We start from the raw sequence: 57,671 nt of genomic DNA on the forward strand, positions 1-57,671 counted from the left end.
CCCAAGCTGGCCGACGGCCGCCAGTCGGTGATCATGGTCACCGACGACAACTTCTCACCGGCGCAGGTGACGCAGTTCCTGGCCTTCGCGCTGTAGCTCAGTTGCCGACGGTGACTGCGGTGGCCTCATCGGTGAGCTCGTCGATCTCATCCTCGGGAGCGTCGATCCCGCGCAGATGCCCGCGGGCGGCGAAAAGTAGTGCGGCACCGGCCAGTACCGCGCCCGCGCCGACCCAGTAGGGCAGGTGCACGCTGACCTGCTCACCGAGCACCCCGGCCAGCCACGGCGCGACGGCCGCACCACCGAAGCGCAGGAAGCTGTAGGCCGCGGAAGCAACGCCGCGCTCGACGGGAGCGGCTTTCATGACGGTCTCGGTGATCAGGGTGTTGTTGATACCGATGAACAACCCGGCCACCACCACGCAGGTCGCCAGCACCGCCTTGCTGTCGGTGCCGATCGCCATCACGGCGAGTGTCACCGTCAACGCCAGCAGGTTGACCACCAGGGTGGGCACCGTGCCGAACCGGTGCTGCAGACGCGGGGCCACCACCACCGAGGTGAAGGCCAGCGCCAGGCCCCAGCCGAAGAAGATCAGCCCGATCTGATGGGCGTTCATGTCCAGCGGGAACGGGGTGAACGCCAGCAGGGTGAAGAAGCCGAAGTTGTAGAGCAGCGCGGTCACCGAGACGGCCAGCAGCCCGCGATGGCGCAGCGCGCGGAACGGGTCGATCAGGCTGGTCGCCCGTTCGGGACGCGGCGTGGACGGCAGCAGGAAGACGGTGACCACCAGCGCGACGGCCATCAGCGCCGAGACCCCGAAGAACGGGCCGCGCCACGAGATCGAGCCCAGCACCCCGCCGACCAGCGGGCCGATCGCGATGCCCAGGCCGAGGGCCGCCTCATAGAGGATGATCGCCTGCGCCACCGAACCCTTCGCCGAGTTCACGATGGTGGCCAGCGCGGTCGCGATGAACAGCGCATTGCCCAGGCCCCACAGCGCGCGCCAGCCGACGATCTCCATCACGGTCGCCGACATGCCGGCCAATCCGGCGCCGGCGATGATGATCACCAGGCCGAGCAGCAGCGTGTTCTTCGGGCCGATCCGGCTGGACACCACGCCGGTGATCAGCATGGCCAGCCCCATCACCGCCATATAGCTGGTGAACAGCAACGACACCTGCGACGGCGAGGCGTTCAAGTTGTCGGCGATGGGTTTGAGGATCGGGTCGACCAGGCCGATGCCCATGAAGGCGACGACAGAGGCAAAGGCAACGGCCCAAACAGCTTTCGGTTGACGCCACATGGCGTGCGAGCTCCTAACCAATATCAGTGCGAATCCGTGGGGGACTGCTGGGCCATATCGAGCAGCGCGCGCAGCACCCGGATCGCGTCGACGAGCGCGGTGCGCTCGGCGTTGTCGAGGTGTTCCAGATAGGGGTTGATCGCGGCACTGCGATCGGCGCGTACCCGGCTGAGGATCTGGCGGCCCTCGTCGGTGATGCCGATGAGGACGGCCCGGGCATCGCCGGGGTCCTCGGCACGCGTCACCAGGCCGGCGTCCTCGAGGCGGCGCACCTGGGTGGTCATCGTCGGTTGCGAGCAGTGATCGAGGGCGGCCAGATCGGAGATGCGGGTGTATCCCTGATCTTCGATCGTCGAGAGCAGTCGGGCCTGCGCGAAGGGCAGCGGAAGCTCGATGCGCTGATTGGCCAGCCGGTTGATCCGCGCGACGACGGCCAGCAGGTCGGCGCCGAGAGCCGCGGTGTTGTCCGGACGATTCACCTGCACAAGGTTACATAGAGACACTATGTATTGGCAAACGGGGTCACGTGGGAACCGTCACAGTGCGGGCGACCGGAGCACTCCGGCGAACTGGCAGAATCGGGTGATGCCTCCCGGTTCGCCAACGTTGCGCCGGGCCGGGTCATTGCAGCCGAACGAACTCGCCCAGGCCGCCGTGATGGCGGCTCTGTGCGCCGCCATCGCGATCATCGCCGTCGTCGTCCCGTTCGCGGCGGCACTGTCCCTGCTGGGCACCGTGCCGATGGGCCTGCTCGCCTACCGGTACCGGCTGCGCGTCGTGCTGGCCGCCACCATCGCCGCCGCGCTCATCGCGTTCCTGATCGGCGGCTTCGGTGGCTTGATGACCGTCATCAACTGCGCTTATATCGGCGGGCTCACCGGCATCGTCAAACGCCGCGGCCGGGGTCTGCCGGTCGTGGTGCTGGTGTCGGTGGTGGCCGGTGCGGTGTTCGGCGCCGCCGCCGTGCTGGCGCTGCTCATCGCGTCGCGGCTGCGTGAGCTGGTGTTCACCGCCATGACCGCCAACGTCGACGGCTCCGTCGCAATCTGGAGCTACATCCCCGAACTGCGGCCCGCCGCAGAGAAGTTCCGGGAACTGTTCGGGCTGGCCCTGGAGCACTGGCCGATCCTCATCTTCTGCTACGGGTTGTTCGCCATCATGGGCGTCAGCCTGGTCGGCTGGTGGGCGCTGTCGCGGGTGCTGGCCCGGCTGTTCGGGGTGCCCGACGTGCACAAGCTGGAGACCGTCATCACCGACGGCCCGGTCGTGCCGGTCCCGATGGCCCTGCGCGATGTGGTGTTCCGCTACCCCGGCACCACCCGCGACGCGCTCGGGCCGCTGTCGATGGACGTGCACCCCGGCGAACACCTCGCCGTCACCGGCGCCAACGGCTCCGGCAAGACCACGCTGATGCTGATCCTCGCCGGACGCGAGCCGACCGAGGGCACTGTCGAACGTCCCGGCGGGGTCGGACTCGGCGCCCCGGGCGGCACCGCGGTGATCATGCAGCACCCCGAGAGCCAGGTGCTGGGCACCCGGGTGGCCGACGACGTGGTGTGGGGGCTGCCTCCCGGCACCCACGTCGACGTGCCCGAGCTGCTCTCCGAGGTCGGGCTCGACGGTCTGGACGAACGCGACACCGGCAGCCTGTCCGGTGGCGAGCTGCAGCGCCTGGCGGTGGCCGCCGCGCTCGCCCGCAAGCCCTCGCTGCTGATCGCCGACGAGGTGACCAGCATGGTGGACCAGCAGGGCCGCGACGGGTTGATGTCGGTGTTGGGCGGGCTGACCCGCAAGCGCGACATGTCGCTGGTGCACATCACCCACTACAACGAGGAAGCCGAGGCCGCCGACCGGGTGGTCAATCTGGCCGGCGGATCGGAGATGGTGCAGGCCGCCGAGGTGCCGACCCCCAGCGACGAGGTTCGCTCGGAGGTACCGGTGCTGGAGCTGACCGATGTCAGCCACCGCTACGCCGACGGCACCCCCTGGGCCAAGACCGCGCTGCGCGATATCAACCTGGTCGTCCATGAGGGCGACGGCGTGCTGATCCACGGCCTCAACGGCTCCGGTAAGTCGACGCTGGCCTGGATCCTGGCCGGTCTGACCCTGCCGACCACCGGAACCTGTCTGCTCGACGGCAAGCCGGTCTCCGAGCAGGTCGGTGCGGTCGCGCTGTCCTTCCAGGCGGCCCGGCTGCAGCTGATGCGCAGCCACGTGCACCGCGAGATCGCTTCCGCCGCCGGATTCCCCGCCCGTGACCGGGCCCGGGTGGTGGCCGCCCTGGCCACCGTCGGGCTCGAACCCGCTCTGGCGGACCGGCGTATCGACCAACTCTCCGGCGGCCAGATGCGCCGCGTGGTGCTGGCCGGGCTGCTGGCCCGCTCACCCCGGGCCATCGTGCTCGACGAACCGCTGGCCGGGCTCGACGCCGCCAGCGCCCGCGGACTGCTGCGGCTGCTGGAGGAACTGCGCCGCGGCGGGCTGACCGTCGTGGTGATCTCCCACGATTTCGCCGGGCTGGAAGAACTGTGCCCGCGCACCCTGCACCTGCACGAGGGCGCGCTGGTGCCGGTCGCCTCGGGAGCCACCTCATGAGCTCCTCACAACGCCGTCCGGTCGTGCTGCTGCGACCGGTGCCCGGCGACACCGTGATCCACCGGCTGTGGGCCGGAACGAAACTCGTCACCGTGCTGGCGCTGGCCGTGCTGCTGATGTTCTACCCGGGCTGGCTGCCCATCGCCCTGGTCACCCTTCTGGTGACGGCGGCGGTGGTGCTGGCGCGGATCCCGCGTGGCGCGCTGCCCTCGATTCCGGGCTGGCTGTGGCTGATCGTGCTGCTCGGTGGGGTCACCGCGGCCTTCGCCGGTGGCACCCCGATCGTCGATCTCGCCGGAGTCGAGCTCGAACTCGGCGGGCTGCTGAAGTTCCTGCGCGTCACCGCGGTGTCGATCGTGCTGCTCGGCCTGGGCGCCCTGGTGTCCTGGACCACCAATGTCGCCGAAATCGCGCCCGCGGTATCCACTTTGGGCCGCCCGCTGCGCTGGCTGAAACTGCCGATCGACGACTGGGCGGTCACCCTGGCACTGGCGTTGCGGGCGTTCCCGATGCTCATGGACGAGTTCACCGTCCTCTATGCGGCGCGCCGACTGCGCCCGCGGTTGCGCGCGGAGACCCGTCGCGAGCGACGCAAGCAATGGATCGCCGAGGTGATCGACCTGCTGGCCGCCGCGGTCACGGTGGCGCTGCGGCGCGCCGACGAGATGGGCGATGCCATCACCGCGCGCGGCGGGTCCGGTCAGATCGCCGCGGCGCCGGCACGCCCCGGCGCCGCCGACTACGTGGTGCTCGTGCTGGTGGCCGTGGTCTGCGGGGCCGCGGGGTGGCTGGAAGCCGCCTCGTTCCTCGGCACCACCTGACGCCCCCAGATCCGGTTGTCGGGACCCGACAATCCTCGCGTGGCCGATTGGCCGTTTCCGCAGCGCCTTTGCGCCGTGCTGCTCCGATGATGGTGTGACTACCAGCCAAGGAGCGGAGGGCATCACATGGTCGGCGTCGATCGCGTCGGCGAAGGGCCGCGGACTGTCATCGTTGTCGGAGCGGGGATCGTCGGGTTGTCCACGGCGTGGTTCCTGCAGGAGCGCGGCGTCGAGGTGACGGTGGTGGACCGCGACGGGGTGGCCGCCGGTTCGTCCTGGGGTAACGCCGGATGGGTTTCACCGGCACTGACCATTCCGCTCAACCAGCCCGGCGTCCTCAGATACGGGTTGCGTTCGATGCTGAACGCGTCTGCCCCGCTGCATGTTCCATTGCGCGCAGATTTCGGGCTGGCACGCTTCCTCGCCACCTTCGCGCGCCACAGCAGCCACGCGGCCGCCCAGCGGGTGGTGAACGCCAATCAACCGCTGAACGCCGAATGTGTGGAGGCCTTCGACGTCCTGATCGCCAACGGGGTGGACGCCCCGGCCACCGATTCGGCGATCGTGGCGCTGTTCGAGAACAACGCGCGGGCCGATGAGCTCCGTGCCGAGATCGGGATGCTCGAACGTGCCGGCCTGCCGGTGCAGACCCGCCGGCTCACCGGCGCAGCGCTGCGCGAGGCGGTGCCGCTGGCGGCCCCGGATGCCACGGTGGCACTGTCCGTCGAACAGCAGCGCTACGTCGACCCCGGCCGGTTCGTGACCGCGCTGGGACGGGCGGTGATCGAACGCGGCGCCACGCTGCGCACCGAGCGCATCGTCGATGTGAGCACCAACGGCCGCGTGGTCCTGCGCACCATCGGGGGCGAGGACCTGACCGCCGACGCCGTCGTCCTGGCCACCGGAGCCTGGCTGCCCGACCTGGCCCAGCGCTGGGTCCGGGTGCCGATCCGCGCCGGCCGGGGGTACTCCTTCACCGTCCCGGTGGAGCGCCCGATGCCGGGTCCGGTCTACCTGCCGACCGTGCGGGTGGCCTGTACGCCCTACCGCGGCGCGATGCGGGTCGCGGGCACGATGGAATTCCGGGGTCCCGACGACCCGGTGGTTCCCGCCCGGGTGCGCTCGATCGTCGACTCGGCAGCACGCCTCCTCGACGGTGTGCGCTGGGAGGCGCGCAGCGATGTCTGGGTCGGCCCGCGCCCGGTGAGTGCGGACGGCCTGCCGGTGGTCGGGCAGATCGGCGCCGGTCTCTATGTGGCCGGCGGGCACGGCATGTGGGGTCTGGCGCACGGACCGGTCACCGGCCGGCTGCTGACCGAGCAGATCACCACCGGTAAGCAACCCGAGGCCCTGCGGGCCTTCGACCCGTTGCGCTGACGACTTTCCTCCCGTCGTCAGGGGCGGCGCGGCGACCCACCCGCCCCTGACGACAAACTCCTGCCATTACGGTGGTTGCCGTGACAGGCCGAACCGTCGACCCCGACTTCCTCGCGCTGCCCCGCCGGGCGCTGGCCGATGCCGCTCTGTCGGCGGCCCGCGCCGCCGGGGCCAGCTACGCCGATCTGCGCATCCACCGCCTCACCACCGAAGTCGTGCAACTGCGCGACGGCGAGCTGGAGAACTCCACCCTGGACCGCGAGATCGGTCTGGCGGTGCGCGTGATCGTCGACGGCACCTGGGGCTTCGCCTCGCATGCCGAGCTGGACCCCGCCGTCGCCGCCGACACCGCGCGCCGCGCCGTGCGGGTCGCGACCACCCTGGCGCCGCTGAACGCCGAGCGCATCGAGTTGGCCGCCGAGCCGGTCTATGACGACCTGAGCTGGGTGTCGGCCTACCGCATCGACCCGTTCACGGTGCCCGGCCCGGACAAGATCGCGGTGCTCGCCGACTATTCGGAACGGCTGTTGGCCGCCGACGGGGTGGACCACGTATCGGCCAGCCTGCAGGCGGTCAAGGAGCAGACCTACTACGCCGACACCTTCGGCACCTCGACCACCCAGCAGCGGGTGCGGGTGCAGCCGTCGTTGGAGGCCGTCAGTGTGGACCCGTCGGCCGGATCCTTCGAGACCATGCGCACCCTGGCCCCGCCGACCGCGCGCGGCTGGGAGGCCGTCGCCGATGACAGTGTCTGGAACTGGAGTGCCGAGCTGGCCGAATTGCCGGCACTGCTGGCCGAGAAGGTGAAGGCGCCCACCGTCACCGCAGGTCCTACCGACCTGGTGATCGACCCGTCAAATCTGTGGCTCACCATCCACGAATCCATCGGTCACGCCACCGAATACGACCGGGCCATCGGCTACGAGGCGGCCTACGCCGGCACCTCGTTCGCCACCCCGGACAAGCTGAACAGCATGCAGTACGGCTCGCCGGTGATGAACGTGACCGCCGACCGCACCGTCGAGCACGGCTTGGCCACCACCGGTTTCGACGACGAGGGGGTGCGCGCGCAGAGCTGGGACCTGGTGCGCGACGGACTGTTCGTCGGCTACCAGCTGGACCGGGTGTTCGCGCCGCGGCTGGGGGAGTCACGCTCCAACGGCTGCTCCTATGCGGACTCCGCGCACCACGTACCGATCCAGCGGATGGCGAACGTCTCGCTGCAGCCGGGCACCGAAGACCTCAGCACCGACGACCTGATCTCGCGGGTATCCGACGGCATCTACATCGTCGGCGACAAATCCTGGTCAATCGACATGCAGCGGTACAACTTCCAGTTCACCGGACAGCGGTTCTTCCGGATCCGGGACGGCAAGCTGGACGGCCAACTGCGCGACGTCGCCTACCAGGCCACCACCACCGACTTCTGGGGATCGATGGAAGCCGTTGGAGGGCCGTCCACTTGGCGGCTCGGCGGCGCCTTCAACTGCGGCAAGGCCCAGCCCGGCCAGGTCGCGCCGGTCAGCCACGGATGCCCGTCGGCACTGTTCCGGGGAGTGAATGTGCTCAACACGCAAGCCGAATCGGGGCGCTCATGATCGCCGCACAACAGCTCGTCGACCAGGTGCTGGCCGAGGCCGCCCGGCTCGGCGGCGCCGATGAAACCACCGTCATCGTCACCGACCGCGCCGATGCCTCGCTGCGCTGGGCCGGTAATTCCATGACCACCAACGGTGAGTCCCGCGGCCGCAGCACCACGGTCATCTCGGTGGTGCGCCGCGGTGAGCAAGCGCACGTCGGGTCGGTGAGCTCCACCGAGGTCGATCAGGCCGCGCTCGCAGCGCTGGTCGCGGCGTCCCAGGCCGCCGCGGCGTCGGCCCCGGCGGCCAGCGACAACGCACCGGCGCTGCCCGGTGGGCCGGCGCCCGCGGACTGGGATATACCGGTGCCGAGCACCGGGGCGGATGTATTCGCCGATGTGGCAACCAGTCTGGTGCGTGGTTTCCGCGGCGAAGACCGGCTCTACGGGTACGCCCGGCACATCTTGGAGACCACGTTCGTCGCCACGTCGGGCGGGCTGCGCCGCCGCTTCACCCAGCCGACCGGCTCGGTGGAGATCAACGCCAAACGCAACGGCGCCAGCGCGTGGGCCGGCGTCGGCACACCGGATTTCACCGATGTGCCCACCGACGGTCTGCTCGAGGAGTTGTCGACCCGGCTGGGCTGGGCGGCGCGGACCATCGAGTTGCCCGCCGGGCGCTACGAGACGTTGATGCCGCCGTCGACCGTCGCCGACATGCTCATCTACCTGGGCTGGAGCATGGACGGCCGCGGCGCACAGGAGGGTCGCACCGCGCTGTCGGCGCCCGGTGGTACCCGGGTGGGCGAGAGGCTTACCGATCTGGGCCTGACCCTGTATTCCGATCCGGCCGCGCCCGGGCAGGAGTGCACCCCGTTCGTGGTGGCGTCACGCTCCTCGGAGCAGGCGTCCATCTTCGACAACGGGATGGACATCGGCCGGGTCGACTGGCTGCGGGACGGCACCATCAACGCGCTGGCCTATCCGCGTGCCGCGGCCGCGGAATTCGATGCGCCGGTGACGGTTCCGGCCGACAACCTGCTGATGACCGGCGGAACGACGTCGCTGGCGGACATGATCGCCGGCACCGAACGCGGCCTGCTGCTGACCACGCTGTGGTACATCCGCACGGTGGACCCGGCGGTGCTGCTGCTGACCGGGCTCACCCGTGACGGGGTGTACCTGATCGAGGACGGTGAGGTGACCGCCGCGGTCAACAACTTCCGGTTCAACGAGAGCCCGCTGGATCTGCTGCGCCGCGCCACCGAGGCCGGCGTCAGCGAGCCGACCCTGCCGCGGGAGTGGGGCGACTGGGCGACCCGGGCGACCATGCCGCCGTTGCGGATTCCCGACTTCCACATGTCCTCGGTCAGTCAGGCGCAATAACCGGATGCGGATGCGCTTCGGCGCGACGCTGGAATTTGAGGATCTCGGGATTGATGACCGTGCCGTCCCGAATCTCGATGGCGCGCGAGATCGTGGCGTTGTCATCCCACGCGGCGGGTCCCTTGAGCACCGTTTCGATGTGCGGGAGCAGCGCCTCGCTGATCTCCCAGGTCGCGGAGTTCCACAGGTAGGACGGACTATGATCCACCGCGTAATACTGCACGCCATGAGCCTTTTCGATGACCGGGCTGGTGAACGAGGTGGGGCGCGCCCAACTGAAACCCATGCCGGTGTCACAGGACACGTCGATGAGCAGGCTGCCCGGGGTGAATGCCGCGAGATCGTCTTCGGTCACGAAGATCAGGGGCGCGTTGGGATCCTGGAGCACACAGTTGACGACGATGTCGTTCTCGGCCAACAGGCTCGCCACCGGTACGGCGCCGTCCTCCGGTGTGTCGGCCAAAATCTGTTCAGGGGTGTCCTCATCAGGTCGCATCTGGATGATCTGAGTCGACGGGATCGGTGACCCGACAGCGGCCACGTCGCGGTTGGTGAGTACCCGGACGTCGTCGACACCGTGTGCGTTCAGTGCGGTGACGGCACCGCGGGCCGTCGCGCCGAAGCCGAGGACGGCGGCCCGGAGTCGTCGACCGTAACTGCCGGTGACGCCGGCGAGCTGCATGGCGTGCAGCACGGAGCAGTAGCCCGCGAGTTCGTTGTTCTTGTGGAAGACGTGCAAACCGAAGCCGCCGTCCGCCTGCCAGTGATTCATCGCCTCGAAGGCGATCAGCGTCTGCCGCCGGTCGATGGCGACCTGGGTTTGCGCGAAATCCTGTACGCAGTGCGGCCATCCCCAGACGACCTGCCCGACTCGCATGTCCGCGAGGTCCTCGGCCTGCACCTTGGGCAACACGATGACGTCGCACTCGGCGATCAGCTCCGCGCGTGATCTCACTCCGCCGACGAGTTCAGCCAGACCGTCGTCGGTCGCGCCGAAATCCTCGCCGTAGCCGTGCTCCAGGAAGATCCGCTGCCGAAGTTCGGGTTCGATCCTGCTGAAGTGCGCGGGGTGAATGGGCAGCCGCTGCTCGTTCGGCTTCCGCGAACGAGCCATGATGCCCAACGAAAGAAGTTCCGGCTCAGTGGTTGTCATGCGCATCCAGCGGTCGAGATTGTCGAGCAGATTTATCAGACATAGCGAGCCCTTTACTGTGAGGCCTGAGCGGCCTCTATGCCCACAACATTACCTCGCCCGTCACATCGCACTTTCACACCTGAAGTTTCGAGGTTTCACCCGCCACGGGTGCGTTGTGGGGGAGGATCGAGGCCGTGCTGGACCTACTGACCGATCTGGTGGCGCTGTCCCCGGCCGGGCTCGCCCCCGAAAACATGCTGATGCGCACGGTGTGCGCGCAGGCGGTAGGCCTGGCGCCGCTACCGTCCGAAGCGGCAGCCTCCTCGGAGGCCGAGCCGGTGCTCGCGGAGTTCGCCGAGCAGTTCAGCACCGACGTCGCCGGGGTGACCGCCGAGCAGCGGGGTGCCCTGGTGGCGGCCTTCGGCGCCGAGGTGCTGGGGGTCGTGGCGTTGATGTACGTGGCCGATTTCGTGCCCCGGGTGCGTGCCGGTCTGACTGCGTTGGGCATGACGTTTCCGGATCCGGACTCGTGGGACCGCACCACCCATCCGGCGGATGCGCTGTTGAACCGCTTCACCTCCGCGGTCGGAGCGATGCGGGGGCTGGATCCGTTGACCACCGAGATCGTTCGGCTGCGCGGCGCGACCCAGCACAATTGCCGGCTCTGCCAGTCGCTGCGCGAGACGACCGCGCTCGATGCGGGCGGTTCCGAGTCGTTGTACGACGACATCAGCGCGTACGGGCAGTCCGACCAGCTGACGTCGGCACAGAAGGCGGCGCTGCGCTATGTGGATGCGCTGATCTGGACACCTTCTTCGGTCGGTGAGTCGGCTGCCGTTGTGCTCGAACACTTCTCGGCCGAGCAGGCTCTGGAGATCACGCTGGATGTGATGCGCAACGGCACCAACAAGATCGCGGTCGCGCTCGGAGGTGATGCGCCGCGGGTGGCCGACGGCGTGGAGCACTACCTGCTCGGCGTCGACGGCCAGCCCGTGTTCAGCTCGTAGCGGTCTTCTTGGTCTTCAGCAGTGACGGAGCTACACCTGCACGTCGGCATCACGACCGGCCAGCCGGTCATCCCACACCTGCATCACCGCCGCGGAGGTCCGCGGGGTCAGCAGGCTGACGACGATGTAGGCGATCAGGCTGGCGGCCAGGCCGTAGTAGATCGGCTCGTTGGCCAGCACATCGCCGACCACCGCCATGGTGCCCAGCGTGACCACGGTGCCCACCGCCATGGAGGCCAGCGCGCCGGCGCCTGTTGCCCGCTTCCACAGGAAGCCGCCGAGGATCGCCACCAGCAGACCGCCCACCAGGATGTCGTAGGCGAGAGTCAGCGCACCCACCACGTCGTTGAGCAAGGCGGCGATGATGATCACCAGGATGCCGAGCACCGCGACATAGCGGCGGTCCGAATGGACTTCCACCTCAGCGGTTCCCGCGGTATCGGCGGGTTTGCGGAACAGGCGTAGCAGCAACGGTTTGACATCGGTGCGGGCCACCGTGGCGGTGGCGATGAGCGCACCGGACGCGGTGGACATCATCGCCGCGACGGCCGCGGCCAGCACCAGGCCGCTGATCCCCACCGGCAGAATGGATTCCGCGATCTGCGCGTACACATCGTCCTTGGCTTCCACATCGGGCAGGAACGTGGAGGCCGCCATCCCGATCAGGGCCCCGGCGATGCCGTAGAAGAAGCAGTACACCGCGGCGGCGGTGCCGCCCCATTTGGCCACCTGGGGTGAGCGGGCGGTGAACACGCGCTGCCAGATGTCCTGTCCGATCAGCATTCCGAAGCTGTAGACCACGAAGAACGTGATAATGGTGTCGGTGCCGATCGCGGTCATGCTGAACACCGCGTCGCCCGCGCGTTCCCGGATGCCGTCCAGGCCGCCCGCCTTGTTCCAGGTGAACGGCAGCAGCAGCAGGAACACCCCGATGGTCTTGAGGATGAACTGCACCATATCGGTCAAGGTGATCGACCACATGCCGCCGATCGCCGAGTACAGCATGACCACGGCGCCACCGATGATCACCGACAGGGTGCGGCCGGTACCGAACAACACGTTGAAGACCGTGGCGTAGGCGATGGTCGAGGTCACCGACAGCATCAACGTGTAGGCGACCATCACGATGCCCGACGCAGAGGTCGCGTCGACGCCGTAACGCAGGCTGAGCATCTGCGCCACGGTGTAGACCCGCAGGCGCTGAATGGGTCCGGCGAACAGCAGGCTCAGCGCCAACAGGCCGACGGCGATCGCGACCACCAGCCACATGCCGGAGATGCCCCACTTGTAGCCGAGGCCGACCCCGCCGACGGTGGAGGCGCCGCCGAGTACGACGGCGGCCATGGTGCCGGTGTAGAAGACCGGGCCGAGTCGCCGTCCCGCGACAAGGAAGTCCGCGGAGTCCTTCGTGCGGGTCTTGCCCCAGAAGCCGAACGCCAGCATGGCGATCAGATAGCCGATGACGATCGCGATATCGAGTGGTTTGCCCATGATGAGGCTCCTTGATCAGAGGTGAGTTGGCGCAAACATCCGCAGCAGTGCGGGCAGGACGACGACGGCGGGACCGTCGGTGTCGAAGGTGCCGGCGATGATCTCACCGACAGATTCCAGCGTGGCGGTGTGCGCGGCGATCCCGAAACTGGCTGCCAGCGCGGCGAAATCGGGTCGAGCGAGTTCGGTGGCGGTCGCGGCGCCGAAGGTGGCGGTCATGTATTCGCGCAGGATGCCGTAGCCGCCGTCATCGACGATCAGCCAGGTCACCTTGGCGTCATGCTGGCGCGCGGTGGCCAGTTCGGCGATCGAGTACATCGCACCCCCGTCCCCGGAGACCGCGAAGGTGCGCTCCCCGGTGGCGATGGCCGCCGCCAGCGCAGCGGGAAACGCGAACCCCAGGCCGCCGGCGCCCTGGGCCGAGTGGAACGCGCCACCGCGTGGATCCCACGCCGACCACGCCCAGTAGCCGGCAATCGTCATATCCCAGAACGTGTGCGTGCCGCCCGGGACGGCGGCGCGCAGATCGGACATCAGCGTCAGCTCGACGTCCACGTTCTGGGTGGCGAGCCTGTCCTCGACGGACTTTCGCAAGGTGGCCGCGGCGGCAACCCCTGCCGATGTGTCACGGGCATCGACCTTCTCGGCCAGCGCCGACAATGCCGTGGCGGCGTCGGCATGGAGAGCCAGCGCCCGATGGTTGGCCTCCAACACCCGCGCCTCGGCATCGATGTGGATCAGCTGACCCCGCGGGGCGAAGGTGAAGTAGTTGCTGGTGACCTCGCCCATCGCGGTGCCGACCGCCAGCAGGACATCGGCGCCCTCGAGCAGCTCGGTGGTGTAGCGGTCCTCGATCCAGGACGCCGCCGACAGCGGGTGCTCGAACGGGATCGCGCCCTTGCCGCCGACCGTGGAGACCACTGGTGCACCGATCTTCTCGGCCAGCGCCACCAACGCCGCCGGCCCGCCGGGTGAGCGGCGTACCCCGCCGCCGGCCAGGATCACCGGGCGGTCAGCGGAATTCAACTGTGCTGCTGCGGCATCCACCAGCTCGGCGCGCGGTGCCCGCTGCGTCACCACCGGTGACAACGTCGGCACGGGCGGCACGTAACCGTTTTCGACCGGATCCAGCAGCACGTCCTGGGGGATCTCCACCCACACCGGTCCGGCCGGTGCGGACTGCGCCAGCGCGTAGGCGTCGGCCAGCAGGCTGGGGATTTCGGACGCTTCCCGCACCGTCGCCACCGATTTGGTGACATTGACCGCACTGGCCTTCTGGTCGTCGAGCTGGTGGAGCATGCCGCGGCGCAGCCCCAGACCTGAGCGCGGCACCTGGCTGGCGATCACCAGCAGCGGCACCCCGGTGGCGTAGGCCTCCTGCAACGCGCCGAGAGCGGTCAGCGCTCCGGGTCCGGTGGACAGGAACAGCACCCCCACCTCTCCGGTGACGCGGCTGTACCCGTCGGCCCCGAACGCCGAGTTGTTCTCCACCCGTGAGCTGATGAACCGCAGATCGCTGCGGCGGATGGCGTCGAACAGGCCGAGCGCGTTCTGGCCGGGAATCCCGAAGACGTGCGAAACACCCAGTGCGGTCACGGTTTCGACGACCAGGTCGCCGCCGTTACGCATCGTGACCCAGAGCCAGCAGCGATACCAGGTCGTAGGCGACGTGCGAGGCGGCGATCCCGGTCATCTCGGCGTGGTCATAGGCGGGGGAGACCTCGACGACATCGGCACCGACCAGGTTCAGGCCGCGGAACCCGCGCAGGATCTCCAGCAGTTCGCGGCTGGTGATCCCACCGGCCTCCGGGGTGCCGGTGCCCGGCGCGTGGGCGGGATCGAGCACGTCGATATCGATGGACACGTACACCGGCCGGTTCCCGACGCGCTGGCGCAGCTTGTCCACGACCTCGCGGACCCCTTGGTAGTACACGTCGGACGAGGTGACGATGCCGAAACCGAAGCGCCGGTCATCCTCGAGATCCTTCTTGCCGTACAGCGGGCCGCGGGTGCCGACGTGGGAGAGTGCCTCGGTGTCGACGATGCCTTCCTCCACAGCCCGCCGGAACGGGGTGCCGTGGGTGTACTCGGCCCCGAAGTAGGTGTCCCAGGTGTCCAGGTGGGCGTCGAAGTGCACCAGCGCGACGGGTCCGTGCTTGGCCGCCGCGGCACGCAGCAGGGGCAGCGCGATGGTGTGGTCGCCGCCGATGGTGACGAGTTTGGTGCCGTCGGCGGTGAGATCCCGTGCGGCGCCTTCGATCGTCTCGATCGCCTCGTGGATGTTGAACGGATTGGCCGCGATGTCACCGGCGTCGGCCACCTGGATCAGCTCGAACGGCGAAACGTCCATGGCGGGGTTGTACGGGCGCAGCAGCCGGGAGGACTCGCGCACGTGGGTGGGACCGAACCGGGCGCCGGGCCGGTAGGAGACGCCGGAGTCGAACGGCACGCCGGCCACCACGACGTCGGCCTTGGTGACCTGGTCCAGCCGCGGCAGCCGGGCGAAGGTGGCGGGTCCGGCGAAACGGGGCACCTTGGACGCGTCGACGGGTCCGATGGGCGAGTTCATGAATCAGTCCTCCGAGGTGATGGGGGTGTTGGCGGCGGGGCCGGCGGGGACGGCGCGTGGGCCGTCCGGGCCGAAGGCGTCGCGGGGTTCGGGGAATGCCCACAGCAGGGCGGGATACAGCACGGCGGCCAGACCCAGCCCGACCGGGATGGACAGGTCGATCCCGGCGGCCAGATTGCCCAGCGGGCCGACGAACTGGTCGGGCAGGTTGACGAAGCTGATGGACAGCGCCGCCGAGACCAGCCAGGCGCCCAGGCCGCGCCAGTTCCAGCCGTGGCTGAACCAGTACCGGCCGCCGCGCTGCCGTCGGTTGAACACCTGCAGGGCATCGGGGTCATACCAGCCGCGGCGGGTGAACCAACCGATCATCATGACCACCATCCACGGTGCGGTGCACGTGACGATGAGCACCGCGAACGTCGAAATGCTCTGCACCACATTGAACGCGAACCGGCCGACGAAGATGAACACAATGGCGATAGCGCCGATGAGAATGGTGGCCTGCACCCGGTTGAACCGGGGGAACACACTGGAGAAGTCCAGTCCGGTGCCGTACAGCGCGGTGGTGCCGGTCGACATGCCGCCGATCAGTGCGATCAGGCAGACCGGGATGAAGTACCAGCCGGGGGAGACGGTGAGCAGCCCGCCGACGTAGTCGCCGTTGGCGAAGTTCTCGGGTGCGTTGGTGGCGATGACGGTGGCGGTGACCAGACCGAACAGAAACGGCACCAGGGTGGACAGTTGCGCGGCGATGGTGGCCACCATGGTTTTCCAGCCCGGGGTGTCGCGCGGGATGTAGCGGGCCCAATCGCCGAGGAAGGCGCCGAAGGACACCGGGTTGGACATCACGATCAGGGCGGCGCCGACGAAGGAGGGCCAGTACATCGGGTCGCCCGGCACCAGAGTGCCTGCGTACCCGGCGTCGAACATGCCCCCGAACGCGACGATGCCCGCCAGGAACAGACAGGTGGCGGCGATGACGGCGATCTTGTTGACCAGCAACATGAATCGGAATCCGTAGATGCACACCACCAGCACCAGCAGCGCGAAGATTCCGTAGGCGACGCCGACCGCAATATCGTTCTGCGGCAGACCGATTGCCCGATTCGCGCCACCGACCAGCACATCGCCGGAGGTCCATACCGAGATGGAGAAGAACGCGACCGCGGTCAGCAGGGACAGGAATGAGCCGACGACGCGCCCGTGCACTCCGAGGTGCGCCGACGACGACACGGCATTGTTGGTGCCGTTGCGCGGGCCGAACAGCGACATCGGCGCCAGGATCAGCGATCCGAGCAGCAACCCCGCCAGGGTGGCCAGCAGCGCGTCGCGGAAGGACAGCCCGAACAGGATCGGAAACGTGCCGAGCACGACGGTCGCGATGGTGTTGGCGCCGCCGAAGATGAGCCGGAACAGATCCAGGGGCCCGGCGGATCGTTCGTCGTCGGGGATGGTTTCGACGCCGTGGGTTTCGATCCTGGTGGCTTTGGGGGGAGTGGCGGCGGCCGATTCGGTGAGGGTCATGACGATCCTTACGGCGCAGGGAATGTGATGTGGATTACGGTAAGTCCGAACGCTGACCTGCGCAATCGATTCATTCGTTACGCTGGTGTTTCTGATGTCGATATGCCGGTGAATGCGAACAAATCGGTCAGAAATTGCTTCTGGGTACGTATTGAGCGATCTTTTTGCGGTACGGAGACGTGCAGAAAAAACTCTGACCAATTTCGCCGGGAGGTCCAGATGGACGAGGTTGACGAGGCAATCGTCAGTCTGTTGGAAGTTGACGGCCGGTTGACGCACCGGGAGATCGCCAAGCGGGTGGGGTTGTCGCGGTCGGTCGCGGCGACCCGGGTACAGCGACTGATCGAGAGCGGGCAGGTGGTGGTGCGCGGGGTGGCGCATCCGGCGGTGCTGGGCCGGGGCGCACTGGCGCACATCAGCCTGACGGTCGACGGCCCGGCGGCCGGGATCGCGCAGCGACTGGCCCGTCGTGTCGATGTGGCGTTTCTGTCGCTGACCAGTGGGGCCTACGGGCTGATCGCGGAGGTGCGGGTTGCGTCGCTACACGAGATCGACCGGGTGGTCGACGAACTGCGCGCGCTGGACGGGGTTGTCGGTGTCGACACCCTGAGCTACGTGGAGGTGCTGCGCGATGTCATCGGCCCGGTCGGGCAGGTCAGCGTGGAAGTCGATGCCGTGGACTTGGCGCTGCTGCGGGCGCTGCAGGACGACGGCCGTGCCTCGTATGTGGAACTCGCCGCGGCGGTGGGCCTTTCACCGGCGGGAGCGCGTCGCCGGGTGGTCCGGTTGGTGGAGGCACAGGTGGTGCGCATCGGTGCGGTGGTGCGCCACTCCGGTCAGGACCGCCAGAGCGCGCTGGGGTTGGGGATCCGGCTGACCGGGCCGGCCGGGGAGGCCGTGTCGGCGCTGATGGCGATGCGGTCGGTGATCTTCGTGGCCCGCACACTGGGCCGGTTCGACGTACTGGCCACGGTGCGTGCGTTTTCCGCGGCGCAGCTGGTGGAGATCCTCGATGCCATCCGTGCGTTGCCCAGCGTCGGGGTGGTCGAGAGCTGGGTGCATCTCGACGTGGTCAAGGAGAGTTACGCGTCGGTGTTGGAGGCGATCGCGCGGTAATGGCGCACGCCGATGCGCTCGAACACTTCTCGATCGAGCAGGTCAGCCCGTCTTCAGCTCGTAGCGGTCTTCTTCTTCAGTACCAGCACCGGCAGCACCAGGGTGGCGATGGCGGTGACCAGCCAGACGATCACGGTAGCCGCGATCCAGGAGCCGATTCCGCGGATGCTGATGCCGCTGGAGAACAGCGAGGCCAGCACCAGCGCTGCCAGGGTGGACACCAGCCCGATACCGCCCAGGAATGCCGAGGCGTAGCGGCTGGCCATCTTGAGGAAGAACGGCGACAGGATGGCCTGCGCGACGGTGAAGATCACCACCGCGGTGAGGAATCCGAGCGGGCGCAGCGTCACGCCTGGCACGAGCAGCGAGGCGACCAGCAACCCGATGGCCGAGGACCCCAGGAATACCGCGATGCGCAGCAGGAATCTGATCACGCGGTGAGCGTAACCGGGGTGCGGGGCGGTCGGGGGTGCTGTGCGAACATAGGTGCCGCATTACGCGTCGGGGCGGTAGCTCAGTTGGTTAGAGCCGGGGACTCATAATCCCTTGGTCGCGGGTTCGAGCCCCGCCCGCCCCACTCACGGCCGTGTTGTTTCGGCTGATGCCTGACACTTGCTCCGGTTGATTCTTGACACTGCGCACCTGGCCAGGCCTGGCCGTGCTTTATGCGAGGCCGGTGATCAGCTCAGCGGCCTCACCCGCAGCGTCGGTCGCCCGTATGTCGGCCCCGATTCGTGCCGCAGCGTCGCGCCACCCCGGTTCGGTGAGCAGTCCATCCACCGCGCGGCGAATGGACGTCGTAGACGCCGACCTGCTGAGGGTCATTCCTGCGCCGGCGGCGGAGATCGCGGTGCCGATCATGCGTTGATCCGACAGCGGACTGGCCGGAATGACGAGCGCGGGCATGTCATGTGCAAGGGCCCGGAAGGTGCTGGAATGGCCACCGTGCCCGATGAGCAGGGAACATTTGGGCATCAGTTCGCCGTGGTCGACGTAGCCGACGACATCAACATTGCGTGCCTTCGGAAGCGAGTCGGGATCGAGCACTCCGCCGGTGGTCACGATCGCACGTAGCGGCAGCGTCGACAGCGCGTTGATGATTCGCGTCACGGTACGGCGCTGGCCCCGAAAGCCGTTGGTGGACATGCTCACCAGGACAAGTGGCAGACTATCGCCTCTTTGAGGCGCGTGGGAATCCACCACCGGCCCCACCCAACGCACATTGTCTGGTGGTCGCCGACGTGATCCGGGATCGAGTCCACGTACCGATGCCACCACGTTGAGGTCTGCAGAGTCCCACATTCTTGAGATCCGGTACCCGTACAGACGAGCAGCCGTCCCGGCGCCGAGCCGGTGCAGGCCGTTCATGTAGCCCCGAAAAGTGTGGGTGAACACCACGTTGGGAATGTTGGCGTCCTGCACCGCCCGCAGTGCAGGAAGGAGCATGCAGTCGACGACGGCGACGTCCGGTCTGTCCAGCGCACAAATCTGTCGGACCTCAGCGCCGATGTGTGCGTCGTTGAACATGGGCACCCACATGAGCGCGCTCTGTTCGCGCGGTCGAGTCCCATTCTCGCGCTCGGTCATACGCATGGAACGGCAGCCCGGTGCGTTCTACCTCAGCCCGCAAACGCTCGTGTCCGATGATTCTGACACGGTGCCCGCGAGCGGCGAGTGCTCCGGCCACGCCGAGCATCGGCGGCACGTTGCCGCCGCCGTCCATCGTTACGAACAGAACGTCTGCCATCGCCCCCCAAGTCCTGATGATTGCACAAGACTTTGAGTCACGGTATCGGCGGATCGTCAGGCCGGCGGCGCCTTGGCGGTCAGCTTCTGGATGGTCGCGATTTCGCTGGGACGATACGCGCTACCGTCCGGCTGGATCAGATCGTGGAACCACGTCTTGGGGGCCTCTTTATAGGGCTTATCCCAGGAATCCCACGGCAGGTAGGTCTGGGTGCGGCCGGCGATGAACCCCCAGTTGTAGACACCGACCCCGCGTTTCTTCGCGATGGGCAGGATGCCCTCGACGGTGCTGCCTTCCTCGCGGGCCAGGTACTCGGTGCAGATCATCGGGCGACCCAACGGGGCGAGTTCATCTATGCGAGCGTCGAATTGGTCCGGCGTCCCATAGCTGTGGAATGTGATGACGTCGGAGTTGTCGAGCTGGATCGACGCGATGGCGCTGCGACGACCGGAGGCCCAATTGCCCTGCCACACACCGCTGGTCAGTGGCTGTACGGGATCGACCGACCGCGCCCACTCGAAGACCTGCGGCAGCAGCTTCGCGACCACCTGCTGCTTGTCGGAGCGTTCGACCTTGCGGTACTGCTTGGCCGGGTTGTCCGGTTCGTTCCAGAGGTCCCAGCCCAGGATGCGACTGTCACCGCGGAACGCTCCGATCACTCCGGTGACGTAATCGCGCAGCACGGGAAGGTAGGCGGGGTCGTCGATCAACTCGGCGCCCGGCCCTTGAACCCAGCCCGAGTTGTGCACGCCAGGAGTCGGCGCGCGCTGCGGACCGACCTTCGGATGCGGGTCCCAGCAGGAGTCGAAGAGCACGAACAGCGGTTTGATACCTCGGCTGGAGGCGATGTTGAGGAACTGCTGCACGCGGCGCAGAAATCCGGCGCGGTCCTGAGCCCACAGCTGATCGTGGAGAAACACCCGCATGGTGTTCATCCCGACCCGTCGTGCCAGCTGGAATTCACCGTCGATGCGCCGCGGGTCATAGGTGCCCGCCTGCCACATCTCGATCTGATTGCTGGCCGTCACGGGAACGTAGTTGGCGCCGACCAGCCAGCCCTGCGCCTGATACCAGGTGTTCGCACGGTCCGCCGGCCAGCGGGGTGCCGCCGCGGACGCGATCGGTACCTGGCTCAGTGCAGCGCCGGCTGCCAAGAGAAGCGGGAGTTTGAGGGCCGTCCGACGGTGCACCTATAGAACCTATGGTGCCTCGATCGTCGGCCTCGACCCACAAACCGCTTCGCAATCACTCGGTGGTCAAACCGTGATGATCAGTCCGATTTCCCGAGGCCCTTCGCCTGGAAACGTCCGATCGTCATCACTGCACGCCGGCGCGTCATGAGCCGGGTCTGCGCGAGGAGGAACAGCCGATTCGGCAGGCTCGGCACCAGCATGTGTTTGCGGCCCAATGCCTTGAGGACCCGTCGCACCACCGCGTGCGGTTCGGAGATCAGCCACTGCGGATAGGTGTCGAAGAGGTCGCCCTGCGTGTTCATCAGACCGCCCACCATCACCAGCACGTCGACCCCAGTGCCGAGCAGCTCGAACCAGAGTGACTCGCCGAGGCAGATTTGAAACGCCTTGTTCGCGCTGTACGCCCCGGTGAACGGACTGGACGTCAGACCGACGCCTGACGACACGATGATGATCGCCCCCCGGCCCTGGGCGCGCATCTGATTGCCGAAGCGGTGCACCAGGTCGGTGTAGCCGCGGGCATTGATGTCGATCATCCGGCGGTGCACATCGAGCGACATGTCCAGGATCTTCGGAGTGTCCGGGGGAGTGAACATGTGATTGCACACCAGCACATCGATCTCGGCGCCGGCGGCGGCACTTGCGATCTGCTCAATCGCGTTGGTATCGCCCATATCGCACGCCACGGCCCGCACCTCGGTACCGAACTCGGCGCGCAGTTCGGCGGCCCGTGCGGTCAGATCCTCCTCGAGCACGTCGACGATGATCAGGTTCAACCCTTCGGCGGCCAATTGCCGGGCGAACGCGTATCCCAGGCCGACATCGCGGGCCGCGCCCGTCACCACGGCCCACCCGCCTGTATAGGAGCGGACGCGGGATCGGCGCAGCGACTTCAGGCGCCGGCGGTGCGAAGCCGTGCGGTTCATTGAAGTCCTCCTCGCGGTACCCCTGCGAAGCTATCCGAACTTGTCGGACCTCTCTTCTAGAATCGTGATATGCCGCCTCCCACAACCGCTTACGCCGAGCACGTGCCTCCGGTGCGGCGTATTGAGGTGTTGTTCGAGGAGATGGGTGAGCTGATCGGGCAGCGTAATGCCCTCGATGGTCGGTTGGTGGAGATCATCGCCGAGATCGACGGCAGGGGCGCCGCCGACGGTAATGCGTTGTGGGGTGCCACGGGGTGTCGTTCCCTGGAGGCGTTGGTGGCCTGGAAGACCGGTGTCTCACCGCGTAACGCCGACACCATGGTCGCCATCGCTCATCGCATCAATGAACTTGAACGCTGCGTCGCGGGGTTACGGGAGGGCCGGGTGTCGCTCGATCAGCTCGGGGTCATCGCCGAACACGGCGGCCAGGGTTGCGATGAGCACTACGCCGAACTGGTGCAGTACGCCACGGTGAATCAGTTGCGTACCGCGGTCAAGCAGGAACCCCGCCCCGAACCAGAGTCCAAGCCAGAACCGAAACGCAAGATCACCATGATCGAGGGCGACGATTCCACGACGTGGCGGATCACCCTGCCCAAGGTGGAGGCCGCGAAATTCGAGGCCGGCCTGCAGTCACACCGCGATGCGTTGGTCGCGGACTGGAAACGCGACCACGACNGCGGATCACCCTGCCCAAGGTGGAGGCCGCGAAATTCGAGGCCGGCCTGCAGTCACACCGCGATGCGTTGGTCGCGGACTGGAAACGCGACCACGACAACGCCGACAGCATCGACCCCGAGGACGGCTGGGCCCGCGACAGCGACGCCGAGCCAAAGATCTCTGAGCAGGCACCGCCGTTCCCGGACGGGGTGGATGCGTTCATGAGCCTGGTTGAGGCCGGCTGGGACACCGAAGTGCAGCGGCGCCCGCACGGCCAGCACACCACCGTCGTAGTCCACGTCGATGTCGAGAAACCCGTCGCCGCGCTGCATCTGGGTCCTGCGCTGACAGCAGACGACCGGCGATATCTACTCTGTGATGCGACGTGTGAGGTGTGGTTCGAACGCCACGGCCGACCCATCGGGGTGGGCCGGGCGACCAGAACGATCAGCCGCCGGCTGCGCCGCGCGCTGGAGCACCGCGACCAGACCTGCGTCGTCCCGGGTTGCGGGGCCGCCCGCGGTCTGCATGCCCATCACCTGGTGCACTGGGAGAACGGCGGTCCGACCGAGCTGTCCAACTTGGTCCTGCTCTGCCCTTTCCACCACCGCATGCATCACCGCGGCGGCATCACGATCACCGGGCCCGCCGAGACACTACGAGTCACCGACAGCGAGGGCGAACCCCTCACCAACCGATCACTGGCCCGACCACCCACCAAACCCCCACCCGACGTACCACCGTGCACAGGCCCGACCGGGGAACGCGCGCAATGNCACCACCGCATGCATCACCGCGGCGGCATCACGATCACCGGACCCGCCGAGACACTACGAGTCACCGACAGTGAAGGCGAACCCCTCACCAACCGATCACTGGCCCGACCACCCACCAAACCCCCACCCGACGTACCACCGTGCACAGGCCCGACCGGGGAACGCGCGCAATGGTGGTGGTACACACCGTACGAACCACCACCTCCCACGACGAACTAGGTGTGAGAGTTGACCTGCGGTTGTGATCGAATGGGTCGATGACTGCCGGTAAAAGCTGGGCCGCGGTAACGGCGGCAGCTTTGACCGTGGGGTTCGGATGGGCCGAGTGGAGCACGTGGAGAGCGTCCAGATCCGCGCTGCCGACCGGAGCCACCAACCCCCGGCAGATCACTGCTGGTGAGTGCGTGCTGGTGCTGGGAAATCCTCTGCCGATCCTGCACCGCTGGCGGGTACGCATCGCGGTGCGCTCCACCGATCCCGATCGTGCGCGGTTCGTGTTCTCCGGCGGTGCCGTGCGCAGCAAGCTTCCGGAGGCACAGATGATGGCCGACTACGCAGTCCACCAACTCGGGGTGCCGGCGCACAACGTGGTGATCGAGGACCAGTCGACGACCACCGTCGAGAACATCAAGTACTCGGTGCCGTTGATGGCCGGTAGCCCGGTCATCAAGATCGCGTCGGACACCTTCCACGCACGGCGCGCCCGCAGAATCCTCCACGACGAATCACCAGAACTGGCGGACCATTTGGTGCAGGCGCGCGACTACATTCCGGGGGAGTGGGGTCCGCTGCACGCCGCCTTGGTCGCCTTCGAGTGCTACCGGGTGTGCCGGACCGCGGCTTCAGACCGCTGAACGAACCGCACCGGTCCACCGCGTCAGACACGCATCCCGCCCTTCGCGATCCGAAGACGATCCGGTCCACGCCACATACCCATCGGGCCGCACCAGCACGGCCGGACCGGCATCGGTCCGTTCGGCCTGCAGCAGACCAGACACCTCCACCGGCATAGCCCCGTGTTCACGCACCAACACGAAACCCGGTGTCCGCTGCAGCTCGGTCAACGTTCCGGACACCAGTGGGATCTGCGCCGCGCGCACACCCACCCGCCCGTACCGCAATCCGATACCGGAGAAGCTGCCCGCCACCGCATCCCGTACCGCGGGGACCCGAAGTAGCCGCGGGGCAATGACGTTCCGCAAGCCCCGAGCGACCCGCGGATGCAGCGTCACCCCACGCGCCATCAGCCCGGACTGCCGTAGCACCCGCTTACCGATCGGATGACGTTCCGCGTGATAGGTGTCCAGCACGGCTTCAGAAGCACCGCCCAGCACGGCGTCGAGCTTCCATGCCAGGTTGGCCGCGTCCTGAATGCCGGTGTTCATGCCTTGCCCGCCCATGGGGGAGTGCACGTGCGCGGCATCCCCGGCTAGGAACACCCGACCGTGCCGGTACTGCGTGACTTGCCTTTCGTCGCAATGGAATCGCGACTTCCAGCTGACCTCGACGATGCCCAGGTCCCTACCCGTGGCGCGCTTCAGCACGTCGATGATCTCGGCGTCCTCGACGGGGACTTCGTCGGCGACCTGAAAGCCGCGGTCCCACAGCATGGTCCGGTACCAATCGTCCCCATAGGGCGCCAGGAACGCGAACTCTTCCGGCGTGCTGCGCAGCGTCAGCCCATCGCTGGATGGTCCGTGCGCAAGTTTCACATCGGCCAGCACCACCGAGGACAGGATGGTCTTTCCCGGAAAGTCCGCGCCGATCAACGTCCGTACCGTGCTGTGCGCACCGTCGGCGGCCACCACGAACCGAGCCCGCCAGGAGGTGTCGCTGCCATCGGCGCGGGACCGCGCGGTCACCGTCACCCCATCGCCGTCCTGCGTCAGCGAAACGACCTCGTAGCCGCGCTGCACATCGGCGCCCTGCGCGGAGGCGTAACGATCAAGGGCCGCATCGACATTGGTCTGCGGGGTGATCATCGCGAACGGATAGGCGGAATCCAGGTGGGTGAGATCGATGCGCGCGCCACCGAAGATGGTCACCCCCGGCGTCCGGTGCGCGCCTGCCAACAGGTCGTCGGCCAGCCCGCGGGCGTCGAGCACCTCGAGCGTCCGGGCCATGGTGACGAACGCCCGGCTGGACGGGTTTACCGTCGGCCAGCGCTCCAGCACCACCACCGAGCGACCGGCACGGGCGAGGTCGCCAGCCGCCGTCAGGCCGCACGGTCCGGCGCCCACGACGATGACATCGACAGTGTTCATCGGGCCGGCACCGCCTCCGGGCTCGGGTACCAGCGGCGGATGTCGTCCGGCGTGGGCACCGCGTCCTTGTTGAACACGAACCGGCAGCCCGGCTGGGTGACATGGGCGGCGTTGACGATCGACTCGAACAGCAGCGTATTGCCGGCCACCAGGCGGATCCCGGCGCCGATCAGCACGGCGTCGTAGCTGCCGGCCTCCAACTGCTCCAGGGCCTTCGCCGTCCCGGCCTCACCGAACGGGATGAGGCAGTTGTCCACCAGGTAGCCGGCGGCCCGCAGACCCGCGACGTTGTCGTCGTTGGCGGCGCGCAGCTTCTCTCTGGTCAGCCCGGGGAACCGCGCGAAGTCGGGGGATGTCACGTCGATGACGTCGGGATCGAGGCCGATCTGGATGGCGGTGACGGTCACTCGAACCTCCTGGAACTGAGTTCAACAACTGTTGAACTCGACGTTAGGCCCGACCATTGCCTGTGTCAACAAGTGTTGAATAAGCTGCACGGCATGGCAACGAGACCGCGCGACGGTGAGGCCACCAAGGCCGGCATCCTGGCCGCCGCGCAAGCACAGTTCGGCGAGCAGGGGTTCGAGCGCACCACCATCCGATCCGTCGCGGCGGCGGCGGCGGTCGACCCGGCGCTGGTGATGCACTACTTCGGCAACAAGGCCGGCCTGTTCGCGGCGGCGACCCAACTGGACATCACCTTCCCGGATCTGACCGGCGTGGCCCCGGCCGATATCGCCGCACTGGTGATCCCGATGTTCGTCGAGGTCTGGGCGCCCGACGGCCCGTTTTTGCCGCTGCTGCGGGCCGCCGCCACCCACCGGGGAGCCGCCGACGCCTTGCTCGAAGTCTTTGCCGCACAGGTGGCCCCGGCCCTGGCCGCGATCGTGCCGGACCGGCCCGCCGAACGGGCGGCCTTGATCGGCGCACAATTGCTCGGCGTTGCCGTCTCGCGCCACATCCTCGGCACCCCGCCACTGGCCCGGATGCCGGACCGCGAACTCGTCGAGTGGCTCGGTCCGGTGCTGGCGCACTACCTGAGCTATCCCGCTCCAGCGGCGGGCTAACACCACTGGATCACTACAGTGACGCACATGGGGGACCCACATGACTGAGCCCGAAAGCGACCCGAGCCAGGCCGGCTCCGGCGTCGAGCCGCCGATAGCCGCCCACGTGCGGGAACGGTTCGATCTGCTCGAACGGTTCGCGCCCGGCGAGGGCGCCCGGTGGGCCACCGAATTGTGGTGCACCCCGCCGGCGGTCGAGATGAGTCTGCGGATGCCGCCGGGTGTCCCCGCGAGTCAACCCGTCGAAGCGGCCTGGGACGGCAACCGGATCATCGGTGAGTCCTGGGGTGAGGGCGACCCGGTGTATCTGGTGCACGGCTGGGGAGGCTGTCAAGCCCACCTGGGCGTGTTCGTCAAACCCCTCGTCGAGGCCGGCCACCGCGTCATCGCCTTCGATCTGCCCAGCCACAACGGATCTGATCCCGGGGCGCTGGCCCCGGGCCGCACCACCATCGTGGAGTGCGCACGGGCCGTGCACGCCGTCGTCGACGCGTTCGGCCCCGCGCACGCCATCGTCGGGCACTCGCTCGGCGCCAAGGCCACCTCGCTCGCGGTGTCCTGGGGAGCCGCCGCGCAACGCCTGGTGTTCCTGGCGCCGATGGGCGACTTCTCCTGGTACCTAGACGTTTTCACCCAACGCCACGGCTTCGGCCCGCGCATCCGGGACGGGCTGCACCGCCGGCTGGACCAGAAGCTCAAGATGCCGCTGTTCGACACCGACATCTCCGCGGTGGCCGACCGACCGGAGAATCCGCCGCTGCTGGTCATCCACGATCCCGACGATCCGGACAGCCCGTACGGATACAGCGAGGAGATCGTCGCCGCCTGGCCGAATGCCAAGCTGCACACCACCAAGGGGTTGGGACGGCTGGCGCACTACCGCATCCTGCGGCATCGCCCGGCCCTGGACGCGGCCGTCGCGTTCATCACGACCTAAGCCGGGCGGGCCTTCTTCTCCTCGTACATCAGCTCATCGGCGCGCGCCAGCAGTTCGTCGACCGTGCTGGTGTCACCGGCGGGCACGGCCATCAGCCCGATGCTGGTGGACACCTCATAGGAGCGGACCTCGGTGTCGTTGAAATGCTGCATCGCCGCGGTGATCCGCGCCTTGAGGGCCGCCGGCTCACGGTCCGCGCCGACGGCCAGCACGCAGAACTCGTCACCGCCCAACCGGGCCAGCACGTCGGACGTGCGCAACGTCGCGCGCAGGACCTGGACCACATCGATGATGAGGGCGTCCCCGACGACGTGGCCCTGACGGTCGTTGACCTTCTTCAGGCCGTCCACATCGATGAAGCCGAACAGGCAGTCGAGTCCGTCGCGGCGGGCGGCCAACAACACCGATTCGGCCAGCAGGTAGAAACCGCGCCGGTTGGTCACGCCGGTCAGATCATCGGTGACCGAGAGCTGCAGCATCTCGTTGCTGACCCGCTCCAGATCGGCGGTGCGGTCGAGCACCCGTTGTTCGAGCTCGGCGGAGATCTGCACGTTCTCCATGGCGACCGACGTGGCATCGGCCAGCGCCTGCAGCAACGACACCTCGCGCTCAGTGGGCATGTGCTCATCGGCCCAGTAATTGCCGATCGCGCCGACCGGATCGAGCTTGCGGATGGGCACCATCACCAGGCTCTGCACGAAGGTCGGACGGTAGGCCTCGTGCGGGATGCGGTCATCCGCGTAGATGTCCTGGACCACCGCTGCCTGCCGGTTGAGCATGGTCCACCCGCTGATGCACGTCTCCATCGGGAAACGGCTGCCCTTCCACAGCGGGGCGATGGCATCCTCGTCGGCGTAGTAACACATGCCGTTGTCCCGCAGCACGAACGTGGCGCCGTCGCAGCCGGTGAGCGCACGCGCCGCGGCCCGCACGATCTGCTGGATCTCGGGCAGGGTGCGGGCCAGGGAGAGTTCCTGCACCGCGCGCAGCAGGTGCTGCATGCTGCCCGCGGCGTCGTCATCGTCGGACCATTCCGCCGTGGACGAGCCGGTGCGCGCGGAGTCCTCGACGCTCATCCGGCCTCCGTGTGGTCTCGTGCAGCGCCCCGCGCGGGCAGTCCCGTCGAAAGCGTACGCGGCAACGCGAACATTAGCCCAGCAGAGTATTCGCTGAAGTGCCGTTTCGGTAGCCTCCGGCAGGGGTTACCCGTCATGAACGGCCTTGCCCGACCCGATATGTGAGCTATTGGACATTTGCTGAAACTGCACGATCGGGACGGCAGTTACTGGGCGGGCTCCAGTGGTTTCGGGGGCGTCACCGGCTGTGCGGGCCGTTGCCGGACCCGCTGCGGCCACCAGAACCATTTGCCCATCAGCGCGGCGATGGCCGGTGTCATGAACGACCGGATCACCAACGTGTCGAACAGCAGACCCAGACCGATGGTGGTGCCGACCTGCGCCACCACCGTCATCTCGCTGACGAACATCGCCATCATGGTGAAGGCGAACACCAGGCCGGCGGCCGTCACCACCGAACCCGTGCCACCCATCGCGCGGATGATGCCGGTGTTCAAACCGGCCGGGATCTCCTCCTTCATCCGCGCCACGAGCAGAAGGTTGTAGTCCGCGCCGACGGCGAGCAGCACGATCACCGCCATGGCCATCACCATGAAGTGCAACTCGACACCCATGATGTGCTGCCAGACCAGAATGGACAGACCGAAGGATGCACCGAGCGACACCACCACGGTGCCGACGATGACGGCCGCGGCCACCAACGCACGGGTGATCAGCAACATGATGATGAAGATCAGGCTCAGCGCCGCGATGCCGGCGATGACCAGATCCCAGTTGTTGCCTTCCTGCATGTCCTTGAAGGCCGCCGCGGTGCCGGCCAGATAGATCTTCGACCCCTCCAGCGGAGTGCCCTTCACGGCCTCCTTGGCCGCCGTCTTGATCTCGTCGATCAGCTTGATGCCGTCGGGGGTCAGCGGATCATCCTGGTGAGAGATCATGAACCGCACCGATTTACCGTCGGGGGAGATGAAGCTGTCCATGCCGCGCTTGAAATCTGCGTTGTTGAAGGTCTCCGGCGGCAGGTAGAAGGTGTCGTCGTTCTTGGCGTCGTTGAACGCCTCGCCCATGGCGTGCTGGTTCTCCGACATCGCCATGCCCTGATCCTGCATGCCCTTCTGGGTCTGATACATCCGCAGCATCATGTCGCGTGACGACTCCATCGTCGCGATCTGCGCCGGCATCGTCTCCAGCATCTGCGGCATCAGCGCGTCGAGCTGACGCAGGTCCGGGATCACCGCCTCGAACTGGGTCGTCAGCCGGTCCGTGCCGTCGAGAGCGTCGAAGATCGATCGCATCGACCAGCACAGCGGGATGTTGTAGCAGTGCGGTTCCCAGTAGAAGTAGTTGCGGATCGGCCGGAAGAAGTCGTCGAAGTTCGAGATGTTGTCGCGCAGTTCCGCGACGTCGACGGCCATGTCCTCGGTCTTGCCGACCATGCTGTGCGTCGTCGCGCTCATCTCACCCATCAGCGACACCATGCGGTTCATCGTGTCGATGGTGGACTGCATGTCCTCGGCCTGCACCAGCATGTTGGCGAACATGTCTTCCTGGTACTTCTGGTTCATCTTCTGATTCGCCCCACCCATGCTCATCTGGGCGGGAATGGTGCTGAACTCCAGCGGCTCGCCCGACGGGCGGGTGATGGTCTGCACATTGCCGACCCCGGGCACCTTGAAGACGGCCTTGGCGATCTTGTCTATCACCAGGAAGTCCGCCGAGTTGCGCAGATCGCGGTCGGTCTCGATGAGCAACAGTTCGGGGTTCATCCGGGCCACGCCGAAGTGCCGCTCGGCGGCCGCGAATCCCTGCTGGGCGGGCAGATCCTGCGGCAGGTAATTGCGGTCGTTGTAGTTGGTCTGGTAACCCGGCAGCGCCAGCAGGCCGATCAGCGAGAGCGCGATGGTGGCCAGCAGCACCGCACCGGGCCAGCGCACCACCACGGCGGCGACCCGGCGCCAGCTGCGGATGCGCATGGCGCGCTTGGGCTCCAGGACCTTGCCGAAGCGACTGGCGACGGTGACGATGGCCGGGCCCAGGGTGAGCGCGGCGAAGACCACCACCACCATGCCGAAGGCCATCGGCACACCCAGGGTCTGGAAGTACGGCAGCCGGGTGAAGTGCAGGCACAGCATGGCGCCGGCGATGGTGAGGCCCGAGCCCAGCACCACGTGGGCGGTGCCGTGGAACATGCTGAAGTAGGCCGATTCCCGGTCCTCGCCGACCGATCTCGCCTCCTGATATCGGCCGATCAGGAAGATCGCGTAGTCGGTGGCGGCGGCCACCGCCAGCGTCACCAGGAGCTGGGTGGCGAACGTGGAGAGCCCGATCAGTTCGTGATAGCCCAGGAATGCGACGACGCCGCGCGCAGAGGTCAGCCCCAGCACCACCATGACCAGCACCAGGATCGTGGTGATGATCGAGCGATACACCAGCAGCAGCATCGTGATGATCACGACGAAGATGGCGCCCTCGATGATCTTGACGCTGCGGTCACCGGAGATCTGCTGATCGGCGGCCAGCGCCGACATGCCGGTCACGTAGACCTTGACCCCCGGCGGCGGAGGTTCGGCCTCGATGATCTTCTTCGCGGCCTCCACGGACTCGTTGGCCAGCGACTCGCCCATGTTGCCGGCCAGATACACCTGCACGTAGGCGGACAACCCGTCCGAACTCTGCGCCCCGGCCTCGGTCAGCGGGTCGCCCCAGAAGTCCTGAACATGCTCGACGTGGGTGGTGTCGGCCAGCAGCCGATCGACCATGTCGTTGTACCAGTAGTGCGCATCGGCGCCCAGGCGCTGTTCGCCCTCCAGGACGACCATCACCGAACTGTCCGACTTGTACTCGTCGAAGACCTGACCGACCCGCTTGCTGGCGATCACCGATGGGGCGTACTCCGGTGTCATCGACACCGAGCGCATCTGGCCGACGGTCTCCAGCGGCGGCACCGTCAGGCTGAGCAGCGCGACGATCCCGATCCAGCCGATGATGATGAGGATGGCGAACTTGCGGATGAAACCGGCGATGCCGCCGCGTCGCTGCTGGTGATTAGGGGTGACGACCGTGGCCGCTGAAGAGTCGGGCACGTCCGGTCGCTCTCCTGATCATGTTTAGAGGTACTTGATTTTTACCAGATTCGCGCTTCCGATGGCAGGACAGCCTGCCCTCACCAACGCTACGGAGACAGTTCCCAGCGCCGCGCCAGCCGGTCGGGGATGTCGAACGGCGCCGATTTGCCGCGCGTCTGGACCGTGTAGATCTGCCGCAGCAGATCGATCCCGAACGGGCGGGCGAGTGTGGACATGAGGTGATAGCGCGCCAGCTCGCGCTCGCGCCGGCGCAGCACATGGCTGAGAAACCAGTCGACTGCCCGGGCGAAGAAACTCAATTGATCGAAGGTGTCGGATTTCGGAACCTTCAGCAGATCCGCGGTGTCCTCACCGATCAGATGGCGCACCAGCCCGGGAATGGTGTCGTCGAATTGATATCCCGGGGTCAATTCGTCCAACAGTTTCAGCAGCGCCCCGGTGAGCGCCACTCCTTCGTCGGATTTCCGGAATTGCCGGCGTTCGATGGCCCCGATCAAGGCCGTCGCCTCCTCGGCGTCGGCGGCGAGCAAATCTTCGCGGACGCCGAGCAGATGGCCGACCACATTCCACAAATGCACATAACCTTCGATATCGCCTTTGCTCAGGCGGACACCGAGGCGGCGCAGGGGTTCGATGACCACGCAGGAGAAGGCCAGCAATGTGCCGGCCAGATCCTCCTGGTTGAGCGGGGTTCCCCATTCCGGCTTCCAGAGTTCGGGTTGTGTCTCGCTGCGCGTCGCGATCAGCTGCCGCACCGCGGCGTGCATCAGCCGAACCCGCTGAATTGTTCTGCGACCCTTACCATTCGGCCCGAAACCGCCGTCGGAGAGCACGTCGAACAGGAACTGTCCGGTCTCCAGGATGCGTCGTTGCGGATCGGTGTCCAGGCGGGCCGTCAGATGCAGTACCTGCACCCCGTTGGCGGCAGCGTAGGACGACGGGAGGGACGCGCAGTACAGGCACAGTGCGATGTAGATGCCCCACTTCTCGAATACTTGCTGGCCGCGCTCGATCTTGTCCTGATCGGCCCACGCGGGAAGCTCCAGCGTCTGGGCCAGGTACGCCTTGAGCTCTTCCGGCAACTCTTGGGGCACTTGCTGATCGGCGCGCACCAGGGTGTGCATGGCCGCGTTCACCTCGTCGATCCCGCCGCGCCGGAGCACCTGCGCCACAGCGATATCGGCGACCGGGTCACCGATATCGCGCATGCTGTCCAGAAAGTCGTCCGTCCACCGTGCCTCTGCTGCCCCCGCCATCGGCTCAGCCTGACACATAAGCGAATTGGTTGCCGGGGTTGTCGCACCATGTGATGATCTCGACGGGAGATCTTCTCGACGACGGGCCGCCGGCTGTCGTATCGCGTTCACGGGGGAACCACACGCATGACTTCACAGCCGCAGGCCGTACTCGCGCCACTGCCGCAGGCCGACACCATCGACGACGTTCTGCGCAATATCGACACGGTGCTGGAATGGTCGATCGCGGTCGGCAGCAAAATCGGCTATTTCGCCGTCCTCTACAAGCGGGTGACGCTGGGAATCCGGGAAGCCATCATCGCCGGAGAATTCGACGACGGCCCCCGCATGGAACGAATGGACGTCGAGTTCGCGAGGCGCTATTTCGACGCGCTCAACACCTATTTCCATCCGGTCGACACACGCGGACCCACCCTGCCGTGGGAGGTCGCATTCGTCGGCGACAAGAACGATCGCGCGACCATGCTGCAGCACATGCTGGCCGGTCTGAACGCCCACATCACCTTCGACCTGGCCCCGGCCACCCTGATGGCCGCCCCAGGGCAGGCGCTGAGCCCGCTGGAAGCCGACTTCAATCGCGTGAACGCCCTGCTGTGCTCGCAGATCCCGGGGATGCTGGACAAGGTCGAGACGGTCTCCCCGGCGGTCATCTGGATGCGCAGACTGGTGCCCAGCGAGGTCCTGATCCTGCAGTACATGCTGACCAAACTGCGCCGGTCGGCCTGGCTGTCGGCCGTCTACGCCGCGATGAATCCGGACCGGGTCAAGGAGCAGGAGGTCAACCAGGCGGCCTGGACGGCCGCGATCGGAGCCTGGTACCTGGACCCGCCGGCATCGGCGTTGGGCACCTTCCCCCGGCTGGTGAAGGCCGTCCAGCGCCGGGAGCGACCCGATGTGGCCGGAAACATCGAGGTGCTGCTGAGCGGCGCGGGGACGCCGGCCGCGATCGACGAGCGCTACCTGCCGAAGCGCGGTCAACCGATCGCGGGGTCCAGTATCTTCCGGGCCAGGAACAGTTCCGGCAGCTCGGCGCCGGCCGGGAAGGCCTGAACCGCCGCTGCGAGGTCGGCGCGGCGGTCCCGCGCACCGCGGGCGACGAGATCGAGCAGGCAGCGCAGCTCAAACAGCGCCGCGCCCTGCCGGTGTGCCAACGCCAGTGCGGCCTCGATCGCTGCCAGCCGGGACGATTCGTCGGGCAGACAGTGCGCCCGGATCCGGATCAGTTCCGCGTCGTAGAAGTTCATCTCGGTCCGGGCGGTGTGCGCGAGCGCGGCGTCCAGACGCTGCCGGGCCGCATCCGCCGCGCCCGCGGCCAGCAACAGGCGCGCGATCAGTGCATCGTGGAACGTCAAGTAGGCGTTGAGATTCAGCTGACGCGCACCGTCGACGAGCTGGGAGAGCTTGCGGGCGGCGTGGGACAGGGCTTCGGCGTCGGCCCCGTTCTGCAGGGCAGTCCGCCCTCGTATGTTGGCGTGCACGGTGGTGCTGACGAAGCGCCAGAAGTCCAGGCCGGCCGACGTACTCAGTTCGCGCAGCCGTCCGGACACCGCAGACGCCTCATCGAGACGGCCGAACTCCAGCTGAACCCAGATATCCATGTAGAAGGTGTGCACCCGGTTCTGGGCGTTCTGCGGGAAGCCCAGTTGCTCGCAGCGGCGCGATGATTCGGCGATCTCCTGCTCGGCGGTCGCGAGATCGCCGTTGACCATCGCCGTCAGCGCGAGGAACACGTGGGCCACCGACACCGGATCGACCGACACCCACCACGCACTGTTCAGCACGGCGGGATCGGCGTCGCGTCCCTTGATCAGCGCGTTTCCCAGATGCTTTCGGGCAGAGGTGAACTCGCCCTGCATCCACAGCACCGACCCCAAGGAGGAGTCGACGGCCGGATAGCTCCAGGGCCGGTCCGCGGTGAGCCGGTCCGACAGCGAATCGAGCAGATTGCGGGCACGGCGCAGTTCGGCGCGCGGCACGTAGTACCCGATGAGCGCCGAGAGCGTGTCGAAGAGTTCGTCGTCGTAACCGCCGTCGAGCGCCAGCGTCAGGCAGCGTTCGAAATCGGCCGGTCCGGTGCCGCTCCAGCTGCCCTCCATGGCACTTGCCAGGAAACCCCGCTCGAGGCGGACGGCGATCTCGGTGCGGTCCCGGTCCGGGCCCGGTGCGCAATGATCAGACTGCTCAACGGCATTCGACAACAGGATGGTGGCTTCCGGTAGCGCACCGCGGTTGCGCGCGGCGATCGAGGCCTGCCGGTAGGCGCGCACGGCGGCCTCGAACTGATGGGCCTGCGTGTAGTGACCGGCCACCACGGGCCAGTCCGGTTCCGCGCCGCTGACGACCGTGACCATGGCGTCCCCGGTGCGGGCGTGCAGGTCCTGGCGTCTATTGGGCGGCGCCAGTTCGTTGGCGACCTCGCGGATCAGTTCATGCCGGAATCGCCACCGGTGCTCATCGTCGAGGACGAACACCCCCGTCTGCGCGAGCGTGCCGACCACATCATCGACATCCAGCCCGTCAGCGCCGACAACCGATCGCAGCAGCGCCAGCTCCCCGCTGCGCCCGATCACCGCGGCGGCCTCGATGACGGGTACCGCGTCGGTGTGCGCGTGTAACTGAGCGGCCAAGGGGGAGTAGAGCACATCGGGGACCTGTGACGCGGGCGCGGCGATGTCGACGGCCGCCACCACGTGCTCCAGGTAGAACGGCACCCCGTCGCAGCGGGCCCGCACCCGGGACCGCTGGGCGGGCGACACCTCCGGGTTGAGGGTCCTGATCAACTCATCGGCCTCGTCGTCGGTCAACGGTCCGAGCTCCAGAAGCTCCACCGGCCAGTCGCTCTGCGGCCAGTCGCGGGGGCGCCCGGTGATCACCACCAGATGCCGGCCGACGGGCGAGGCCAACAGCGCGCCGACGATCTCGGCGGTCGACGGGTCGAACCAGTGCACGTCCTCGGCGAGGATCATGCCCGGCCGGTCACCCAGGCAGGCCTCGATGTAGTCGTGCACTCCTACGGCGATCATCTGGTACAGCGCCCGGCCCTCGACGGCGGCGCGGGTGTATCCGTATTGGGGACCCACCCCCAACACCGGTGCCAGCAACGGGACGGTCGTGCCCGGGTCCAGGCCTCGGCCGGCAACCTCGGCTTCCAGCAGCCGCAACCGCTCGACGCCGCTGGTCACATGGGTCACCCCGCAACGGCGTTCGAGTAGCCGCCGGACCGGGTGCAGGCCGGCGGCGCGGTGCAACGGTGACCCGCGCAGCTCGATCACCCGGCCGCCGGCCTCCTCGACCAGATCCGCGGTCGCCTGCGCGAGGCGGGTCTTGCCGATACCGGCCTCGCCGCGCAGGGCCACCCCGGCCGAACCGGACCGCGACCGCCGCACCGTGTTCCACACCTGTTGCAGGCGTGCCTGTTCGACGGCGCGACCCACCAGGGCGGGTTTTCTCACCGGCGTCGTGACCCGCTCGCCGACCACCTGGCGATAGGACACCGGATCGGCCACGCCCTTCACGTGGGCGGCGGGAAATCGCTTGAGCTCGAACGTGTTCGACACCAGCGTCGCGATCGCCTCGGACACCGCGACGGTCCCGGGCTGCGCCAGACCGGAGATCCGCTGCGTCAGGTTGACCGCGAAGCCGTACACATCGTCGGCCTTGGTGTCCAGGTAGACCAGCCCGCGGTGCGCACCGATGCGCGCATCCAACGTGACGCCGAACTTGCGCTCGGCCTGCGCGCTGAGCCGCTGCACCGCTCTGGTGATGTCCAGCGCGGCCGATACGCCGCGATGCGCATCGTCCTCCAGCGCCTTGGGGTGGCCGAACACGGCCAGCAGCCCATCGCCCTTCACCGAATCGATGCGGCCCTCGTAGTGGCCGATCAGCTTGATCACCTGGTTGCGATAGCTGATCATCAGGGTCCGGTAGGTTTCCGGCTCCACCCGGTCGGACAGCACCGTGGAGTCGACGAGGTCGATGAACAGCAGGGTCAGGCGGCGTAGCTCGCCGTGGTTGTCCCGCGCGGACAACAGGTCCTCGGCGTCCTGGTTGAAGCTGTCCACCGCGAGGATTCGATTCGCCAGCACCGTCGCGCCGCTCAGGTCACCCTGGTTGCTGGCCTGTATTGCCCGGTTCAGCAACTCATCGATGGATTCGCCGCTGAACTCTGCGTGCACCCGATCTCCTGACCCGATATCGGATCAAGAATAACCCTGACATGTGTCGTTGTCTCAACTGTATGACATTCGTGAAGTGCGGCACGTTCTCCCGGATGCAGGTACCCGGCTACTCGTGACTGTTTGCCAGGACACGGGCACAGTGCGAAAGACGGCATATTTGCCCGCCGTCACCCCCCGACCGTAGGAGGTCCGCGATGCTCAGCGTTGTCACCACCGTTGCCGTGGGCAGCCACCCGCTCGACCTGGCGGTCAGCCCGAGCGGATCCCACCTCTATGTGGCCAACGTGAACAGCTCGGACGTGTCCGTGGTGGACACCGACGCCGAGGCCACCACATCGACCATCGGTATCGACTCCGATCCGGCGTCGGTAGTGCTGCACCCCGGGGGATCGGTGGCCTATGTCGCGCGCAGCGGTGACGGCGTCATCTCAGTGATCGACGCCTCCGCCCGGACCGTCATCGCCGATATCGAGCAGCAACCCCGGCCACGGTCGTTGGCGATCAGCCCGTCCGGGCACCGGCTCTACGCGGTCTGCGATACCGCCAACCTGGTGGCGGTGTACGACACCACCACACTGCGGGTCGCCGCCACCGTGGCCGTCGGGTCCGCACCGCTGCGGGCCGTGGTCAACCGCGCGGGAAATCGGTTGTACGTGACCAACAATGGCTACTCGATGGGGTCCGACGGCACCGTCTCGGTCGTGGACACAGCCACCCACACCGTCATCGCCACCATCCCGGTGGGCAACGAACCCTGCGCGGTGGCGGTCAGTCCGGACGGGGGCACCGTGTACGTGGGTTCTGCGGGTGCGGGCCCCGGATCGGTGAGCATCATCGACACCACCACCCACGTCGTCACCGGCAGCGTCACGGTCGGAGAGGGGCCGCTGGGCATCGCCGTCAGCCCGGACGGGTCCACGGTGTACGTCGCCAACCGCTTCGACGGCACCGTCTCGGTCATCGACGCTGCCACCGCGATCGTCACCGCCACCGTCACGGTCGGGGGCGGGCCGTGCGGTATCGCGGTCAGCCCCGGCGGCGGCGCGGTCTACGTGACGACCGGCAGCCACAACACCGTTGCGGTGCTGGCCGATCCGGTCAGTGCAGTGTCGCCAATTCGGCCGGCGAATCCGATGGCAGCATCCCGTCGGTGACGGCACGGACATTGAGCAGGCTGAGGAAGATCGCTCCGTTGTGGTTGTCCAGGAAGGCAGTGTCGGCGGCGTCGCGTCCGGTGGCGATGCGCACCAGGCTGTCGCGCGGGGCCAGCAGCGTGGCGTCCACCACCCGCCACTGCCCGTCGACGAACGCTTCGGCGACAGCGTGGAAATCCATCGGGTACAACCCCGGTGCGTACACCGAGACCAGCCGGGCGGGGACCTTCACCGCGCGCAGCAGGGCGACCACCAGGTGGGCGTAGTCGCGGCACACGCCGGCCCCGGCCAGCATGGTGTCGACCGCGCCGTCGATCGGGTCGCTGGATCCCGGCACGTACTGCAGGCGCTGACCCACCCAGGAGGAGACGCGCTCCAGCAGGGTCGCCGAGTCGTTGAGCTGGCCGAATTCGGTTCCGGCAAAACCGAAGAGCTTGTCGGACTCCGCGTAGCGGCTGGGGCGCAGATACATCGACTGGTCGTATTCGGTGACCGGCGGCGGATCGGCATAACCGACGATGGTGGCCGAGTAGTCGACCCGGAGATGGCCGACCCCGGCATCGAATTTGTGGATGCGGTTGCCATGGGTACCGCTGATCTCCAGTGCCTCGATCGGCCGGCCGTCCAGGACGAAGCTCAGCGACTCGGTCACCTGGGCGCCGGGGTGCGGCGCCACCGCGATCTGGAATTCGAGGGTCGTCGGAGCATTGATTTCGACCTCGAGCTCGGCCGCGACGTCCCGTTGCATGCCCCGATCATGCGTGAGTCGCGGCGAACATGCGAACCGGGGTCCGTTCGGTGCGTTACTCGGCCGGGTCGGTGCGGCCGGCGCGCCAGGTCCGATAGCCGCGGTGGGCGGCGAACGCGCCGATGACGGCCGTCGCGCACCACACGGCGATGGCCACGTAGACCAACGGCGTGGACAGGTCACCCACCGACGCCCCGAGCGCGGTGTAGACGAACGCGCGCGGCGCCGAGCCGATGAAGGCCCCGATCATTATCTGCCACAACGGAACTCCGAAGGCTCCGAATGCGTAGGACGCCATCGCGTCGGAGATGCCCGGGACGAATTTCTGGCCCACCACCGCCCACAGCCCGCCCCGCGCGATCAGCGCGTCGATGCGCGCTGCCCGGTCCGCACCGAGCAGGGCGCGGGTGCTGTCCCGCCCGGCCCGGCGCCCGGCCAGGCCGGCGATCGTCGCGGTGCCGACCGTGGCGCCCAGCGTCACGAAGGTGCCCAGCACCGGGCCGAAGAGCAGCCCGCTGCCGGCGGCCAGCAACGGCCCGGGCACGAATACGCTGCCCAGGATCGCGGACACCAGCACATAGACCAGCGGGGCGGCCGGCCCGGTGGCGGCGACCGCATCGCGGATCGCCTCAAGGTCGAGAACGCGGGCGACACCGATCAGGTACCAGAGCCCCAGCAGGAACACGGCCAGCAACGCGAGCCGGACGATATGCGCTCGCCGGCCGGGCTTTACGTCGTCGACGACCTCACACCCCGATCAGGGAGTCCACCCAGCCGCGCGCGAAGTACAGCAGGAAGCCCGCCGCGACGACCCACAGCAGCGGGCTGACCTCACGGCCCTTTCCCGCCGCCGTCCGCACGACGGCCCAGGAGATGAAGCCGACACCGATACCGTTGGCGATCGAGTAGCTCAGCGGCATCACCGCGACGGTCAGCACCACCGGCAGCGCGATGGAGAAGTCGGCGAGGTCGATCTCCCGCAGATGCGAGGCCATCATGGCGCCGACGATGACCAGCGCGGCGGCGGCGACCTCGGTCGGGACGATGGCGGCCAGCGGCGTGAGAAACATTGCGGCCAGGAACAATCCGCCGGTGACCAGGCTGGCCAGCCCGGTACGTGCGCCTTCGCCGATACCGGCACCGGACTCGATGAACACCGTGTTCGACGATGCCGAGGCGGCACCACCGACCACCGCGCCGGCGCCCTCGACGACCAGCGCCGACTGCAGCCGCGGGAAGTTGCCGTGCTCATCGGCGACGCCGGCCTGCCGGGACAGACCGGTGAAGGTGCCCATGGCATCGAAGAAGTTGGTGAACACCAGGGTGAACACCAGCATCACCGCGGCCAGGATGCCGATGCGCCCGAAGCTGTCCAGGCTGAACGCACCGACCAGCGAGAGGTCGGGGACGGCGAACGGGGACCCGCTCAGCGTCGGCACCGACAGCCCCCACCCGCCGGGCTTCTCGGTGGCCGACCCCAGATGCCAGATGGCCTCGATGACGACGGCGACCACGGTGCCGGTGATCAGTCCGATCAGGATCCCCCCGCGCACCTTGCGGGCGACCAGGATGCCGGTGATCAACAGCGTGAAGACGAACACCACGGTGGGGATGCTGGTGACCGATCCCTCACCCTGACCGCCCAGGCCGACCGGCGGGGACGGACTGCCGGTGGAGGCCACGAACCCGGCGTCGACGAGGCCGATGAACAGGATGAACAAACCGATACCGGCCGTGATGGCGAGTTTCAGGGGCATCGGCACCGCATCGAAGATCAACCGGCGCAGTCCGGTGACCGCCAGCAGCACGATGATCACGCCGTTGATGACCACCAGCCCCATCGCCTCGGGCCAGGTCAGCGACCCGACCACCGAGGACGCCAGGAAGGAGTTGATGCCGAGGCCGGCCGCGAAGGCGAACGGCAGCCTGGCGACGACACCGAACAGGATGGTCATCACACCGGCGGCAAGCGATGTCACCGCCGAGACCTGGGTGAAGCCGAGTTGATCGCCCGCGACATCCGGCGAACCCGACAGGATGATCGGGTTCAGCACGATGATGTAGGCCATCGCGATGAAGGTGACGACACCGCCCCGCAACTCGGAGGCGATCGTCGATCCGCGTGCACTGATTTCGAAGAAGCGGTCCAGCCGGTTCACGGTTCGACCTTAAGGTGCCCCGCGGGGTGCGCGCGCGATGACCCACCCGAATTCACCCAGGCCAGGAACTCGTCGGCGGAGATCACCGGCTTACCCAGCTCGTGGGCCTTGCGGGCCTTGCCCGACTGGGTGCCGGCCTCCGCGGTGACCAGCACCTCGCAGCGGGTCTTTGTCACCGTCTTCACCGGCGCCAGCCCGGCCGCCTCGGCGAATCGCATCATCTGCTCACGTGACACCTCGCGTCCCGCGGTGTCCTGTGCGGTGCCGGTGAAACAGATGCGCGCTCCCGGCACCAGCACCGATCCGACATCGGTACCGGCCTGCGCGCATTCGACGGCGTCGTCCACGATCTCGATCTCGAGCAGTCGCTGCGCGGCACGCAACCGCGCCGCCACTTCTTCGGTGAGGCGGACCCGGCCCGCCGCCGCACGCAGCTGGTCGGCCACCGAATGCCGCGCCGCCGCGATCCACGGGGTGATCTCCAGGTCTTCGATGGGATGCCGTGCACCCAGCAGCGCGGGCCCGATCTGCCTGCTGACCGCCAGCAGCGCCGAGAGCGCGGGCAGTGCTGCGGCCGTCGGCGTCGGCACGGTGTGGCTGCGGGTGATCAGGTGCCCGGACAACGATTCCGGGGGATCGCCGAACGGTGACGAACCCGACGCGCTTGCCCCCGATTGGGTGAACGCGGCCAGCGTCGTCGTCGCGTGGTCCAGCGCGGTGCCATCGGTGCGCCGAACCGCGGAGCGCGGCAGGTCGACACCGAGGGGCATCACCGTCACCTGGCCGAGGCGTTTGAGCTCGAAGTCGATCAGGCCCAGCGTCTCGTCGATGCCGGCGCCCACCGGCGTGCAGCCGGTCAGCATCGGGGCGATGACACCCCAGGCCTCGGCAAGCGTGGGGGCGAGCAGGATGTCGGACACGCCGATCCCGTACGCCGTCCGGGCGTCGGCAAGATCGCGCTGCGGATTGACCAGGGTGGTCACCGCCGTGCCGTCCTCGAAGGCGACCGCCAGCTCCACCGGTCGCGGCCGGGACATCCGGCCCTCGTCGCCGACCGTCGATATCGCGATCGCGCAGAACCGGTGCGCGCCACCTTCTCCGCCCGCACCCCGCAGGAAGCGCGCGATCCGGCGGTCGGTCTTCAGATCCTTGGGCAGCACCGGACGCTTGAGCACCAGCCCGCTCATCGAGGTGCAGCGGCTGAGCGCGACGTAGAGCTGCCCGTAGGAGAACATGCCGCCGGTCAGATCGACGACCAGCCGGTCCAGCGTCTGGCCCTGGCTCTTGTGGATGGTGATCGCCCAGGCGAGCTTGAACGGCAGCTGGGTGAACGTGCCGCAGACCTCGTGGCGCAGCGAGCCGCCGTCCACGACCGGCCGGGTCGCCTCCCAGGTGTTGAGGCCGACCTCGGCGCGGCTGCCGTCGGTGAACTCGACGATGACGGCGGCCTCCTCGCCGGCCACCCGGGCGACCACCTTGCCCAGCGTGCCGTTGACCCAGCGGTCCGACTGGTCGTTGTTGAGCATCATGATCTGGGCGCCGACCTTGAACCGCAGGGTCTCGTCGGCGGGCGGGTCGAACAGGCTCAGGTCACCGGTCTGGCGGGCGTGATGCACGATCTCCTCGCCGGCCAGCCGCTCCAGCTGCTGACGGTTGCGCGCGGTCACCAGCCGGTTCGTCGGGGCCAGCGTCAGCCAGAACTCGTCATCTGGTGGCACGAATTCGGGGTCGGTGCGTGCGTTGAGCTGCTCCTGGGCGTGCCCGAGCAGCAGGCCCTCGCGGATCTCGTTGAGGATCGCGGTCATCCGGTCATCGCCGAGCTGGCGGAACACGGTCGTCAACGCCACCATCGGGAACTCGTCGCGGCGGAAGGTGTCGGCGGAGAAGAAGTAGGGGGTGGGGTAGCGGTCGGTGAAGAACCCGGCCTCGGCCTCGGTGACGACCGGGGGCAATTGGTAGAGGTCACCGACCAGGACTATCTGCACGCCGCCGAACGGGGCGCCCGGGTCGGGGCCGAACCGTTGCAATGCGGCGGCGATCTTGTCGAACAGGTCGGCGCGGACCATCGATGCCTCATCGATGATGAGGGTGTCCAGTGCCTTGAGCGTGCGGGCGAACCGGCCGGGGTAGTAACGGCCGGTGCTGATGTCGGTGAGGCTGGTGGTGCTGTTGAATCCGAACAGCCGGTGGATGGTGTAGCCCTCGACGTTGAGGGCCGCGATCCCGGTGGGTGCGACGACGACGCAGTTGCGATCGGTCTGGGCCATGAAGCGGCGGATCAGCGTCGACTTCCCGGTGCCCGCCTTGCCGGTGAGGAAAACGTGTCTGCCCTGGGCCAACAGGCCCATGGCATCGCGGAACTCGTCGGTCAGTACGAACTCGCGGGCGGGCACGCGACGATGGTGCCAGACCGTCCCGCGCCGGTGTGTAACGCTTCGGCGTCCACAGCGATGAACCATGCGAGACAGCTGCTGGGCCAAACAGGCCGGTGTCGGGGGAGATGACTGCGGATCGCAGTAGTGGCTGAGAATTTGCCCTGCTCCGGAAATCGAGGAGTCGAAGCACAATGGGTGCAGCGCGTGAGGAATTCCTGAGGCGAAGCATGGTGGCCGGTGTGGCCACGACCGTGGTGATGTCGCTGACCGCACTCACCGCCGGCGTGGCGCCGGCGGTCGCCGATCCGGAGATCGTCGCGACGACGACGGCGGAGGCTCCGCAGCAGTCGGGCGGCTCCGGTGGCGGCGAGGGACGCGGTGGTGGTCGCGGTGGCCAGCAGGAGTCGCCGTACGTCGAACCCGCCGTGACCCCGGAAGCGCCGGCGCAGACCCAGGCGCCCGTCGCCACGCAGGCACCGGCCACGCAGGCACCGGCCACGCAGGCACCCGCGGTCGCCCAGGAGCCGGTCGTCACACAGGCACCGGTCGGGGCGCCGCGCGTGACGGTCGCCCCCGAGACCGTGGCCCCCAAGCCCGAACCCAAACCGGAACCCACGCCCGAGCCCAAGCCGCAGCCCGCCGTCGAGCAACCGACGACGACCAGCACCAAGCGGCCCAGCACGCAGGTGACCACCTCCCCGGCGGCACCGTCTGCAGAGCCCGAGCCGTCGACCACCGCCCCGTCGACGGGGACGTCCGAGCCCAAGCCGGTCGAGCAGGAGGCGCTGAACACCAGCCCGTCGGGCGCAGCGCCCCGGTCCGGTGAGGCGACGCCGAGCGACCGGCCCACGACCGAGAGCTCGGCAGCGGCCGAACCGTCGGAGACCGAAGCCTCCGCAACGCAGGCCCCCGAAACCGAAGCCACCGAATCCGAAGCCATGGACACCGAATCGTCCGCGGCCGATGAACCCCAGGTCGAAAATGCCGCCAAGGTGATCGAGACGCTGAAGCCGGAGGTGCTCGACGCCCCGGTCGCGGACGTCCAGCTCGCCAGCAGCGCCAAGCCCGTCGAGGTGAACCCGGAGCCGGCCAAGCTCGAGGAGCTCGCGCAGCTGTCGTCGTTGGTCGGTGTCTCGAATGAGCGGGACCGCCTCGAGGAGGAGCGCCGCCAGCTGCGGGAGGACCAGCGCGAGTTGCGGGAGGACCAACGCGAACTGCGCGCCGAGCAGCGTGACTGGGACAACCGGGTGCGGCAGTGGAGCCCGGACTGGGTGCAGTACGACGAGTTCTACCGGCCGATGATCGTGAACCCCTACCGCGATCCGGTGCGAATCGTCTACGAATACGAGAACCGGCCGCGGGTCGTGACGATCCCGCCGCTGCAGCGGATGGTCATGTACGTCGCCGACCTCGCGGCCTACAGCTTCACCGCCGTCGTGCTCAACACCATCAACACCGTCGTGAGCACCGCGGTGGGGGTTGCGGTCGGAAGCTTCTTCGGTGGTGGCTTCATCCCGAACATCGCGAATATTGCGAACTTCACGCCGCCGCCTCCGCCGCCGCTGTTCCGCTACGACAATGTGCCGGTGCAGGTGCGCTACTCGGACGCGGTGTACGAGCCCTTCCGGGTGCAGCGCATCGTCGATGTCGGTGACGACGCCCGCTACGGCGAGCGCCGGGTGCTGCTCGACGGTGTGACACCGGCCTGGGGCGTCTGGAAGCAGAACGCCGTCGGCGAACGGCAATTCGAGGTGCACCGCACCCAGCAGTACCCGGGTCTGGACACCCCGCGCGAGGGCCCGCTGCCCGGGGACTACCGAATGACGCTCGCCTCCGACGAGGTGCCCGCGAGCACCGGCGGCGGCCAGACCACGTTGATCATCGCCGCGGTCGCCTGCGCGGTGCTCAGCCTGGGTGCCGTCGGGGCGGCCGCTCTGATGGGACGCCGCCGCCGGGTCTAGCGAGTCACGCGTGCACGTTGCGCAGGCCGACGGCACCGCGCAGGCCCGAGCAGTTCACGCACCCGACGCAGCCGACACAGTCGGTGCACGCCACGCACCCGATGCAGGCCCGGCATTTCTGGCAGGCCACGCATCCGATGCAGGCCACGCATCCGACCAGCGCGGCGCACAGCACCAGGAACGCGCTGCCCACCACGGCGAACCCGCCGGCCACCCCGGCACTGCCACCGGTACCGATCGACCCGGCGACGCCGGCGCTCTGCACGGTGGCAATGGACCCGGCCACCCCGGCGCTGCCGACGGTTCCGATCGAACCCGCCACCGCGGCGCTGCCGACGGTGCCGATGGAACCCTGGACCGCGATGCTGCCCACGGTCGCGACCGAGTCGGTGCCGACCGGGTCTGTCTCGGAGAGGATCTCGTTCATCAGTCGGCGCCCTTTCCGTTGTCGACGCGGTACACCGCGCCGTGGATCGCGGCTGCGTCATCGCTGGCCAGGAAAGCGATGGTCTTCGCGACATCGACCGGGTCCATCATTCCGCGCGGCGCGGCGATCCGCATGATCAGGTCCCAGTCGGCGTCCTCCGGCGCGGCGAACTCGGTGACCTGAGCGGTCAGCATCCCGCCCGGACACACCGCGTTGACCCGCAGCGTCTCCTTGGTGAACTCGACGGCCATCGCGCGGGTCAGCCCGATCAGTCCGTGTTTGGCGGCGCAGTAGCCGGCCGAATACACCTCGCCCTCCACTCCGGCCACCGAGGACACGTTGACGATGTTGCCGCCGGACTCCAGCAGATGCGGCAGCGCGGCCCGGCTCAGATAGAACGGCCCGTTGAGGTTGACCGCCAGATCGAGATCCCACTCGGCGTCGGTCACCGACGCGGTGCGCCGCATCTGGTGGAAGCCCGCCACATTGGCCAGCACATCGATGCGCCCGAACGCCGCGACACAGTCGGCCACGGCCTGCCGGCACGCATCGGCGGTGCCGATGTCATAGGACCCGAACCGGCCGCCCGGTACGTCGGCGAACACCTCGGCCATCCGGTCGCTGTCGCGGGCCACGCCGTAGACCGTTGCGCCGCGTTCGGCGAACAGCGTGGCCGTCGCCGCCCCGAGCCCCGCTGACGCGCCCGTCACCAATGCCACTTTTCCGTCCAATGAGGTCATGTTCGTGACTCTCTCACGGGGGCAAACCGCGGACGTGCCAGACGCGTCCTGCAATACTGCGAGGCGTGAACATACTTCGCGGGTTGTTCAGTGTCGTGCTGCTCGCCCTCGGCATGGTCGGGTTTGCCGCACCGGCCCAGGCGAACCCGCAGCAGGTGCTGGAGGGCAACTACACCTTCCACCAGGACGGACTGCCCACCGCCGTGTGGTCGATCTACCCGGTCTGCGTGCCCGTGGTGGGCGACCTGCGTGCCGAGATCCGCGACCCGGTCGCCTGCATCCTGCACGTCAGCTCCACCCCGACGGCGGTGGCCAAGGGCGGTGACGCCAAGCTCACCGGCGGACTGTGGACCTACAACGTGAACACCATGGACGGCTTGACCTGCCCGGACGGCGGCACGGCTCCGCTCTACGAGACGTTCAAGTTCGACACCATCACCATGACCGGCACCCGCACCATGTCGCACAACCAGGTGTGCGGGCTGCCGGCGACGCTGGACACCAAGCCGTTCTCCATCAGCTTCCGCGACCCGTTGCCCATCCCGGTCAACAAGTACCCGCTGGTCTGCGAGCCCGGCGGCCTGAAGCGCTGCTGGTAGCACGCCCGTTTCCGGGAAAGGAAGTACGTGACCAAACGCGTCGTGGTGTGGGGCACAGGTTTCGTCGGGACGATGGTGATCGCCGAGATCGTCAAACACCCGAACTTCGAACTCGTCGGCGTGGGGGTGAGCAACCCCGACAAGGTGGGCCGCGATGTCGGTGAGATCTGTTCTCTGGGTGCGCCGTTGGGGCTGACGGCCACCGATGACATCGACGCGCTGATCGCCCTGAAACCCGACGCGCTGGTGCACTACGGGCCGACGGCCGCCCAGGCCGACGCCAACATCGAACTGATCACCCGCTTCCTGCGGGCCGGTATCGATGTCAGCTCGACGGCGATGACACCGTGGGTGTGGCCGAAGATGCACCTGAATCCGCCGACCTGGATCCAGCCGGTCACCGACGCCTGCGAGGCCGGGGGAGCGTCCTGCTTCACCACCGGTATCGATCCCGGGTTCGCCAACGATCTGTTCCCGCTGACGCTGATGGGCCTGTGCTCCGAGGTGAAGACGGTGCGGGCGTCCGAGCTGCTCGACTACACCAATTACACCGGCGATTACGAGTTCGAGATGGGCATCGGCCGCCCACCCGAATACCGGCCGCTGCTGGAAAGTCCGGAAATCCTGATCATGGCCTGGGGCGCCACCGTCCCGATGATCGCGCACGCGGCCGGTATCACGCTCGACGAAATCACCACCAGCTGGGAGAAGTGGGTGACCCCGGAGGACCGCAAGTCCGCCAAGGGGGTCATCGAGGCGGGAAAGGTCGCCGCGGTCCGGTTCACCATCAACGGCCGGTGGGGCGGCGAGACCCGCATCCAGCTCGAGCATGTCAACCGGATCGGTCTCGACGCCGCCCCGGACTGGCCGACCGGCAATGACAACGACGTGTATCGCGTCGATATCGAAGGCACGCCCAGCATCTCGCAGGAGACCGCGTTCCGGTTCACCGACGGTTCCGGACGTGACGCCGCCGCCGCGGGCTGTCTGGCGACCGGATTGCGTGCGCTCAATGCGGTGCCCGCCGTGAACGATCTGCCGCCGGGCTGGGTGACGGCACTGGATCTGCCGCTCATCCCGGGTGCCGGCACGATTCGCTGATGACCACCGGCGCCGATACCGTCCTGCAGCGGCTCCTGGCGGGTGGCGTGTCGGTGTGCTTCGCCAACCCCGGCACGTCAGAGATGCATTTCGTTGCGGCACTTGATGACAGCCCGCAGATGCGCGCGGTGCTGTGCCCGTTCGAAGGGGTCGCCACCGGTGCGGCAGATGGTTATGCCCGCATCGCCGGCCGGCCCGCGGCCACCCTGCTGCACCTGGGTCCGGGACTGGCCAACGGGCTGGCGAACCTGCACAACGCCCGGCGCGCACACACCCCGGTGGTGAATGTGGTCGGTGACCACGCCACCCATCACGTCGAGTTCGACGCCCCGCTGGAATCCGATATCGAGGCGCTGGCCGGTTGGCCGGAAGGCCTGGTCTACCGGCCGCATTCGGCCACCGGGCTGGCTGCGTCCGTCGACGCGGCGATCGCCGGCGCGGTGGGTCCGCCGGGCCGGGTCGCGACGGTGATCCTGCCCGCCGACTACTCCTGGGGGCCCGCGGAACCGGGCGCGCCGTTGTCCGACCCGGCACCGGCCGATGCCGGTCCCGGTGGAATCGGCGTGCCGGCGGCAGCCGAGATGCTGCGCGAGTACGGAGCGAATACCGTTGTGCTGCTAGGTGGTTTGGCCACCACCGCCGAGGGCCTGACGGCCGCGGCCCGGGTCGCCGCCGCAACCGGGGCCCGGCCGCTGGTGGAGACCTTCCCGGCCCGGCTCGCGCGCGGACACGGGATCCCCGCCATCGAGCGGCTGGCATATCTGGCCGAGCAGGCCGAACAACAACTCACCGGCGCGACCCAACTCATCCTGGTCGGTACCCGCGCCCCGGTGGCGTTCTTCGCCTACCCGGGCCGGGCCAGCGGCCTGGTGCCCACCGGCGCACAGGTGCACACACTGGACCCCGCCGATCTCGGCGCGCTCGTCGCGCACCTCGGTGCGCCTGCGCTGCCGGCCTCCGAAGCGGTGCCGCCGGCGCTGCCGAAAGGCCCTCTCACCGTGGCGAACTGGGCCGAGGTGATCGGTGCTCTGCTGCCGGAGAACGCCATCATCTCCGATGAGGCCAACACCAGCGGTGTGCTGCTGCCGGCCGCGACCGCCGCGTCGCCCGCCCACGATCTGTTGACGCTGACCGGCGGTGCGATCGGGCAGGGTCTGCCGGTGGCCGTCGGTGCGGCGGTGGCCGCCCCGGACCGGCCGGTCATCGCGCTGCAGGCCGACGGCAGTGCGCTGTACACGATCTCGGCGTTGTGGACCATGGCGCGCGAACAACTCGACATCACCGTCGTCATCCTCAACAACCACGCCTACGCGATTCTGCAGCTGGAACTCGCTCGCGTCGGTGCTCTCAGTACCGGCGAGAAAGCCCGGTCCCTGCTGGATTTGAGCCGGCCCGATATCGACTTCGTCGCCATCGCCACCGGATTCGGGGTGCCCGCCACCCGGGCCACGACCGCCGAGGAACTCGCCGAGCAGTTCGGTGCGGCACTGGCCCAGCCGGGCCCGCACCTGATCGACGCCGCCGTTCCCGCCTGGGGCTAGCGTGGCGGCCGGGGCCGCTTGTGCAGCACCACCTGGGCCATCGGGATCTGCATCTCCTCCGGTGCGCCCGCCAGCCGCTCCGCTACTCCTGATGCGAGCGCATCGCAGAAGCGCGCACGCCGATCTGCCGCGCCCTTGACCATGGCGTCGTCGCCGTCATCGAGGGAACCTGCCAGCGTCTGGAACACCGCGGCGCGCAGGAACGAACTCCACTGCGCCCCGAAAGCCGTTGCGTCCTTGTCCTTCTGGTATTGCCGCCAGAACCGGTCCTCGGCATCGAACACCTCCAGGTGCTCGATGGTGAGCTGCTCCAGGCGCCCGGATGGGGCAAACGGGGTGGTGAAGTCGGCGGCCCGGCGCCCGCAGATCGGGATGCACATCCTGGTCAGTTCGTCGGCGGTGATTACCGCGCGCTGGACCAGTTCGGCGAGTTCGGCCATCAGCGCCGCGAACAGCGGACGGTAGCCGAATTCGCCGTTCTCGCCGACGGCCATCGTCATGACCACCGCACGCCCGCCGGGACACAGCTCGCGACCCCGGTAGGCGACGAACTCGTGCCAGTCGCGGGCGGCCTGCCGTTCATGGGCGGACCGGATCGTCTCGTCGGCGCTGTAGGCGGCGTGGATGTGGTCGGTGACCGGCGCCGGCAGCCGGCTCAGCCACAGCACCGACCACGCGGACCAGCCCAGACTCACCGTGTTGGACGGCACGATCTGGGTGTAGAACGACCGCCCGACGGCCGAGGAGAACGCGGCCTGGTCATGGCGCAGATAGCTGTCGGGATCCTCCCGCAGGGTGTTGAACAGCGCGCTGAAATCGTTCTCCGGCACATCGGTGTGCGTGACCAGCACCGACTGATCGGCCCGGGTCCGTTTCCGCAGCACCGAGATCGCCGCGTTGATCGGCAGCAGCGAATTGTGGCCGTTGGCGGCGCCGTAGTCGGCGATCACGATCGGCAACGGCGCCGGTGGGATGGGCACCGCCCCCGCGGCCTGCTCGAACAGCGCGATCGCCTGCTTCAGCCCGGCGGCCTGCAGCCGCGAACTCGCGCTGTAGTCGCCGCTGCCCACCGGCACCGGACGCACCACCACGCTTGATTCGGGCATGCCGTGAGGGTAGTCCCGTCTCGCGGTACGCGCCGTCGAAGCGGCCGTCGTGCCAGACTTCCAGCCATGAGTCCAGCTACTGTGCCGCGCCTGCTCACCATCCTGGCGGTGGTGACCATGGTGGTGGCCGGGATCGGGTTCGTGGCGTCGCTGATTCTCAACGCGTTCGTCTTCGACAAGTACAACGCCTACGGCGAGGTGCCGATCCCCGGTGCCGAGCAGCTGCAGCTGCCCGCCGGTGAGGTGATCATCAGCTTTCACACCCAGATCATCGGCAGCACCAGCGGTGGTGGCCTGCCGATACCGGATCTGCAGATGGGCATCGACCCGCCGGCCGGTGTTCCCGAGCCGGTGATCACCGAAAGCATCGGCGGCACAACCACGGTGAACAACGATGCCCGGGTCCGGGTGTGGGTGGCCCAGGTCGCCGAGGACGGCAGGTATCGGATCCGTACGGACGGCAACGTCGGCGCCTATCTCAGCCCGCGCCTCGCCTTCGGTCACGGCAGCCATTGGGGCGCCCTGCCCTGGTGGTGCGCGGCGGTGTTCGGGCTCGCCGTCGTCGACCTGATCATCGCGAGGATCTGGGCTGCCAAGGTGCGCCGCGCGCCGCGCCAGGTGCCCACCGGACCGCCGCCGCCGACCTTCCATCTCGGCGACCCACCGGCCGTGTCCTACCAGCCGGCGTCCGCGTACATCCCGACCGAGGACGGTATCCGCATCGAGCAGCTGAAAACGCTGGCCGCCCTGCGTGATTGCGGTGCGCTGACCGACGCCGAGTTCGACGCCGAGAAGCGCAGGCTGCTAGGCGGCGGGTGAGAGCAGCCGGGACCGCTCGAAGCGTCCTGCCGGCTCGAACCGGGCCAGCACCTCATCGGCCGGTTCGCCGGCGAACTCGGTGATCAGGGCCTTGGCGGCTTCCACCGAGGTCACCGCCTCGAACGGGCGCGGATCGTCGAGCAGCCCGAACAGCTTGCCCGCGAACCGCGGGCTGCCGCTGGCGGCGGCGAAGTACAGGTTGCCGTATTCGGCGAAGTCCGGATCGGCCAGGAACAGCTGGGTCACCCGCTGGGCGGCGCGACCGCGCCGGTCGTAGAAGTCCTCGAACGCCGCCGTCAGCCAGGCCGTGTCGAACGGTCCGTCGTGTGCGGCGGCCGTGCGCACCAGCGCGGCGGCGTGGATCAGCCCACCCTGGGCGCCTTGACCGGCGATCGGATCGTAGGAGATTGCGGTGTCGCCCAGCGCGGCGACGGGGTGCCCTCCGGCGGTGTGCCCGACCCCGTGCCGCACCACCTGGGTGACGGCCCCGGTGAGCCAGGAATGCGGGTCCTCCTCGATGACCTGGAGCCTGCTGACCTCGGGTAGGTCCCAGTCGATGTAGTCGCGGTGCAGTCCGGTCGCGATCTCCAGGGCGGTCGTTGCGTCGGTTACGGTGGAGAATCGGCGCGCGAAGTCGCTGCCCGGGTGGGCCCACCCCAGGAACGCCCAGCTCGGGCCGGCGTCCTTGTGCAGGTAAGGGCCCCAGAAGGTTTCGCCCTGGCCGGCCACCACGGTGAAGGCGTGGTGTTGCCCGCCCGCGGTGCTGCGATGGGCGAACACGTCGGTCCCGTGGCCGAGCCCGGTGACCGAGAAGGCCAGCAGGCTGCGCTGCGGCTTGTCGTACACGGTGCGGGCGGTGTCGACGGGGAACAGCGCGGACAGCCCGCCGCGGCCGGTGGCCACCAGCGTCAGATCGGCCTTGGCGGCGATCGCGTCGAGGCGTGCCGGGTCCACCGCCTCCGCCACGAAATGTCCGCCGCGCTGCTGGAACAGGCTCAGCCGGTCGTCGGCCTTCAGTCGGGTGTCCACCGCGACACCGCGGGCTCCGTCGAACCAGCCGTCGAAGGCGATCGCCTCGGTGGCACCGTCGAGTACCCGCACGCTCTGCCCGGTGGACAGCGGCGCCGTGGCGAGATAGGTGTTGAGCCCGAGGCTCTCTTCGGCGCGCTGCGCCTCGCCGAAGATCAGCGCGGTGCCGGTCGCCGGCACGTCGTCACGCAGGGCGGCCTGGTCACGTTCGCTGTAGATGGTGACATCAAACCCGTTGTCCAGCAATCCCAGTGCCGCCGTCACGCCGGTCTGCCCGGCGCCGATGATCGCGGCGGTGCGTCCGCTCGATGTCGTCATGGCTGTTGACTATCGGCGCAGCGCCGGGCCGCGGGTAGGTACTGGCTCAGCGTGATCGCAAAGCCGTCAGTTCGGCGCGGTGCCGACGAGCCTCATCAGCGGGTCGGTGGGCCCGATGTCCAGCGTGCATTCCCGGGGACGCGGGTCCGGGACGAAGGCCCAGAACATCGCACCCGCCGTGCCCTGCCTGCGCATTTCGGTGAAGGCGTCGCGCAGCACCCGTTCCCGCTCGTCCAGCGATCCGCAGGATCCGGCCTCCATCCCGATCTCGGTGATCAGCAGTGGCTTGTTCAGTTTCTGGGCCTGCTGCGCGCGCCGCGCGAGCCCGTCGAACACGTTCCCCGGCAGGTAGTCGATGCCGTGGTAGAAGTGGTACTCCAGCACGTCGACCCCGGGTGAGGCGTTCACGTATTCGAAGGCCTCGCCGGCCGAGCCGCACTGACCGCCGCCGGCGTGACCACTGAAAATCGGTGTGCCGGGGTCGAGTTCGCGGATTCGGGCGCCGGTGGCGTCGTAGAACGCGCGCAGTACCTTCGCCGAGTCGGGGTGACAGTAGCGCCGGGTCCAGTCGCACTGAGGATCGCGGCAGTCCGACGGTTCGGGTTCACCGACGGCCGTCCAGCCGGCCAGCGCCGGTGAGCCGGCCCAGCGCTGCACAGCGGTGTCCATCCAGGCCTGGAAGGACATCGGCAGGCCGGGTGCGATCTCGGTGTGCCAGCCACCGGCGTACCACTGGTAGTCCTTGAAGGAGTCTCCTTCGCAGCTGCCTTCGTTGCTGGAGAGCACCGCGATGAGCAATTGGCCGTGGCGTTCGGCGGCGCGGACCACGGCGTCCAGGGCGCTGAAGTCGAGTTGCCCGGTGTGCTTGTTCACCGCGAGGCTGGAGAACGCGTTGAACCGGGTCAGCGAATGTGGTTGCAGCTGATTGAAATACGTGTCGAGGTCCACCTGAGCGCCGCACCCGGCGTTCACCGCCCAGTCGGTGGCCAGCTGGTAGGCGTTGATACCGATCGGCCACCAGGGTTGACCGTCCAGGGTCAGGGAGGTCCCGGAGACCCCGAGATCCGGGATCTCCGGTGCGGGTGCGGCCGTGGTCCTCGCCGGTGCCGGCTCCGGGTGGTCCGGTAGCGGAGTCGCGCACGCGACAGCGGCGATCATCATGGCCAGGCACATGACCATGGTGAGCAGCCGCCGCCCCGACATGGGGCAGAGCCTAGTACCCGGCGGCCTCAGTGCACGCCCAACAGACGGGCGTCGACGGAAACGATGTCGGAGCCCTCGCCCGGCAGCCGGACCGCGAGGTTGCCGTCCGCGTCGACGCGGTTGCCGACGATGACCACGAACGGGGTGCCCACCGGCAGGCCGCGGGCGGCGACACCCGAGGCGTCGGCGGGATGGTCGGTCAGCAGGACGGCCCGTTTCCTGGCCAGATGCTTGCGATCGGGGGACGGGGGCGCGGCCGCCGGCGCCCCGGGCGGTGGCAGCCAACGATCCTCGTGCCGCCCGGCGCGGCACTGTGCGGCGAAGGCGAGCGCCGCCTCGGGGTCATCGGAGAACAGGTCGTACATCGCGACGTCGATGCCGTGGTATTCGCGATACTCACCGTCGCGCTGCGGCATCGGGGTTCTCAGATACCGGCGGCCGCTGGAGCGTTCGATGCCGAGTTCGATGACGAGACCGCCGTCGCGGACTTCGTGCACTGTGTCGAAGGTGTAGACCGCCGGTGCGGGCACCGCCTCCGGACTGCTGTCGGCGTCGGTGCCGTGCAGTCGCAGCCCCAGCCGCACCAACCCGAAGGCCACAGCGGCCACCGACGCGCCCAGTGCCGTGCCCGCGGCGAACGCGACCAGCGGGTAGTAGAACGTGTAACCGTCTGCCCGCCAGGCGGATACGACGGCCACCACATAGACGGCGACCGCCGAGGCCGGTATACCGACGACGGCCAGGGCCACGCCTACCATCGCGATGCCGGGTGCCCCGCTGTCGCTGAGCATGACGCTCATGGCGCCGGCGTACACCGCCAGGCCCACCCAGCCGAGCAGCACGACGAACAGCAGGATCGTCGCGACGGCGTCAACGGTGTGCATTGCTCAGTGGCCGCGCGCCACCCATTCGTCGTAGTGCACGATCTCGCCGCCGATGGTGGTGGTGTCGCCGTGGCCGGTGTAGACGATGGTCTCTGCGGGCAGGGTGCCCAGCTTGGTGGAGATGGAGTCCAGGATGGTCGGGAAGTCCGAGTAGGAGCGCCCGGTGGCTCCGGGCCCGCCCTGGAACAGGGTGTCCCCGGAGACGACCGCGTTCAGTTCGGGGATCGACCAGCAGACCGAGCCCGGCGAGTGTCCGGGAGTGTGCAGGGCGTGCAGTTCGATACCGCCGGCGGTGAGGACCAGACCGTCCTCGACGCTGCGGAATTCGGCTTCGGGGTGCACGACGCGCCAGAGCATCTCGTCGGCCGGGTGCAGGAAGACCGGGGCGTCGAGGGCGGTGGCGAGTTCGGGGGCGACGGTGATGTGGTCGTTGTGCCCGTGGGTGCAGATGACCGCGACGACATTGCGTCCCGCGACCGCCTCGATGATGGGGGCCGAGGTGTGGGCGGCGTCGAAGACGATGACATCCTTGTCGTCGCCGACCAGCCAGATGTTGTTGTCGACGTCCCAGCTGCCGCCGTCGAGTTCGAAGGTGCCGCTGGTGACCACGCGCTGCACGTTGCCCATCAGAGCACCACGACCGATCGCAGTACCTCGCCGGCGTGCATCTTGTGGAACGCCTCCTCGACCTGGTCCAGAGCGATGCGTTCGGAGACGAACTTCTCCAGCGGCAGCCGGCCCTGCAGGTAAAGGCTGATCAGGGTGGGGAAGTCGCGCTCGGGCAGGCAGTCGCCGTACCAGGAGGACTTCAGCGAGCCGCCTCGGGAGAAGAAGTCGACCAGCGGCATCTCCAGCTTCATGTCCGGGGTCGGCACCCCGACCAGGACCACGGTGCCTGCCAGGTCGCGGGCGTAGAACGCCTGCTTCCAGGTCTCGGGGCGCCCGACCGCGTCGATCACCACGTCCGCGCCGAATCCGTCGGTGAGGTCCTGAATGGTCTCGATCGGGTCGAGGTCTTTGGCGTTGATGGTGTGGGTCGCGCCGAATTCGCGGGCCACCTGCAGTTTGCGGTCGTCGACGTCGACGGCGATGATGCGCCGCGCGCCGACCAGGGCGGCACCGGCGATGGCGGCGTCCCCGACGCCACCGCAGCCGATCACCGCGACGGTGTCATCGCGGTTGATGTTTCCGGTGTTGACCGCCGCGCCCAGGCCGGCCATCACACCGCAGCCCAACAGGCCGGCCACCGCCGGGTCCGCGGACGGGTCGACCTTGGTGCACTGGCCCTCGTGCACCAGGGTCTTGTCGGCGAAGGCGCCGATGCCCAGCGCGGGGGACAGCTCGGTGCCGTCGGTCAGCGTCATCTTCTGGGTGGCGTTGAAGGTGTCGAAGCACAGGTGCGGGCGGCCGCGCTTGCAGGCCCGGCACTCACCGCACACCGCGCGCCAGTTCAGGATGACGAAGTCGCCGACCTCGACGTGGGTGACACCCTCGCCGATGGTCTCCACGATGCCGGCGGCCTCGTGCCCGAGCAGGAACGGGTACTCGTCGTTGATGCCGCCCTCGCGGTAGGTCAGATCGGTATGACAGACACCGCAGGCCTGGATCGCCACGACGACCTCGCCGGGACCCGGATCGGGGATGACGATGTCGACCAATTCGACGGGCTGACCTTTGGACCGGGAGATGACGCCGCGCACCGTCTGACTCATGCCTAGCTGAACCTTTCGTATGGAGGGATGCCGCCGGGCGTGCTGCCGCGCCGCCCGCATGTTTACTATCAGTAGTTTGAGTTGCTCGTGAGTAAACGTACTACAGGAGTCGCGGGGCTCACTGACTCATGCCTATAACCTAATACGCGCATCCGAGATCTGTCAGACAGGTGTCCAGTTTCGGGCATAAGCCCACGCAAGTAGGCTCGGGCGCCTATGAGCGCACTCGACGTCCTGGCCGACTGGCCGGTCCCGGCCGCCGCCGCCGCGGTCATCGCACCCTCCGGTGTCCTCGCGACCCATGGTGACACCGCCCGCCCGTTCCGGCTGGCTTCGGTCACCAAGCCGCTCGTTGCCCGCGCCGCACAGGTCGCGGTGGAGGAGGGCGCCTTCGAACTGGACACACCCGCAGGCCCGCCCGGTGCGACGGTGCGTCACCTGCTGGCGCACGCGTCGGGGGTGTCGATGCACACCGATCAGGTGCTCGCCGCTCCAGGGACCCGGCGCATCTACTCCAACTACGGCTTCACTCTGCTGGCCGAAGCGCTGCAGAGTGCGGCCGAAATCGAGTTCGGCCACTACCTGCGGGAGGCCGTGTTCGAACCGCTCGGGATGGCGGCGTCGACGCTGGCCGGCGGCGCGGCGGCAGCCGGCTATGGCGGCGAGTCCTCGGTCGAGGATCTGGCGCGTTTCGCCGCGGATCTGCTGCGCCCGGCGCTGGTGACG

49 protein-coding genes, 1 tRNA gene and 2 pseudogenes (2 of these 52 cut by a window edge) are annotated in these 57,671 nt (G+C 68.1%); 23 read left to right on the top strand and 29 right to left on the bottom strand.

The genetic code is table 11. The features are described 5' to 3' along the window. Positions 1 to 96, top strand: partial view of an esterase-like activity of phytase family protein gene (locus ASE48_RS24390; RefSeq protein ID WP_235571448.1) — the 3' end only. Its footprint begins 972 nt before the window's first position; only the last 96 of its 1,068 coding nucleotides appear in the window; its start codon lies beyond the left edge, outside the window; the stop codon is at positions 94 to 96. Position 97: 1 nt separating this feature from the next. Here ASE48_RS24390 and ASE48_RS24395 read toward each other — a convergent pair whose 3' ends face one another. Continuing rightward, complete coding sequence (locus ASE48_RS24395) at positions 98 to 1,303, bottom strand: MFS transporter (protein ID WP_057169733.1); 1,206 nt, start codon at positions 1,301 to 1,303, stop codon at positions 98 to 100. 23 nt (positions 1,304 to 1,326) lie between these two features. Continuing rightward, the gene (locus tag ASE48_RS24400) at positions 1,327 to 1,782 is read right to left on the bottom strand and encodes a MarR family winged helix-turn-helix transcriptional regulator (protein WP_057170013.1); all 456 of its coding nucleotides are present in this window, start codon (positions 1,780 to 1,782) and stop codon (positions 1,327 to 1,329) included. A gap of 106 nt (positions 1,783 to 1,888) precedes the next feature. On the opposite strand from ASE48_RS24400, the gene ASE48_RS24405 reads away from it, so the two are divergent. From ASE48_RS24405 to ASE48_RS24425, 5 genes are all read left to right on the top strand, one after another. Beyond that, positions 1,889 to 3,898 carry a DUF2232 domain-containing protein gene (locus ASE48_RS24405; RefSeq protein WP_057169734.1) on the top strand — a complete coding sequence of 670 codons (2,010 nt, stop codon included), beginning with the start codon at positions 1,889 to 1,891 and terminating at the stop codon, positions 3,896 to 3,898. Further along, a complete protein-coding gene (locus tag ASE48_RS24410) occupies positions 3,895 to 4,719 on the top strand; it encodes a CbiQ family ECF transporter T component (RefSeq protein ID WP_057169735.1) in 825 nt (274 codons plus the stop codon). The genes ASE48_RS24405 and ASE48_RS24410 overlap by 4 nt, the downstream gene beginning before the upstream one ends. 126 nt (positions 4,720 to 4,845) lie before the next feature. Then, complete coding sequence (locus ASE48_RS24415; RefSeq protein WP_057169736.1) at positions 4,846 to 6,096, top strand: NAD(P)/FAD-dependent oxidoreductase; 1,251 nt, start codon at positions 4,846 to 4,848, stop codon at positions 6,094 to 6,096. A gap of 80 nt (positions 6,097 to 6,176) precedes the next feature. Continuing rightward, on the top strand, positions 6,177 to 7,694 hold the full coding sequence (locus tag ASE48_RS24420; RefSeq protein ID WP_057169737.1) for a TldD/PmbA family protein: 1,518 nt from the start codon (positions 6,177 to 6,179) through the stop codon (positions 7,692 to 7,694). After that, positions 7,691 to 9,061, top strand: coding sequence for a metallopeptidase TldD-related protein (locus tag ASE48_RS24425; RefSeq protein WP_057169738.1), 1,371 nt, complete (start codon positions 7,691 to 7,693; stop codon positions 9,059 to 9,061). The genes ASE48_RS24420 and ASE48_RS24425 overlap by 4 nt, the downstream gene beginning before the upstream one ends. Here ASE48_RS24425 and ASE48_RS24430 read toward each other — a convergent pair. Further along, entirely contained in the window at positions 9,045 to 10,175 is a 1,131-nt protein-coding gene (locus tag ASE48_RS24430) for a N(5)-(carboxyethyl)ornithine synthase (protein ID WP_442928756.1), read from the bottom strand. The two genes, ASE48_RS24425 and ASE48_RS24430, sit on opposite strands and share 17 nt — an antisense overlap. A gap of 215 nt (positions 10,176 to 10,390) precedes the next feature. On the opposite strand from ASE48_RS24430, the gene ASE48_RS24435 reads away from it, so the two are divergent. After that, positions 10,391 to 11,203, top strand: coding sequence for a carboxymuconolactone decarboxylase family protein (locus ASE48_RS24435; protein ID WP_057169740.1), 813 nt, complete (start codon positions 10,391 to 10,393; stop codon positions 11,201 to 11,203). Between the two features lie 30 nt (positions 11,204 to 11,233). On the opposite strand, the gene ASE48_RS24440 is transcribed toward ASE48_RS24435, so the two are convergent. Genes ASE48_RS24440 through ASE48_RS24455 form a run of 4 tightly spaced genes read right to left on the bottom strand, consistent with a single transcriptional unit; the run spans position 11,234 to position 16,787 of the window. Further along, complete coding sequence (locus ASE48_RS24440; RefSeq protein ID WP_057169741.1) at positions 11,234 to 12,694, bottom strand: sodium:solute symporter; 1,461 nt, start codon at positions 12,692 to 12,694, stop codon at positions 11,234 to 11,236. A gap of 15 nt (positions 12,695 to 12,709) precedes the next feature. Beyond that, positions 12,710 to 14,323 (bottom strand): thiamine pyrophosphate-binding protein, encoded by a 1,614-nt coding sequence (locus ASE48_RS24445; protein WP_057169742.1) that lies wholly within the window; start codon positions 14,321 to 14,323, stop codon positions 12,710 to 12,712. Further along, positions 14,316 to 15,263: an agmatinase gene (gene speB, locus ASE48_RS24450; RefSeq protein WP_057169743.1), complete on the bottom strand. Its 948-nt coding sequence runs from the start codon at positions 15,261 to 15,263 to the stop codon at positions 14,316 to 14,318. The genes ASE48_RS24445 and speB overlap by 8 nt, the downstream gene beginning before the upstream one ends. Positions 15,264 to 15,266: 3 nt before the next feature. Continuing rightward, entirely contained in the window at positions 15,267 to 16,787 is a 1,521-nt protein-coding gene (locus tag ASE48_RS24455; RefSeq protein ID WP_057169744.1) for a purine-cytosine permease family protein, read from the bottom strand. A gap of 219 nt (positions 16,788 to 17,006) precedes the next feature. Here ASE48_RS24455 and ASE48_RS24460 point away from each other — a divergent pair, with 219 nt between their 5' ends. Further along, on the top strand, positions 17,007 to 17,903 hold the full coding sequence (locus tag ASE48_RS24460; RefSeq protein ID WP_057169745.1) for an Lrp/AsnC family transcriptional regulator: 897 nt from the start codon (positions 17,007 to 17,009) through the stop codon (positions 17,901 to 17,903). Between the two features lie 53 nt (positions 17,904 to 17,956). Here the strand turns inward: ASE48_RS24460 and ASE48_RS24465 are convergent, their stop codons facing one another. After that, positions 17,957 to 18,337 (bottom strand): phage holin family protein, encoded by a 381-nt coding sequence (locus ASE48_RS24465; RefSeq protein ID WP_057169746.1) that lies wholly within the window; start codon positions 18,335 to 18,337, stop codon positions 17,957 to 17,959. Positions 18,338 to 18,406: 69 nt separating this feature from the next. Here ASE48_RS24465 and ASE48_RS24470 point away from each other — a divergent pair. Next, positions 18,407 to 18,480, top strand: a tRNA-Ile gene (locus tag ASE48_RS24470). 86 nt (positions 18,481 to 18,566) lie between these two features. On the opposite strand, the gene ASE48_RS24475 is transcribed toward ASE48_RS24470, so the two are convergent. The 3 genes from ASE48_RS24475 to ASE48_RS24485 all read right to left on the bottom strand — a co-directional run bounded on the left by ASE48_RS24475 (position 18,567) and on the right by ASE48_RS24485 (position 21,769). Further along, positions 18,567 to 19,349 carry a glycosyltransferase gene (locus ASE48_RS24475; RefSeq protein WP_162264266.1) on the bottom strand — a complete coding sequence of 261 codons (783 nt, stop codon included), beginning with the start codon at positions 19,347 to 19,349 and terminating at the stop codon, positions 18,567 to 18,569. A gap of 357 nt (positions 19,350 to 19,706) precedes the next feature. Then, complete coding sequence (locus tag ASE48_RS24480) at positions 19,707 to 20,840, bottom strand: cellulase family glycosylhydrolase (protein ID WP_057169748.1); 1,134 nt, start codon at positions 20,838 to 20,840, stop codon at positions 19,707 to 19,709. Between the two features lie 80 nt (positions 20,841 to 20,920). Continuing rightward, entirely contained in the window at positions 20,921 to 21,769 is an 849-nt protein-coding gene (locus ASE48_RS24485) for an SDR family NAD(P)-dependent oxidoreductase (RefSeq protein WP_057169749.1), read from the bottom strand. Positions 21,770 to 21,838: 69 nt separating this feature from the next. On the opposite strand from ASE48_RS24485, the gene ASE48_RS33545 reads away from it, so the two are divergent. From ASE48_RS33545 to ASE48_RS24495, 4 genes and pseudogenes are all read left to right on the top strand, one after another. Then, a partial coding sequence (locus ASE48_RS33545) for a DUF222 domain-containing protein (RefSeq protein ID WP_156409375.1) occupies positions 21,839 to 22,447 on the top strand: 609 nt, incomplete at its 3' end. Between the two features lies 1 nt (position 22,448). Further along, positions 22,449 to 23,204: pseudogene (locus ASE48_RS33550) on the top strand (DUF222 domain-containing protein); the annotation flags it as partial. 1 nt (position 23,205) lies between these two features. Further along, positions 23,206 to 23,424, top strand: a pseudogene (locus ASE48_RS33890) (hypothetical protein); the annotation flags it as partial. Between the two features lie 38 nt (positions 23,425 to 23,462). Further along, positions 23,463 to 24,059: a YdcF family protein gene (locus ASE48_RS24495; RefSeq protein ID WP_082614393.1), complete on the top strand. Its 597-nt coding sequence runs from the start codon at positions 23,463 to 23,465 to the stop codon at positions 24,057 to 24,059. On the opposite strand, the gene ASE48_RS24500 is transcribed toward ASE48_RS24495, so the two are convergent. Then, a complete protein-coding gene (locus tag ASE48_RS24500) occupies positions 24,048 to 25,469 on the bottom strand; it encodes an FAD-dependent monooxygenase (protein WP_057169751.1) in 1,422 nt (473 codons plus the stop codon). The genes ASE48_RS24495 and ASE48_RS24500 overlap by 12 nt on opposite strands. After that, positions 25,466 to 25,876, bottom strand: a complete 411-nt coding sequence (locus ASE48_RS24505; RefSeq protein ID WP_057169752.1) for a hypothetical protein — start codon at positions 25,874 to 25,876, stop codon at positions 25,466 to 25,468. Before ASE48_RS24505 ends, ASE48_RS24500 begins: the two co-directional genes overlap by 4 nt. Positions 25,877 to 25,969: 93 nt before the next feature. Between ASE48_RS24505 and ASE48_RS24510 the strand changes: the two genes are divergently transcribed. Both ASE48_RS24510 and ASE48_RS24515 read left to right on the top strand, forming a co-directional pair. Then, positions 25,970 to 26,536: a TetR/AcrR family transcriptional regulator gene (locus ASE48_RS24510; protein ID WP_057169753.1), complete on the top strand. Its 567-nt coding sequence runs from the start codon at positions 25,970 to 25,972 to the stop codon at positions 26,534 to 26,536. 40 nt (positions 26,537 to 26,576) lie between these two features. Then, entirely contained in the window at positions 26,577 to 27,473 is an 897-nt protein-coding gene (locus ASE48_RS24515; RefSeq protein ID WP_057169754.1) for an alpha/beta fold hydrolase, read from the top strand. Here the strand turns inward: ASE48_RS24515 and ASE48_RS24520 are convergent. The 3 genes from ASE48_RS24520 to ASE48_RS24530 form a co-directional block, all read right to left on the bottom strand. After that, positions 27,470 to 28,549: a GGDEF domain-containing protein gene (locus tag ASE48_RS24520; protein WP_057169755.1), complete on the bottom strand. Its 1,080-nt coding sequence runs from the start codon at positions 28,547 to 28,549 to the stop codon at positions 27,470 to 27,472. The two genes, ASE48_RS24515 and ASE48_RS24520, sit on opposite strands and share 4 nt — an antisense overlap. Before the next feature lie 206 nt (positions 28,550 to 28,755). Beyond that, positions 28,756 to 31,632: an MMPL/RND family transporter gene (locus tag ASE48_RS24525; protein ID WP_057169756.1), complete on the bottom strand. Its 2,877-nt coding sequence runs from the start codon at positions 31,630 to 31,632 to the stop codon at positions 28,756 to 28,758. A gap of 89 nt (positions 31,633 to 31,721) precedes the next feature. Then, the gene (locus tag ASE48_RS24530) at positions 31,722 to 32,891 is read right to left on the bottom strand and encodes an oxygenase MpaB family protein (RefSeq protein WP_057169757.1); all 1,170 of its coding nucleotides are present in this window, start codon (positions 32,889 to 32,891) and stop codon (positions 31,722 to 31,724) included. A 126-nt stretch (positions 32,892 to 33,017) separates the two neighbouring features. Between ASE48_RS24530 and ASE48_RS24535 the strand changes: the two genes are divergently transcribed. Further along, the gene (locus ASE48_RS24535; protein WP_057169758.1) at positions 33,018 to 33,941 is read left to right on the top strand and encodes a DUF5995 family protein; all 924 of its coding nucleotides are present in this window, start codon (positions 33,018 to 33,020) and stop codon (positions 33,939 to 33,941) included. Here ASE48_RS24535 and ASE48_RS24540 read toward each other — a convergent pair. After that, positions 33,866 to 37,066 carry an ATP-binding protein gene (locus tag ASE48_RS24540; RefSeq protein WP_057169759.1) on the bottom strand — a complete coding sequence of 1,067 codons (3,201 nt, stop codon included), beginning with the start codon at positions 37,064 to 37,066 and terminating at the stop codon, positions 33,866 to 33,868. The two genes, ASE48_RS24535 and ASE48_RS24540, sit on opposite strands and share 76 nt — an antisense overlap. 197 nt (positions 37,067 to 37,263) lie before the next feature. Between ASE48_RS24540 and ASE48_RS24545 the strand changes: the two genes are divergently transcribed. Next, on the top strand, positions 37,264 to 38,223 hold the full coding sequence (locus ASE48_RS24545) for a hypothetical protein (RefSeq protein ID WP_057169760.1): 960 nt from the start codon (positions 37,264 to 37,266) through the stop codon (positions 38,221 to 38,223). On the opposite strand, the gene ASE48_RS24550 is transcribed toward ASE48_RS24545, so the two are convergent. Genes ASE48_RS24550 through ASE48_RS24565 form a run of 4 tightly spaced genes read right to left on the bottom strand, consistent with a single transcriptional unit; the run spans position 38,168 to position 43,478 of the window. Beyond that, positions 38,168 to 38,971 carry a transglutaminase-like domain-containing protein gene (locus tag ASE48_RS24550; RefSeq protein ID WP_057169761.1) on the bottom strand — a complete coding sequence of 268 codons (804 nt, stop codon included), beginning with the start codon at positions 38,969 to 38,971 and terminating at the stop codon, positions 38,168 to 38,170. The two genes, ASE48_RS24545 and ASE48_RS24550, sit on opposite strands and share 56 nt — an antisense overlap. Before the next feature lie 55 nt (positions 38,972 to 39,026). Continuing rightward, complete coding sequence (locus ASE48_RS24555; RefSeq protein WP_235571450.1) at positions 39,027 to 39,665, bottom strand: TVP38/TMEM64 family protein; 639 nt, start codon at positions 39,663 to 39,665, stop codon at positions 39,027 to 39,029. A gap of 52 nt (positions 39,666 to 39,717) precedes the next feature. Further along, on the bottom strand, positions 39,718 to 41,130 hold the full coding sequence (locus ASE48_RS24560; protein WP_057169763.1) for an NCS2 family permease: 1,413 nt from the start codon (positions 41,128 to 41,130) through the stop codon (positions 39,718 to 39,720). After that, the gene (locus ASE48_RS24565; protein WP_057170014.1) at positions 41,127 to 43,478 is read right to left on the bottom strand and encodes an AAA family ATPase; all 2,352 of its coding nucleotides are present in this window, start codon (positions 43,476 to 43,478) and stop codon (positions 41,127 to 41,129) included. Before ASE48_RS24565 ends, ASE48_RS24560 begins: the two co-directional genes overlap by 4 nt. Positions 43,479 to 43,696: 218 nt before the next feature. Here ASE48_RS24565 and ASE48_RS24570 point away from each other — a divergent pair, with 218 nt between their 5' ends. Continuing rightward, positions 43,697 to 45,466 carry a hypothetical protein gene (locus ASE48_RS24570; protein WP_057169764.1) on the top strand — a complete coding sequence of 590 codons (1,770 nt, stop codon included), beginning with the start codon at positions 43,697 to 43,699 and terminating at the stop codon, positions 45,464 to 45,466. 4 nt (positions 45,467 to 45,470) lie between these two features. Here ASE48_RS24570 and ASE48_RS24575 read toward each other — a convergent pair whose 3' ends face one another. Together ASE48_RS24575 and ASE48_RS24580 are read right to left on the bottom strand one after the other, a co-directional pair. Continuing rightward, the gene (locus ASE48_RS24575) at positions 45,471 to 45,893 is read right to left on the bottom strand and encodes a hypothetical protein (protein WP_057169765.1); all 423 of its coding nucleotides are present in this window, start codon (positions 45,891 to 45,893) and stop codon (positions 45,471 to 45,473) included. Next, a complete protein-coding gene (locus tag ASE48_RS24580) occupies positions 45,893 to 46,633 on the bottom strand; it encodes an SDR family NAD(P)-dependent oxidoreductase (RefSeq protein WP_057169766.1) in 741 nt (246 codons plus the stop codon). The genes ASE48_RS24575 and ASE48_RS24580 overlap by 1 nt, the downstream gene beginning before the upstream one ends. 65 nt (positions 46,634 to 46,698) lie before the next feature. Between ASE48_RS24580 and ASE48_RS24585 the strand changes: the two genes are divergently transcribed. From ASE48_RS24585 to ASE48_RS24595, 3 genes are read left to right on the top strand one after another with little or no spacing between them, the layout of a single operon-like run. Then, complete coding sequence (locus ASE48_RS24585; protein WP_082614396.1) at positions 46,699 to 47,232, top strand: hypothetical protein; 534 nt, start codon at positions 46,699 to 46,701, stop codon at positions 47,230 to 47,232. 27 nt (positions 47,233 to 47,259) lie between these two features. Beyond that, positions 47,260 to 48,333 carry an NAD(P)H-dependent amine dehydrogenase family protein gene (locus ASE48_RS24590; protein WP_268766326.1) on the top strand — a complete coding sequence of 358 codons (1,074 nt, stop codon included), beginning with the start codon at positions 47,260 to 47,262 and terminating at the stop codon, positions 48,331 to 48,333. Next, the gene (locus ASE48_RS24595) at positions 48,333 to 49,874 is read left to right on the top strand and encodes an acetolactate synthase large subunit (protein ID WP_057169767.1); all 1,542 of its coding nucleotides are present in this window, start codon (positions 48,333 to 48,335) and stop codon (positions 49,872 to 49,874) included. Before ASE48_RS24590 ends, ASE48_RS24595 begins: the two co-directional genes overlap by 1 nt. On the opposite strand, the gene ASE48_RS24600 is transcribed toward ASE48_RS24595, so the two are convergent. After that, complete coding sequence (locus tag ASE48_RS24600) at positions 49,871 to 50,980, bottom strand: SAM-dependent methyltransferase (RefSeq protein ID WP_057169768.1); 1,110 nt, start codon at positions 50,978 to 50,980, stop codon at positions 49,871 to 49,873. The genes ASE48_RS24595 and ASE48_RS24600 overlap by 4 nt on opposite strands. A gap of 66 nt (positions 50,981 to 51,046) precedes the next feature. On the opposite strand from ASE48_RS24600, the gene ASE48_RS24605 reads away from it, so the two are divergent. Further along, positions 51,047 to 51,799, top strand: coding sequence for an SHOCT domain-containing protein (locus tag ASE48_RS24605; RefSeq protein WP_057169769.1), 753 nt, complete (start codon positions 51,047 to 51,049; stop codon positions 51,797 to 51,799). On the opposite strand, the gene ASE48_RS24610 is transcribed toward ASE48_RS24605, so the two are convergent. The 5 genes from ASE48_RS24610 to ASE48_RS24630 form a co-directional block, all read right to left on the bottom strand. Beyond that, a complete protein-coding gene (locus tag ASE48_RS24610) occupies positions 51,785 to 53,146 on the bottom strand; it encodes a styrene monooxygenase/indole monooxygenase family protein (protein WP_057169770.1) in 1,362 nt (453 codons plus the stop codon). The genes ASE48_RS24605 and ASE48_RS24610 overlap by 15 nt on opposite strands. Before the next feature lie 66 nt (positions 53,147 to 53,212). Further along, positions 53,213 to 54,349: a glycosyl hydrolase gene (locus ASE48_RS24615; protein ID WP_057169771.1), complete on the bottom strand. Its 1,137-nt coding sequence runs from the start codon at positions 54,347 to 54,349 to the stop codon at positions 53,213 to 53,215. A gap of 26 nt (positions 54,350 to 54,375) precedes the next feature. Continuing rightward, complete coding sequence (locus tag ASE48_RS24620; protein WP_057169772.1) at positions 54,376 to 55,233, bottom strand: DUF7161 family protein; 858 nt, start codon at positions 55,231 to 55,233, stop codon at positions 54,376 to 54,378. Positions 55,234 to 55,236: 3 nt separating this feature from the next. Then, the gene (locus ASE48_RS24625; protein WP_057169773.1) at positions 55,237 to 55,860 is read right to left on the bottom strand and encodes an MBL fold metallo-hydrolase; all 624 of its coding nucleotides are present in this window, start codon (positions 55,858 to 55,860) and stop codon (positions 55,237 to 55,239) included. Further along, entirely contained in the window at positions 55,860 to 56,945 is a 1,086-nt protein-coding gene (locus ASE48_RS24630; protein ID WP_057169774.1) for an S-(hydroxymethyl)mycothiol dehydrogenase, read from the bottom strand. The genes ASE48_RS24625 and ASE48_RS24630 overlap by 1 nt, the downstream gene beginning before the upstream one ends. Positions 56,946 to 57,161: 216 nt before the next feature. Between ASE48_RS24630 and ASE48_RS24635 the strand changes: the two genes are divergently transcribed. After that, positions 57,162 to 57,671: the 5' portion of a serine hydrolase domain-containing protein gene (locus tag ASE48_RS24635; RefSeq protein ID WP_057169775.1), read on the top strand. Its footprint extends 315 nt past the window's final position; 510 of the gene's 825 nt are visible here — the first part of the coding sequence; it begins with the start codon at positions 57,162 to 57,164; the stop codon falls past the right edge of the window.

Origin of the sequence: Mycobacterium sp. Root265 (assembly GCF_001428895.1) — a bacterium.
Lineage (GTDB): Bacteria > Actinomycetota > Actinomycetes > Mycobacteriales > Mycobacteriaceae > Mycobacterium.

Coding starts and splice junctions, on each gene's coding strand:
- ASE48_RS24395 (WP_057169733.1), bottom strand. CDS start 1,303: ATGTGGCGTCAACCGAAAGCTGTTTGGGCCGTTGCCTTTGCCTCTGTC.
- ASE48_RS24405 (WP_057169734.1), top strand. CDS start 1,889: ATGCCTCCCGGTTCGCCAACGTTGCGCCGGGCCGGGTCATTGCAGCCG.
- ASE48_RS24410 (WP_057169735.1), top strand. CDS start 3,895: ATGAGCTCCTCACAACGCCGTCCGGTCGTGCTGCTGCGACCGGTGCCC.
- ASE48_RS24415 (WP_057169736.1), top strand. CDS start 4,846: ATGGTCGGCGTCGATCGCGTCGGCGAAGGGCCGCGGACTGTCATCGTT.
- ASE48_RS24425 (WP_057169738.1), top strand. CDS start 7,691: ATGATCGCCGCACAACAGCTCGTCGACCAGGTGCTGGCCGAGGCCGCC.
- ASE48_RS24430 (WP_442928756.1), bottom strand. CDS start 10,175: ATGGCTCGTTCGCGGAAGCCGAACGAGCAGCGGCTGCCCATTCACCCC.
- ASE48_RS24440 (WP_057169741.1), bottom strand. CDS start 12,694: ATGGGCAAACCACTCGATATCGCGATCGTCATCGGCTATCTGATCGCC.
- ASE48_RS24445 (WP_057169742.1), bottom strand. CDS start 14,323: ATGCGTAACGGCGGCGACCTGGTCGTCGAAACCGTGACCGCACTGGGT.
- speB (WP_057169743.1), bottom strand. CDS start 15,263: ATGAACTCGCCCATCGGACCCGTCGACGCGTCCAAGGTGCCCCGTTTC.
- ASE48_RS24455 (WP_057169744.1), bottom strand. CDS start 16,787: ATGACCCTCACCGAATCGGCCGCCGCCACTCCCCCCAAAGCCACCAGG.
- ASE48_RS24460 (WP_057169745.1), top strand. CDS start 17,007: ATGGACGAGGTTGACGAGGCAATCGTCAGTCTGTTGGAAGTTGACGGC.
- ASE48_RS24475 (WP_162264266.1), bottom strand. CDS start 19,349: ATGCTCCTTCCTGCACTGCGGGCGGTGCAGGACGCCAACATTCCCAAC.
- ASE48_RS24485 (WP_057169749.1), bottom strand. CDS start 21,769: ATGAACCGCACGGCTTCGCACCGCCGGCGCCTGAAGTCGCTGCGCCGA.
- ASE48_RS24495 (WP_082614393.1), top strand. CDS start 23,463: ATGACTGCCGGTAAAAGCTGGGCCGCGGTAACGGCGGCAGCTTTGACC.
- ASE48_RS24500 (WP_057169751.1), bottom strand. CDS start 25,469: ATGAACACTGTCGATGTCATCGTCGTGGGCGCCGGACCGTGCGGCCTG.
- ASE48_RS24510 (WP_057169753.1), top strand. CDS start 25,970: ATGGCAACGAGACCGCGCGACGGTGAGGCCACCAAGGCCGGCATCCTG.
- ASE48_RS24515 (WP_057169754.1), top strand. CDS start 26,577: ATGACTGAGCCCGAAAGCGACCCGAGCCAGGCCGGCTCCGGCGTCGAG.
- ASE48_RS24520 (WP_057169755.1), bottom strand. CDS start 28,549: ATGAGCGTCGAGGACTCCGCGCGCACCGGCTCGTCCACGGCGGAATGG.
- ASE48_RS24530 (WP_057169757.1), bottom strand. CDS start 32,891: ATGGCGGGGGCAGCAGAGGCACGGTGGACGGACGACTTTCTGGACAGC.
- ASE48_RS24535 (WP_057169758.1), top strand. CDS start 33,018: ATGACTTCACAGCCGCAGGCCGTACTCGCGCCACTGCCGCAGGCCGAC.
- ASE48_RS24545 (WP_057169760.1), top strand. CDS start 37,264: ATGCTCAGCGTTGTCACCACCGTTGCCGTGGGCAGCCACCCGCTCGAC.
- ASE48_RS24550 (WP_057169761.1), bottom strand. CDS start 38,971: ATGCAACGGGACGTCGCGGCCGAGCTCGAGGTCGAAATCAATGCTCCG.
- ASE48_RS24565 (WP_057170014.1), bottom strand. CDS start 43,478: ATGGGCCTGTTGGCCCAGGGCAGACACGTTTTCCTCACCGGCAAGGCG.
- ASE48_RS24570 (WP_057169764.1), top strand. CDS start 43,697: ATGGGTGCAGCGCGTGAGGAATTCCTGAGGCGAAGCATGGTGGCCGGT.
- ASE48_RS24575 (WP_057169765.1), bottom strand. CDS start 45,893: ATGAACGAGATCCTCTCCGAGACAGACCCGGTCGGCACCGACTCGGTC.
- ASE48_RS24580 (WP_057169766.1), bottom strand. CDS start 46,633: ATGACCTCATTGGACGGAAAAGTGGCATTGGTGACGGGCGCGTCAGCG.
- ASE48_RS24595 (WP_057169767.1), top strand. CDS start 48,333: ATGACCACCGGCGCCGATACCGTCCTGCAGCGGCTCCTGGCGGGTGGC.
- ASE48_RS24600 (WP_057169768.1), bottom strand. CDS start 50,980: ATGCCCGAATCAAGCGTGGTGGTGCGTCCGGTGCCGGTGGGCAGCGGC.
- ASE48_RS24605 (WP_057169769.1), top strand. CDS start 51,047: ATGAGTCCAGCTACTGTGCCGCGCCTGCTCACCATCCTGGCGGTGGTG.
- ASE48_RS24610 (WP_057169770.1), bottom strand. CDS start 53,146: ATGACGACATCGAGCGGACGCACCGCCGCGATCATCGGCGCCGGGCAG.
- ASE48_RS24615 (WP_057169771.1), bottom strand. CDS start 54,349: ATGTCGGGGCGGCGGCTGCTCACCATGGTCATGTGCCTGGCCATGATG.
- ASE48_RS24620 (WP_057169772.1), bottom strand. CDS start 55,233: ATGCACACCGTTGACGCCGTCGCGACGATCCTGCTGTTCGTCGTGCTG.
- ASE48_RS24625 (WP_057169773.1), bottom strand. CDS start 55,860: ATGGGCAACGTGCAGCGCGTGGTCACCAGCGGCACCTTCGAACTCGAC.
- ASE48_RS24630 (WP_057169774.1), bottom strand. CDS start 56,945: ATGAGTCAGACGGTGCGCGGCGTCATCTCCCGGTCCAAAGGTCAGCCC.